The 57671-nt window shown below is 41.6% G+C and carries 59 protein-coding genes, 6 tRNA genes, 1 other RNA gene and 1 riboswitch (1 of these 67 running past the window's edge); of the genes, 37 read left to right on the top strand and 29 right to left on the bottom strand.

The window, feature by feature from the left end; all coding sequences use genetic code 11:
- On the bottom strand, positions 1 to 457 hold the 5' portion of the coding sequence (locus EC846_RS15930; RefSeq protein WP_123775735.1) for a TonB-dependent receptor. 2225 nt of this gene lie to the left of the window's left edge; 457 of the gene's 2682 nt are visible here — the first part of the coding sequence; its start codon is at positions 455 to 457; the stop codon falls past the left edge of the window.
- A gap of 658 nt (positions 458 to 1115) precedes the next feature.
- Between EC846_RS15930 and EC846_RS15925 the strand changes: the two genes are divergently transcribed.
- Genes EC846_RS15925 through EC846_RS15900 form a run of 6 tightly spaced genes read left to right on the top strand, consistent with a single transcriptional unit; the run spans position 1116 to position 10615 of the window.
- The gene (locus tag EC846_RS15925) at positions 1116 to 2900 is read left to right on the top strand and encodes an ABC transporter substrate-binding protein (RefSeq protein ID WP_123775734.1); all 1785 of its coding nucleotides are present in this window, start codon (positions 1116 to 1118) and stop codon (positions 2898 to 2900) included.
- A 14-nt stretch (positions 2901 to 2914) separates the two neighbouring features.
- Entirely contained in the window at positions 2915 to 4732 is a 1818-nt protein-coding gene (locus EC846_RS15920) for an ABC transporter substrate-binding protein (protein WP_123775733.1), read from the top strand.
- 26 nt (positions 4733 to 4758) lie between these two features.
- Positions 4759 to 6771 carry a M3 family metallopeptidase gene (locus EC846_RS15915; RefSeq protein WP_123775732.1) on the top strand — a complete coding sequence of 671 codons (2013 nt, stop codon included), beginning with the start codon at positions 4759 to 4761 and terminating at the stop codon, positions 6769 to 6771.
- Positions 6772 to 6783: 12 nt separating this feature from the next.
- The gene (locus tag EC846_RS15910; protein WP_004770877.1) at positions 6784 to 7722 is read left to right on the top strand and encodes an ABC transporter permease; all 939 of its coding nucleotides are present in this window, start codon (positions 6784 to 6786) and stop codon (positions 7720 to 7722) included.
- A gap of 11 nt (positions 7723 to 7733) precedes the next feature.
- A complete protein-coding gene (locus tag EC846_RS15905; RefSeq protein ID WP_123775731.1) occupies positions 7734 to 8873 on the top strand; it encodes an ABC transporter permease in 1140 nt (379 codons plus the stop codon).
- Between the two features lie 14 nt (positions 8874 to 8887).
- Complete coding sequence (locus EC846_RS15900; RefSeq protein WP_069577263.1) at positions 8888 to 10615, top strand: ABC transporter ATP-binding protein; 1728 nt, start codon at positions 8888 to 8890, stop codon at positions 10613 to 10615.
- Positions 10616 to 10672: 57 nt separating this feature from the next.
- On the opposite strand, the gene rluB is transcribed toward EC846_RS15900, so the two are convergent.
- Genes rluB through EC846_RS15885 form a run of 3 tightly spaced genes read right to left on the bottom strand, consistent with a single transcriptional unit; the run spans position 10673 to position 13049 of the window.
- Positions 10673 to 11617, bottom strand: coding sequence for a 23S rRNA pseudouridine(2605) synthase RluB (gene rluB, locus EC846_RS15895; protein WP_005256310.1), 945 nt, complete (start codon positions 11615 to 11617; stop codon positions 10673 to 10675).
- Between the two features lie 41 nt (positions 11618 to 11658).
- Complete coding sequence (gene scpB, locus EC846_RS15890) at positions 11659 to 12258, bottom strand: SMC-Scp complex subunit ScpB (protein WP_004770881.1); 600 nt, start codon at positions 12256 to 12258, stop codon at positions 11659 to 11661.
- Positions 12255 to 13049, bottom strand: a complete 795-nt coding sequence (locus tag EC846_RS15885) for a segregation and condensation protein A (protein ID WP_004770882.1) — start codon at positions 13047 to 13049, stop codon at positions 12255 to 12257. The genes scpB and EC846_RS15885 overlap by 4 nt, the downstream gene beginning before the upstream one ends.
- A 247-nt stretch (positions 13050 to 13296) precedes the next feature.
- Here EC846_RS15885 and EC846_RS15880 point away from each other — a divergent pair, with 247 nt between their 5' ends.
- Positions 13297 to 14013, top strand: a complete 717-nt coding sequence (locus tag EC846_RS15880) for a GNAT family N-acetyltransferase (RefSeq protein WP_123775730.1) — start codon at positions 13297 to 13299, stop codon at positions 14011 to 14013.
- Between the two features lie 28 nt (positions 14014 to 14041).
- On the top strand, positions 14042 to 14515 hold the full coding sequence (locus EC846_RS18360; RefSeq protein ID WP_228200688.1) for a hypothetical protein: 474 nt from the start codon (positions 14042 to 14044) through the stop codon (positions 14513 to 14515).
- Between the two features lie 29 nt (positions 14516 to 14544).
- Here EC846_RS18360 and EC846_RS15870 read toward each other — a convergent pair whose 3' ends face one another.
- Both EC846_RS15870 and EC846_RS15865 read right to left on the bottom strand, forming a co-directional pair.
- Complete coding sequence (locus tag EC846_RS15870) at positions 14545 to 15162, bottom strand: L-threonylcarbamoyladenylate synthase (RefSeq protein ID WP_004770885.1); 618 nt, start codon at positions 15160 to 15162, stop codon at positions 14545 to 14547.
- Between the two features lie 87 nt (positions 15163 to 15249).
- Positions 15250 to 15912: an elongation factor P hydroxylase gene (locus EC846_RS15865; protein WP_123775729.1), complete on the bottom strand. Its 663-nt coding sequence runs from the start codon at positions 15910 to 15912 to the stop codon at positions 15250 to 15252.
- 96 nt (positions 15913 to 16008) lie between these two features.
- On the opposite strand from EC846_RS15865, the gene EC846_RS15860 reads away from it, so the two are divergent.
- The 6 genes from EC846_RS15860 (at position 16009) to lysM (ending at position 19750) form a co-directional block, all read left to right on the top strand.
- Positions 16009 to 16569, top strand: a complete 561-nt coding sequence (locus EC846_RS15860) for a YceD family protein (protein WP_004770887.1) — start codon at positions 16009 to 16011, stop codon at positions 16567 to 16569.
- Between the two features lie 75 nt (positions 16570 to 16644).
- Positions 16645 to 16830, top strand: a complete 186-nt coding sequence (rpmF, locus tag EC846_RS15855; RefSeq protein WP_004638135.1) for a 50S ribosomal protein L32 — start codon at positions 16645 to 16647, stop codon at positions 16828 to 16830.
- 197 nt (positions 16831 to 17027) lie between these two features.
- Positions 17028 to 18014, top strand: coding sequence for an ACP S-malonyltransferase (gene fabD / locus EC846_RS15850; protein ID WP_004770889.1), 987 nt, complete (start codon positions 17028 to 17030; stop codon positions 18012 to 18014).
- Positions 18011 to 18745, top strand: a complete 735-nt coding sequence (gene fabG, locus EC846_RS15845; protein WP_004770890.1) for a 3-oxoacyl-ACP reductase FabG — start codon at positions 18011 to 18013, stop codon at positions 18743 to 18745. Before fabD ends, fabG begins: the two co-directional genes overlap by 4 nt.
- Positions 18746 to 18831: 86 nt before the next feature.
- Complete coding sequence (gene acpP / locus EC846_RS15840) at positions 18832 to 19068, top strand: acyl carrier protein (RefSeq protein ID WP_004655272.1); 237 nt, start codon at positions 18832 to 18834, stop codon at positions 19066 to 19068.
- A 208-nt stretch (positions 19069 to 19276) separates the two neighbouring features.
- Positions 19277 to 19750 carry a peptidoglycan-binding protein LysM gene (gene lysM / locus EC846_RS15835; protein WP_004770891.1) on the top strand — a complete coding sequence of 158 codons (474 nt, stop codon included), beginning with the start codon at positions 19277 to 19279 and terminating at the stop codon, positions 19748 to 19750.
- 78 nt (positions 19751 to 19828) lie between these two features.
- Here lysM and EC846_RS15830 read toward each other — a convergent pair whose 3' ends face one another.
- Positions 19829 to 20596: a hydroxymethylpyrimidine/phosphomethylpyrimidine kinase gene (locus tag EC846_RS15830; protein ID WP_123775728.1), complete on the bottom strand. Its 768-nt coding sequence runs from the start codon at positions 20594 to 20596 to the stop codon at positions 19829 to 19831.
- A gap of 93 nt (positions 20597 to 20689) precedes the next feature.
- Here EC846_RS15830 and EC846_RS15825 point away from each other — a divergent pair, with 93 nt between their 5' ends.
- Positions 20690 to 21364 (top strand): HAD-IA family hydrolase, encoded by a 675-nt coding sequence (locus EC846_RS15825; protein ID WP_123775727.1) that lies wholly within the window; start codon positions 20690 to 20692, stop codon positions 21362 to 21364.
- Between the two features lie 53 nt (positions 21365 to 21417).
- Here EC846_RS15825 and ribB read toward each other — a convergent pair whose 3' ends face one another.
- Complete coding sequence (gene ribB / locus EC846_RS15820) at positions 21418 to 22077, bottom strand: 3,4-dihydroxy-2-butanone-4-phosphate synthase (protein WP_123775726.1); 660 nt, start codon at positions 22075 to 22077, stop codon at positions 21418 to 21420.
- A 96-nt stretch (positions 22078 to 22173) separates the two neighbouring features.
- A riboswitch (FMN riboswitch) is annotated at positions 22174 to 22331 on the bottom strand.
- Between the two features lie 185 nt (positions 22332 to 22516).
- Between ribB and EC846_RS15815 the strand changes: the two genes are divergently transcribed.
- Positions 22517 to 22732: a hypothetical protein gene (locus EC846_RS15815; protein ID WP_069577287.1), complete on the top strand. Its 216-nt coding sequence runs from the start codon at positions 22517 to 22519 to the stop codon at positions 22730 to 22732.
- A 12-nt stretch (positions 22733 to 22744) separates the two neighbouring features.
- Positions 22745 to 23929 carry a hypothetical protein gene (locus EC846_RS15810; RefSeq protein WP_123775725.1) on the top strand — a complete coding sequence of 395 codons (1185 nt, stop codon included), beginning with the start codon at positions 22745 to 22747 and terminating at the stop codon, positions 23927 to 23929.
- Positions 23930 to 23937: 8 nt separating this feature from the next.
- On the opposite strand, the gene EC846_RS15805 is transcribed toward EC846_RS15810, so the two are convergent.
- From EC846_RS15805 to EC846_RS15750, 12 genes are all read right to left on the bottom strand, one after another.
- Positions 23938 to 25728, bottom strand: coding sequence for a patatin-like phospholipase family protein (locus tag EC846_RS15805; RefSeq protein ID WP_123775724.1), 1791 nt, complete (start codon positions 25726 to 25728; stop codon positions 23938 to 23940).
- 174 nt (positions 25729 to 25902) lie between these two features.
- On the bottom strand, positions 25903 to 26283 hold the full coding sequence (gene panD / locus EC846_RS15800; protein ID WP_004655255.1) for an aspartate 1-decarboxylase: 381 nt from the start codon (positions 26281 to 26283) through the stop codon (positions 25903 to 25905).
- A gap of 139 nt (positions 26284 to 26422) precedes the next feature.
- The gene (pth, locus tag EC846_RS15795) at positions 26423 to 27004 is read right to left on the bottom strand and encodes an aminoacyl-tRNA hydrolase (protein WP_062847603.1); all 582 of its coding nucleotides are present in this window, start codon (positions 27002 to 27004) and stop codon (positions 26423 to 26425) included.
- Between the two features lie 19 nt (positions 27005 to 27023).
- Positions 27024 to 27320 (bottom strand): 50S ribosomal protein L25, encoded by a 297-nt coding sequence (gene rplY / locus EC846_RS15790; protein WP_004770904.1) that lies wholly within the window; start codon positions 27318 to 27320, stop codon positions 27024 to 27026.
- Between the two features lie 97 nt (positions 27321 to 27417).
- Positions 27418 to 28371: a ribose-phosphate pyrophosphokinase gene (locus EC846_RS15785; RefSeq protein ID WP_004770906.1), complete on the bottom strand. Its 954-nt coding sequence runs from the start codon at positions 28369 to 28371 to the stop codon at positions 27418 to 27420.
- A 100-nt stretch (positions 28372 to 28471) separates the two neighbouring features.
- A tRNA-Gln gene (locus EC846_RS15780) sits at positions 28472 to 28546 on the bottom strand.
- A gap of 85 nt (positions 28547 to 28631) precedes the next feature.
- Positions 28632 to 28706, bottom strand: a tRNA-Gln gene (locus tag EC846_RS15775).
- A gap of 18 nt (positions 28707 to 28724) precedes the next feature.
- Positions 28725 to 28799, bottom strand: a tRNA-Gln gene (locus EC846_RS15770).
- A gap of 27 nt (positions 28800 to 28826) precedes the next feature.
- A tRNA-Gln gene (locus EC846_RS15765) sits at positions 28827 to 28901 on the bottom strand.
- Positions 28900 to 29733: a 4-(cytidine 5'-diphospho)-2-C-methyl-D-erythritol kinase gene (gene ispE / locus EC846_RS15760; RefSeq protein ID WP_123775723.1), complete on the bottom strand. Its 834-nt coding sequence runs from the start codon at positions 29731 to 29733 to the stop codon at positions 28900 to 28902. The genes EC846_RS15765 and ispE overlap by 2 nt, the downstream gene beginning before the upstream one ends.
- 17 nt (positions 29734 to 29750) lie before the next feature.
- Positions 29751 to 30332, bottom strand: coding sequence for a lipoprotein insertase outer membrane protein LolB (lolB, locus tag EC846_RS15755; RefSeq protein WP_062847601.1), 582 nt, complete (start codon positions 30330 to 30332; stop codon positions 29751 to 29753).
- A 4-nt stretch (positions 30333 to 30336) separates the two neighbouring features.
- Positions 30337 to 32055: a tetratricopeptide repeat protein gene (locus EC846_RS15750; protein WP_004770910.1), complete on the bottom strand. Its 1719-nt coding sequence runs from the start codon at positions 32053 to 32055 to the stop codon at positions 30337 to 30339.
- A gap of 79 nt (positions 32056 to 32134) precedes the next feature.
- Between EC846_RS15750 and hemA the strand changes: the two genes are divergently transcribed.
- Positions 32135 to 33418 (top strand): glutamyl-tRNA reductase, encoded by a 1284-nt coding sequence (gene hemA, locus EC846_RS15745; protein WP_004770911.1) that lies wholly within the window; start codon positions 32135 to 32137, stop codon positions 33416 to 33418.
- A 10-nt stretch (positions 33419 to 33428) separates the two neighbouring features.
- On the opposite strand, the gene EC846_RS15740 is transcribed toward hemA, so the two are convergent.
- A complete protein-coding gene (locus tag EC846_RS15740; RefSeq protein ID WP_123775722.1) occupies positions 33429 to 35312 on the bottom strand; it encodes a DNA primase in 1884 nt (627 codons plus the stop codon).
- A 128-nt stretch (positions 35313 to 35440) separates the two neighbouring features.
- Complete coding sequence (locus EC846_RS15735; protein ID WP_123775721.1) at positions 35441 to 36538, bottom strand: outer membrane protein assembly factor BamD; 1098 nt, start codon at positions 36536 to 36538, stop codon at positions 35441 to 35443.
- A gap of 71 nt (positions 36539 to 36609) precedes the next feature.
- Between EC846_RS15735 and rluD the strand changes: the two genes are divergently transcribed.
- From rluD to EC846_RS15700, 7 genes are all read left to right on the top strand, one after another.
- Positions 36610 to 37659, top strand: coding sequence for a 23S rRNA pseudouridine(1911/1915/1917) synthase RluD (gene rluD / locus EC846_RS15730; RefSeq protein ID WP_032864011.1), 1050 nt, complete (start codon positions 36610 to 36612; stop codon positions 37657 to 37659).
- 135 nt (positions 37660 to 37794) lie between these two features.
- Positions 37795 to 38535, top strand: a complete 741-nt coding sequence (pgeF, locus tag EC846_RS15725) for a peptidoglycan editing factor PgeF (protein WP_123775720.1) — start codon at positions 37795 to 37797, stop codon at positions 38533 to 38535.
- 84 nt (positions 38536 to 38619) lie between these two features.
- Positions 38620 to 39177: a flavodoxin family protein gene (locus tag EC846_RS15720; RefSeq protein ID WP_123775719.1), complete on the top strand. Its 558-nt coding sequence runs from the start codon at positions 38620 to 38622 to the stop codon at positions 39175 to 39177.
- A 77-nt stretch (positions 39178 to 39254) separates the two neighbouring features.
- Positions 39255 to 40343, top strand: coding sequence for a helix-turn-helix transcriptional regulator (locus EC846_RS15715; protein ID WP_123775718.1), 1089 nt, complete (start codon positions 39255 to 39257; stop codon positions 40341 to 40343).
- Positions 40336 to 41136 (top strand): hypothetical protein, encoded by an 801-nt coding sequence (locus tag EC846_RS15710; RefSeq protein ID WP_123775717.1) that lies wholly within the window; start codon positions 40336 to 40338, stop codon positions 41134 to 41136. Before EC846_RS15715 ends, EC846_RS15710 begins: the two co-directional genes overlap by 8 nt.
- Before the next feature lie 15 nt (positions 41137 to 41151).
- On the top strand, positions 41152 to 41961 hold the full coding sequence (locus EC846_RS15705) for a PD-(D/E)XK nuclease family protein (RefSeq protein ID WP_123775716.1): 810 nt from the start codon (positions 41152 to 41154) through the stop codon (positions 41959 to 41961).
- 28 nt (positions 41962 to 41989) lie between these two features.
- Positions 41990 to 42670, top strand: a complete 681-nt coding sequence (locus tag EC846_RS15700) for a hypothetical protein (RefSeq protein ID WP_123775715.1) — start codon at positions 41990 to 41992, stop codon at positions 42668 to 42670.
- 51 nt (positions 42671 to 42721) lie between these two features.
- Here the strand turns inward: EC846_RS15700 and smpB are convergent, their stop codons facing one another.
- Entirely contained in the window at positions 42722 to 43198 is a 477-nt protein-coding gene (smpB, locus tag EC846_RS15695; protein ID WP_123775714.1) for an SsrA-binding protein SmpB, read from the bottom strand.
- Positions 43199 to 43327: 129 nt separating this feature from the next.
- On the opposite strand from smpB, the gene coaD reads away from it, so the two are divergent.
- The 4 genes from coaD to EC846_RS15675 all read left to right on the top strand — a co-directional run bounded on the left by coaD (position 43328) and on the right by EC846_RS15675 (position 44605).
- Positions 43328 to 43819, top strand: coding sequence for a pantetheine-phosphate adenylyltransferase (coaD, locus tag EC846_RS15690; protein ID WP_004770918.1), 492 nt, complete (start codon positions 43328 to 43330; stop codon positions 43817 to 43819).
- Position 43820: 1 nt separating this feature from the next.
- On the top strand, positions 43821 to 44084 hold the full coding sequence (locus EC846_RS15685) for a YfhL family 4Fe-4S dicluster ferredoxin (RefSeq protein WP_004770919.1): 264 nt from the start codon (positions 43821 to 43823) through the stop codon (positions 44082 to 44084).
- A gap of 26 nt (positions 44085 to 44110) precedes the next feature.
- Positions 44111 to 44466: RNase P RNA component class A (gene rnpB, locus EC846_RS15680), an RNA gene on the top strand.
- Positions 44467 to 44528: 62 nt separating this feature from the next.
- Positions 44529 to 44605 (top strand) — tRNA-Met (locus tag EC846_RS15675).
- A 45-nt stretch (positions 44606 to 44650) separates the two neighbouring features.
- Here EC846_RS15675 and EC846_RS15670 read toward each other — a convergent pair.
- On the bottom strand, positions 44651 to 45118 hold the full coding sequence (locus tag EC846_RS15670) for an Lrp/AsnC family transcriptional regulator (protein ID WP_123775713.1): 468 nt from the start codon (positions 45116 to 45118) through the stop codon (positions 44651 to 44653).
- A 120-nt stretch (positions 45119 to 45238) separates the two neighbouring features.
- On the opposite strand from EC846_RS15670, the gene EC846_RS15665 reads away from it, so the two are divergent.
- Both EC846_RS15665 and EC846_RS15660 read left to right on the top strand, forming a co-directional pair.
- Positions 45239 to 46093 (top strand): EamA family transporter, encoded by an 855-nt coding sequence (locus EC846_RS15665; RefSeq protein ID WP_123775712.1) that lies wholly within the window; start codon positions 45239 to 45241, stop codon positions 46091 to 46093.
- 189 nt (positions 46094 to 46282) lie between these two features.
- Positions 46283 to 46359: transfer RNA gene (locus EC846_RS15660), tRNA-Met, on the top strand.
- Positions 46360 to 46466: 107 nt separating this feature from the next.
- Here the strand turns inward: EC846_RS15660 and EC846_RS15655 are convergent.
- Both EC846_RS15655 and EC846_RS15650 read right to left on the bottom strand, forming a co-directional pair.
- Positions 46467 to 47498, bottom strand: coding sequence for a hypothetical protein (locus EC846_RS15655; protein WP_123775711.1), 1032 nt, complete (start codon positions 47496 to 47498; stop codon positions 46467 to 46469).
- Positions 47491 to 49116, bottom strand: coding sequence for an NAD+ synthase (locus EC846_RS15650; RefSeq protein WP_004770924.1), 1626 nt, complete (start codon positions 49114 to 49116; stop codon positions 47491 to 47493). The genes EC846_RS15655 and EC846_RS15650 overlap by 8 nt, the downstream gene beginning before the upstream one ends.
- 717 nt (positions 49117 to 49833) lie before the next feature.
- On the opposite strand from EC846_RS15650, the gene EC846_RS18355 reads away from it, so the two are divergent.
- Positions 49834 to 49995, top strand: coding sequence for a hypothetical protein (locus EC846_RS18355; protein WP_004770926.1), 162 nt, complete (start codon positions 49834 to 49836; stop codon positions 49993 to 49995).
- A gap of 56 nt (positions 49996 to 50051) precedes the next feature.
- Here the strand turns inward: EC846_RS18355 and EC846_RS15645 are convergent, their stop codons facing one another.
- Genes EC846_RS15645 through EC846_RS15635 form a run of 3 tightly spaced genes read right to left on the bottom strand, consistent with a single transcriptional unit; the run spans position 50052 to position 52337 of the window.
- Positions 50052 to 50576 carry a hypothetical protein gene (locus EC846_RS15645; protein WP_123775710.1) on the bottom strand — a complete coding sequence of 175 codons (525 nt, stop codon included), beginning with the start codon at positions 50574 to 50576 and terminating at the stop codon, positions 50052 to 50054.
- 57 nt (positions 50577 to 50633) lie between these two features.
- Entirely contained in the window at positions 50634 to 51086 is a 453-nt protein-coding gene (locus EC846_RS15640) for a CopD family protein (protein WP_004770928.1), read from the bottom strand.
- Between the two features lie 21 nt (positions 51087 to 51107).
- The gene (locus EC846_RS15635) at positions 51108 to 52337 is read right to left on the bottom strand and encodes a beta-ketoacyl-ACP synthase II (RefSeq protein WP_004770929.1); all 1230 of its coding nucleotides are present in this window, start codon (positions 52335 to 52337) and stop codon (positions 51108 to 51110) included.
- 290 nt (positions 52338 to 52627) lie between these two features.
- Here EC846_RS15635 and EC846_RS15630 point away from each other — a divergent pair, with 290 nt between their 5' ends.
- From EC846_RS15630 to EC846_RS15610, 5 genes are all read left to right on the top strand, one after another.
- Positions 52628 to 53977 (top strand): EcsC family protein, encoded by a 1350-nt coding sequence (locus tag EC846_RS15630; RefSeq protein ID WP_123775709.1) that lies wholly within the window; start codon positions 52628 to 52630, stop codon positions 53975 to 53977.
- Between the two features lie 158 nt (positions 53978 to 54135).
- Positions 54136 to 54510 (top strand): 30S ribosomal protein S12, encoded by a 375-nt coding sequence (gene rpsL / locus EC846_RS15625; RefSeq protein WP_004638184.1) that lies wholly within the window; start codon positions 54136 to 54138, stop codon positions 54508 to 54510.
- Positions 54511 to 54670: 160 nt separating this feature from the next.
- On the top strand, positions 54671 to 55141 hold the full coding sequence (gene rpsG, locus EC846_RS15620; protein ID WP_004655203.1) for a 30S ribosomal protein S7: 471 nt from the start codon (positions 54671 to 54673) through the stop codon (positions 55139 to 55141).
- A 177-nt stretch (positions 55142 to 55318) separates the two neighbouring features.
- Positions 55319 to 57457 (top strand): elongation factor G, encoded by a 2139-nt coding sequence (gene fusA / locus EC846_RS15615; RefSeq protein ID WP_123775708.1) that lies wholly within the window; start codon positions 55319 to 55321, stop codon positions 57455 to 57457.
- A 92-nt stretch (positions 57458 to 57549) separates the two neighbouring features.
- On the top strand, positions 57550 to 57671 hold a 122-nt coding region (locus tag EC846_RS15610; RefSeq protein WP_016660498.1), incomplete at its 3' end, for a GTP-binding protein.

The following is a 57671-nucleotide window of genomic DNA, read 5'->3' as shown; positions in this document are numbered from 1 at the left end:
GAATGATATTTAGGTTGGTTACCCCGCTATCAAACGCATTGGCAGCCAAACGGCGGCCATTGAGTAAAATTAGGGTTTTATTATCACCTATACCTCGTAGATCGGCGGTTGAACCAGAAGTATTACTTGCCCCAACATTAAGTGCGGTGACAAAGCCAGACTGGTTTGCTGTAATTTTTGAAAGCGCTTCTTCTGTCGTGGTTACCCCTTGTTTCAGAATTTCGTCTACTTTGACAATTGTAATAGGCGAGGCGCTTTGTGCCGCAACGCCTTTGATCGAAGATCCTGTTACGGCGACCTTAACAACCTTGGTTGGTTTTTCCTCAGTGGTGGTTTCCGTATCGGCAGCATGTGCCATGGTCAGGCATAGCATACTTAAGCTCAATGTACTGAGTTTAAGCAGGGTTTTACCCGATTTTTGTGTGAAGTCTGGTGCAGCGAAGTTGGCTTTTTTCATTGTTTATTGAACCCCTAAATGGTTTGCCACTCTAAAATTAGATAAATCCGTTTTAGCAAGACCTGTGCCAAGCCCTATTTTTAGATTTCGCTTAATGTAGAATAAATTATGTAAAAGTGTTTTAGTTTTTATATATAAGCTTTTCATATTTTTACTAAATATTAAAAAACCAAAAAATAATGAAGAGAGTGGAAGGTTGTCATAAAGTTACAAAATGAATGTTCACAGATGATGCATTAAAATGAATCATAAAGTTTTATTTTTGCTTTTTTGTAGTGCAAATACTTTCCTATTTCAATAAAACATGTATTTTATTATTCTGATTTCATTGAAATGGGAAATAATATAAAAAAATATGATTTGGCATAAAGTTACTTTTATTTAAGATGCCTGAAAACCAGATTTGATTTAAATAAGTATTGGTTAAAAAGTAATCATGATTTTTTTATTTGAAAAGTGGCATGAAATTAGCAAGGTAATTTTCAGCTATGAAGCGTTTTTTCTTATGGTTTAATTTTTACAAATGGTAAATTTTTATTAAGTAAATGATTTTTTGATGAAAAATTTGGATTTGAATCGTGGCAAGAGAAACGGTAGTGGTGTTGAATGCTATGCAAAAGTCTAGTATTTATTAAAAAACGATGATGTGAGTATCGATTTGAAGTCTATTTTTTTTACGGTCACTGTTTTATCCAGCGTGATTGCATTCATGCCAAATGTTTATGCAAAAACACCTGCTCAAGCGGATAAAGTCCTTCGGGTTGCTTTTGAAGCACCAGATGATGGTTTTGACATGGTTAAAACTTTCAATTTTTATAGTGGGAATGTGGCGGATGTAATTTTTGAAAGGCTTGTGCAATATGATTATCTGGCAAATCCAGTTAAACTGATCCCTGCAACAGCGAAAAAAATGCCGACTATTGAAAAAAATGGGCAAGTCTATATCTTTAAAATAAAATCAGGGATTTATTTTACGGATGATCCTGCATTTAAAGGCAAGCGCAGGGAGCTGGTAGCCGAAGATTATGTTTATTCCATTAAACGTATTTTAGATCCTAAAAATCATGCCTCATCATTTTCTTTTATTGATAATAAAATTGTGGGTGCCAATGCACTGGTCGAACAAGCCAAGAAAACTGGAAAGTTTAATTATGATGCCAAGATAGAAGGTCTTAAAGCATTAGATAAATATACGATTCAATTCACATTAACTCAACCTGATTATAACTTTCCTTATATTCTTGCTTATAGTTCATTTGGTGCAGTTGCACGTGAAGTTGTTGAATATTATAAAGATCGTCTTGCGATGCATCCTGTGGGTACGGGGCCTTATATGCTAAGTAAATATGTACCTCGCAGTAAAATTGAGTTGGTGGCCAATCCTGATTATCGAGGCTTTGTCTGGAATTTCAAATCCTCGGGTACGGAATGGGACAATCAACTGGTCAGGGAAATGAGCGGCAAGCAAATGCCGCAAATTGGCAAGGTCAATATCAGCATTATCGAAGAAGAACAGTCTCGCTGGTTAGCATTTCAATCCAAGCAACTTGATTTTGATAAAGTCACAGAAAATGCCATCCCCAAAGTTCTGGATCAAAATAACCAGTTAAAACCGGCGATGCAGAAACAGGGCATTCGTCTCTATGCCAATAAAGAGGCTGAGATTACCTATTCTATGTTGAATATGCGTGATCCAGTGGTGGGCGGAAACAGTCTGGATAAAGTGGCATTAAGACGCGCCATCGCGCTGTCTTTTAATGTGAATGAATATATTCGCATACTACGCAAGGGACAAGCGGTGAAAGCAGAAATGCTGGTGCCAGAAGGCGTGAGTGGGCACAATCCAAATTACCGCAGTAGCATTGCTTACAATCCTGTATTAGCCAATAAACTGCTAGATCATTTTGGTTATAAAAAAGGCGCAGATGGCTATCGCAATCTTCCAAATGGAAAGCCGCTGACGTTAAAAATCAATACGGAAACTGGTTCGGCAAAAGTGATGTATTCGGAACTCTGGAAAAAAAGTCTGGATGCAATTGGAATACGTTCTGATTTTAAAGTCAGTAATTTTGCGGATAACTTAAAAGCTTCATCACAGTGTAAATACATGATGTGGAGCGGTGCATGGCATGCTGATTACCCAGAGGGGGAAAACTTCACTCAATTACTCTATGGGCCAAATGTTGGACGTGGCAATCAGTCCTGCTATCAATCTGTCGCTTATGACAATTTATATAAGCAGGCGATGCAGCAACCACCTGAAAAACGCATGCCATTCTATGAAAAAATGAGTCGTCAAATTGAAGCAGACAATATCTGGATCTTGCAGGATACCCGTATTCGCAACTGGTTGATTCAGCCAGAAGTGCTGGGATTCAAGGCTCATCCTATTATGAATAGCAATTGGCAATATCTGGATATTGCTGAACCAAATCAAAAATAAGTGATGTATACCTGATGAAGCAAAATTTTAAACTTTCTATATCACGTATGGGGTTGGCACTGTTAGTGGGGACAACATTTGCGAGTGCATTCAGTACAGCAATCGCTAAGAGCCCAGCAGATCCCAAAAAAGTATTACGTTATGCCTTTCCTGTTGCGGAAACAGGTTTTGATCCTGTAGCTGTACAAGACCTTTATTCTGCTCATATTTTATATTCAGTCTTTGAAACGCTCTATACCTATGATTATTTAGCATCCCCAGCAAAACTGGTTCCCAATACTGCAGTTGCTTTACCTGAGGTGAGTGCAGATGGTCTGACCTATACCATCCGACTGAAGAAAGGGATTTATTTTGCTTCTGATCCTGTGTTTAAAGGCAAGCGCAGAGAGTTGACGGCGGCAGACTATGCCTATTCCTATAAGCGGTTACTTGATCCGAATTTACGTTCGCCGAATAGTTGGTTATTCGAAGATAAAATTGACGGGATGGATGCCTTAATTCAACAGGCCAGTAAATCGGGAAAATTTAATTATGATCAACCAGTCAGTGGCATCCAGACACCTGATCGTTATACCTTGGTGATTCGCTTAAAAGCGCCGAATCATAATTTCCCTATGCTGCTTGCCCATCAACCGACAGGGGCAGTAGCACGAGAAGTGATTGAGCATTATCGGGATAAAACAACAGGCTATGCGATGGCGCATCCTGTTGGAACAGGTCCTTATGTGCTGGCACATTGGACGCCAGGTTCACGGATTATCCTAAAGGCGAATCCTGATTATCGTGGTTTTACCTGGAATTTTAAAGCAAGCAGTCCAGATGAGCAGAAAATCGTCCAGCAGATGCAAGGCAAAAAAATGCCACAGATCGGTGTGATTGATATTCGAGTTATTGAAGAATCACAATCAGGATGGTTAGCTTTTCAGAAAGATGGACTGGATTTATTTACGCTGGATGGTGAATTACCAGCACAAGCCATACAACAAGATGGAAGTTTAAAACCCGAGTTAGCCAAAAAGGGCGTTCAATTGTCACGTATCCCAGATCCGTCGATTGATTATTTATACTGGAATATCCAGAATCCTGTTGTCGGTGGTTTTGGTAAAGATAAAATTGCATTACGCCGTGCCATGTCTATGGCGATTTCCAAAGAAAAATTTATCAGCATTTTAGCCAAGGGCAATGCCAAAAAGCTGGAGTCTCCGATCCCTTATGGGGTTGCGGGGCATGACCCTGATTATAAAAGCAGTGTGCCTTATTCTGTGAAGGCAGCCAATCTGTTACTGGATCGTTATAACTATAAAGTTGGTGCAGATGGATGGCGAAGATTTCCTGATGGCAAGCCGCTGGTGATTGAGTTTATGCCTTCTACCAGCAGTGCCCGTAGTATGCAAATGGCTGAGCTACTCAAGAAGGATTTGGGCAATATCAAAATTAATATGGTGTCCAAGCCAGTGCCTTTTGCGGAAGGTTTAAAGGCTGAAAAACAATGTAAGACCATGTTCAAAGCCTCAGCGTGGATTGCTGATTATCCTGATGCCGATAATTTTATGCAGTTGTTCTACGGCAATAATATTCATGCAACCAATCATACCTGCTTTAAATTACCAGAATATGACCGTTTATATGAACAAACACTCAGACTTGATGATGGGCCTGAGCGCGATATGCTGTATCGCAAAATGTCACGTCTTTTAGAGTTTTACTCACCCGTACAATTCATGTCGACCCGTTACCGAACTGTGGTCGCACAGCCTCGTGTGCTGGGCTATAAAAAGCATCCTATCTTGCCAGCAGAGTGGATGTACATTGATATTCAAGACAAGAAATAACGAACAAATCAAATTGGAGAGAAAAAATGGCGAAAAAAATATTGCAATTGTCGAGTCTGGCTTTGTTATCCATGACAACTGTAGGGATGAGCCAGAGTATCTGGGCTGAAAGAACCACCTTACCTATTTTAAAAACAGCAGCTAGCGCTCAATGGTGTGATGCGAACTTAGAAAAATTACAACAGCGTATTGCTCAACTCGAAACACAATCTGTGAAGCCACAGTCTGCGGCTGGGCCAGTATTGGCTGAGTGGGATCAACTGATGGCAACGTTTGAAGATTTTGCAGGTCCGATCAGCTTATATAGCAATGTTGATCCAGATGCGAAATTGCGTAAAGCTGCCGAAGACTGTGAAGTGAAATTGAACCAGCTACAAACAGAAATCTATCAGAATCCAAAGCTGTATCAACGAATTAAAAATACCAAGGCAGCAGATGCAATTGATCGCAAATATCGTCAGGACATCCTCGATACTTTTGAAGATACCGGTGTGCAATTAGCGCCTGAAAAGAGAACTCGGGTTAAAAATATTTTTGATGAATTGACGAAACTTTCGCAAGAATTCTCCCGCAATATTCGTGATAATCCTGAAAAACTCGAGTTTACTCCAGCGGAACTGAAGGGCTTGCCAGATAGTTACATTGCAGGTTTAAAGAAAAATGACAAAGGCAATTATTTATTAGGCTTTGAGTATCCTGAGTACCAACCTTTCATGGAGCTGGCAGACAGTGATGATGCACGCAAGCGTTATCAAACCGCCTTTACCCGTCGTGGCACAGAAAAGAATCTCGTTTTACTCAAGCAGATTATTGATTTACGTTATGAACTTGCACAGTTATTTGGGCAGCCAAGTTATGCCGATTTAGCATTAAAAAAACGTATGGCGAAAACGCCACAAGCAGTGAATAACTTTCTCGCTGATGTGCATAAAGTTGTGGCGCCTTTAGAGCAAAAAGAAGTTGAAGAACTACGAATTTTTAAAGCCAAAACCTTAAACACGCCGATTGAAAAAACAGAAATTAATCGCTGGAATGTGAATTACTGGAGCGAAAAGTTACGTAAACAGAAATACCAGATTGATCAGGAAAAGCTTCGTGATTATTTCCCGACGCTTGCGGCTCAGAAGTGGTTATTTGCAATTTCTTCTGACTTATACAGCATCGAATTCAAGCCTGCCAAAGTCGATACATGGCAAGATGAAGTTGAATATTATGATGTAACGGATAAGAAAACAGGTGAAGTGCTGGGCGGCCTGTATATGGATAAATTTCCGCGTGAAGGCAAATACGGTCATGCGGCTGTATGGGGCGTATATGGCGGCAGTACCTTAAGCAAGCGTAAACCGATTTCGGTGCTGGTCACTAATTTTAACCGCAAAGGGCTAAATAGCGATGAATTAGAAACCTTTGTCCATGAGTTCGGCCATGCGTTGCACGGCATTTTATCGAAAACCCGCTATTCAGGTCAGTCAGGTACTTCAGTAGAGCGTGATTTTGTTGAAGCACCTTCACAAATGTATGAAGAATGGGCTCGCCGTAAAGAAACATTATCGAAAGTTGCTGACTATTGTGATCCTGCTTGTCCGCGGGTCGATGATGCACTGATCGCACGTCTGAAATCGGTACACAATTATGGACGCGGTATGCGTTATGCACGTCAAACCCTGTATGCACAATATGACATGGCTTTACATGGCACAGATGCCTTAAAAGTACAGCCGATGGATGTCTGGAAAAAAATGGAATCGGCAACGGCATTGGGCTATGTGCCAAGCTCAGAATTTCCAGGCCAGTTTGGGCATTTAATGGGGTATCAGGCGGGTTACTATGGCTATATGTGGTCTGAAGTACTGGCGCTGGATATGTTGTCGGCATTTGGAGATAACCTGAATAATCCAGCAGTCGGCCAACGCTATCGCCAAGCCATTCTTTCACAGGGCAGCCAAAAGAGCGCTGCGCAACTGGTCAAGGACTTCTTGGGCAGAGAACCAGATAACAAAGCCTTCTTTAGTGAAATTACAGGTCAACGGGTCAAATAAGGATTTGCCATTATGCTTGCTTATGTCGTGCGTAGACTATGGCAAATGATCCCGACCATGTTGGGTGTTATTTTGCTGATTTTCTTTTTATTTAACTGGGTGGGGGGCGACCCTGCATATATTCTGGCAGGGAAGATGTCTAACCCAGAGCAAATTGAAAACATCCGTAAACAGTTAGGCGTAGATCAACCTTACTACGTGCAGTTGTGGATTTTTATTAAACAGATTCTGACCTTTGATTATGGTGTGAGTTGGAGTACTGGTGAATCGGTCTCACAGATTATTCTGACCCGTTTAGGGCCATCGCTGACGTTATTGATCCCGCTGACCATTTTACAGACTGTGATTTCAATCATATTGGCTTTAGCGGTCGCTTCGGTACGTGGCTCACTGACAGATCGTATGGTTATGATGCTGTGCACCATTGGAATGTCAATCAGTATTCTGGTTTATATCATTGTCTTTCAATATGTGCTGGCGTACCAACTGAGCTGGTTTCCCGTTCAGGGCTGGAGCGATAATTTTAGTGAAAACCTAACCCAGTACGCATTATTGCCGATTCTAATTATGCTGGTGGTGAGTATTGCGCCGACTTTACGTCTGTATCGTAGTTTTGTGCTGGATGAAATTAATCAGGATTATGTGCGTACTGCCCGTGCCAAAGGTGTAGGCGAGTCGCGCGTACTGGGTGTGCATGTGCTCCGTAACGCGTCCATTCCGATTGTGACTGAAGTCATGGCAAGTTTGCCCGCCTTATTAATTGGTGCATTCTTGATTGAGCGTTTTTTCGGGATTCCGGGGATCGGGCGAGAAATTATTATTGCAGTAGAGCGTAGTGATTTTCCTGTGATCAAAGCGATTACCGTTTATATCGCCGCAATGACCATGATTTTTAACCTGATCGCCGATCTGATTTATAAGCTCCTCGATCCTCGTGTTCAGTTGAAGTAGAGGGGATGACAATGCTCAGTACAATTTTTAAAAGCAAAGCATCTTCTGATGAATCCACTGCTGCGACAGGATTATGGCAATTGGCATTAAAGCGACTGAAATCAGATCGTATTGCGGTGGTTTCATTTATTGTGGTGCTGTTTTATTTCATCCTGCTGGCTTTGTCCATGACAGGTGTAATTGCATCAAACTGGAATAAGGAAGTTGCGGTCAGTTATGCGCCACCGACTTTTTTGGGGGCAGATGCGGATTCTTCCCATGTGAAAGAAGCGGCGAAAAGCACAGAAAGCTTGCCTGAAAATCCAGTTGATCCCTTGAAAGATGTGATCCAGCAATTGAATGCCGAGATCCAGAGTGAGCAGCAAAGTGGTTACATCGATGATTACGGTATGGTTGACCCGTTAGCTGAGGATATGAAGCAAATCAATCAGCAACTGGGTGGAAATTTGCTGGAACAAAAACAGGAATTAAAAAGTACCTTGCCTTTTGGTGCCGATAAATGGGGGCAAGATATCTTGCTGAAAACCATTAAAGGGGCTGAAACGTCGATTCTAGTTGGCTTGTTGTCGGCAGTATTGGCTGTGATGATTGGTACTTTTCTGGGGGCGATTGCAGGTTATTTCGGTGGTTGGGTCGATGATGTCCTGAACTGGTTTTACAACATCTTCACCTCGATTCCTTATTTGTTACTGGTGTTGGCGATTGCGGCTGTACTCCAGCAAAAAGGCATTTTGTCGATTGTTCTCATTCTCGGTTTGACTGGCTGGACGGGGGTATTCCGTTTGATCCGTGCCGAATATATGAAGCACAAATCGCGCGAATATGTGCTTGCAGCAAAAGCCATTGGTGTCAGTCATTTACGCCGTATGTTTGTGCATATTTTTCCCAATGTGAGTCATATTGCCTTGGTGCAGATTTCAATTCTGGTGGTGTCTTTTATCAAATCGGAAGTGATTCTGAGCTTCCTTGGTTTTGGTGTGCCAGTTGGTGTGGTGTCTTGGGGCAGTATGCTGAATGAAGCGCAAAGTGAACTGATTTTGGGGAAATGGTGGCAACTGGCAGCCGCTTCAATTGCAATGGCTGTGTTGGTCACCGCATTCTCGATGTTCACCGATGCATTGCGTGATGCTTTAGATCCTAAACTGAAATAGCGGAGAGCGAAAATATGCAATATCAGAATGAACTACCGCTATTACAGGTTGAAAATCTTCAAGTCAGCTTTAAAGGTGAAAATAAACAGTGGATTGAAACCGTAAAAGGAATTTCATTTTCGATTCCTAAAAATAAAACGGTGGCTTTGGTCGGTGAGTCTGGCAGCGGTAAATCCGTAACTTCACTGGCGGTGATGGGCTTATTGCCAAAAGGTCAGAGCCAAATTGCAGCACAAAGCAAAATCAAATTTGAAGGCAAGGATTTACTGCATTTATCGGCAGGTGAAATTCGCAAGATTTGTGGTAAAGAGATTGCCATGATTTTTCAGGAACCGATGTCATCGTTGAACCCTGTATTTACCGTGGGCGATCAGATTGCTGAAGTGCTACGTATTCATCTGGATATGGGACGGAAGGAAGCGAGAGTGCGGGTACTGGAATTGCTGCGAGAAGTCGGCATTCCTGCACCTGAAACCAAAATAGATGCTTATCCAAGCCAGCTTTCTGGCGGGCAGCAGCAACGGGTCATGATTGCGATGGCGATTGCCTGTGAACCAAAGTTGCTGATTGCCGATGAGCCAACCACGGCCTTGGATGTCACCATTCAAAAACAGATCATTGATTTGCTGGAATCGTTACGACAACGTCACCAGATGTCGATGTTGTTTATTACCCATGATCTCGCACTGGTCGGGGAAATTGCCGATGAAGTGATTGTTATGCGTCACGGGGAAATTCGTGAATGTGGCCCTGTCGAGCAAGTGCTGGAACGGCCACAGGATGTCTATACCAAAGCCTTGCTACATTGTCGTCCGCAGCTTGCTTCACGACCTTACCGTTTACCTGTGACCAGTGATTTTATGAAGCAGGAAAATGGACAATGGGTGGAAGTGAGTCAGTTATCTGATTTGAATCTCAAGCAGCGTTCTCGTGGTCTGAAAGGTGATGAACAGATTATTTTAGAGGTTAAAGATCTCAAGAAATCTTTTTATAGTCGTAAAGGTTTATGGGGGAGAGATGAATTTCAGGCTGTGAAAGGTGTGTCCTTCCAATTGGCAAAAGGTAAAACTTTGGGATTGGTGGGAGAGTCGGGTTCAGGAAAAACCACCATCGGTTTACTGCTGATGCGTTTGCATGAAGCAACGGGTGGGCAGGCCTTGATTGGCGGAAAGGATATTCTTGCCATGAGTGAGAAAGAGTTTTGTCAGTACCAACGTAAGATTCAGATCATTTTCCAGAATCCTTATGCATCCCTCAATCCACGCTTTACCATCGGACAGATTTTGTTAGAACCGATGCGAATTCATGGCATTGGGCAAAATGATGCTGAGCGTAAGAAAATAGCGCTGGAATTGTTAGAACGTGTCAGTTTGCCTGTGCAAGCCTATGATCGTTATCCGCATGAGTTTTCTGGTGGACAACGACAACGCATCGCAATTGCACGTTGCTTAACCCTAAAGCCTGAAATTTTGATTTGTGATGAATCGGTCTCTGCGCTGGATGTATCCGTGCAGGCACAGGTACTGAATTTATTGCAAGATTTGCAGGATGAATTTGGGTTGAGCTATATCTTTATTTCACATGATTTATCCGTGGTGAAATATATTTCAGATCAGGTGATGGTGATGAATCATGGCGAACTGGTTGAAATTGCCAATTCTGATGAACTGTATTTGCATCCACAACATGAATATACCAAGAAGTTGCTGAATGCCATTCCACAAGGGATCGTCCATCATTAAACTAAAGTCATAAAAAAACGCTCTAATCAGAGCGTTTTTTTATTTCAGACCAAAGGATTAAAACTTTTTAAAGCCTTTGTTGAAACCAATGGTTTTACGACCATTGTTATTGTTGCTATTAGCGCCAGAACGTTGCTGTGACTGATCTTGTTCATCATCACGGCGTTGTTGACGTAAATAACCACCACGACGTGCAGCCAATGGTTTCTCAGCCATTTTTTCAGTACGACGTTTTGCCATACCAAACAAGCCAGTACCTTGACGTGGTTTTAATTCAACTGATTTCGCAAGGTTGTCGATGTCGGTTTTATCCAGTTCCATCCAACGGCCTGTACGTAATTCACGCGGTAAAATCACGGTACCGTAACGGGTACGTAACAAGCGGCTGACTTTGAGGCTTTGTGATTCAAAGATACGACGTACTTCGCGGTTACGACCTTCTTTTACCACAACTTGATACCAACGGTTGATCCCGTCACCACCAATTTCAGAGAATGATTCAAATTTCGCTGGGCCATCTTCAAGCTCAACACCTTTCAGCATGTTGTTGCGAATTTGTGGTGTAACTTCACCCATCACGCGAACGGCATATTCACGTTCTACTTCGTTTGATGGGTGCATTAAACGGTTTGCAAGTTCACCATCATTTGTGAATAACAATAAACCAGTACTGTTAATATCCAGACGACCAACCATGACCCAGCGGTCATTGGCAATTTGAGGTAAATGATCAAATACAGTTGGACGTTTTTCAGGGTCATTGCGCGAGCAAATTTCACCTTCTGGCTTATAGTAAATTAAAACGCGACGACGAATTTCGTCTTCAATTTGGAATTGTACTTTACGACCATCGATACGAAGTTCATCAGTGGGTTCGATACGTTCACCAACTTGGGCAATACGACCATTGATGCTGACACGACCAGCAGCAATGACTTCTTCCATATAGCGACGCGAGCCTAACCCGACTCTCGCTAAAACCTTTTGTAATTTTTCACTCATGACAGCACAACCTTAGACATAATGATCAACAGTTCACCTTCTCAAGACTTCGGCGCATGTGCATCGAGAGCCATGAATGCTTCCTTGGCGTTCTGCAGGGGAGGCAATTGACCTAGCGAAGCTAAGCCAAAAGCATTTAAAAACTGGGGTGTTGTAATCAACAACGCAGGTCTTCCGGGTAAATCTCTGAAACCGGCTTCTTTAATCCAGTTCCAGTCAAAAAGTGTTCTTAAAATCTGGCTATTATTAGATACACCACGAATCTGCTCAATATCGGCACGTGTGACAGGTTGATGATAAGCAATCACTGCGACAGTTTCGAGTAAAGAGGGGGATAATTTGGTTGGGCGTTCTGGCCAGACCTGCGCAATGATATTGCGATATTTCGCACGTACCTGAAAACGAAAGCCTTGTGCCGTTTCAATTAATTCAATTGAACGACCATGCTGCAACATTGCCAGTTGCTGCACAAATGTACGTAATTGCTGCTTATTATATTGGTTTTGAAACGCTTCTTTTAGACGGGCAATTGAGACTGGTGAGTCACTGGCGAACAGAATAGCTTCAATTTGCAATAAAACATCATGATGAATGTCTTCAAGTGACATACTTTCACTTTGTTCTAACTGATCTAGGCTCATGCGGCAACTCCTTGAATGGTCAACGGAGCTTCAATTCCTGTATGAATAATCTGGATTTTTTGCTGACGTGTAAGTTCAAGTACTGCCATAAACGTAACCACCATCCCCATACGACCTTGCTTGGGATTTAATAATTCAATAAAACTCAAGGCTTCACCTAACGCGAGCTGACTTTCAATAAAGGCGATACGTTCTTCTAGCAATACCGGTTCCTGCGCGACCACATGCGTGATCGGTTCAGGACGGTTAAACACACAAAATAAGGCATCATGTAAGGCAGCTACATCATAGCCTTCATAAATCGGCGCAATATGTCCAATACTGACATTAGCACTAAAGGTATCACGCTCGAAGATTGGCATTTGCCCCAATCGTTCGGCGGCCTGTTTAATGCGTAAATACGTTTCCAAACGGTCAATCAATTCTTGTTTTGGATCTTTTTCAAATTGATCAACAGCAGTCGGTTTCGGTAATAACAAGCGTGATTTTAGATCAGCCAAAAGCGCGGCCATCACCATATAATCAGCCGTTAGTTCGATATTCAAGGACTTCATACTGTCCATATAAGACAGATATTGGGTTGCAATCGGTGAAATATCGACTTGTAATAAATCAAAACCATTTTTTTGAATCAGGTAAATCAGAAAATCCAGAGGACCTTCAAATTGTTCCAGTAAAATTTCAAACGCGGCAGGCGGGATATACAAATCTTCAGGTATGACTTCTTGCCACTCGTCAAGCACGCGAATGGAAGGAGTGGACTCCAAAGGAGAGGGGAGAATTTGGTTCATTACCGTTATAAGCCACGCGAATTTTCAAAAGCATGAAAAGATATAATTTTTGTGCAAGAAAGGGCACATGCTACCAAGAGCACGCCTATTCTAATCGAAATCCCCAATTTAATAAATTGCTGACTTACAAAAACCTTAAACTTCTCAGGGTATTTTCTATATTTATACGTGATCATCTAGGTCATGTAATAAAGTTATGCTTAAATGAGCAGCGAAAATCATGATTTCAGCTCAATTATAAATCGCTATGAAACAATATTTAAAAACACAACAGAACCCGTTTGGACAAAGTGTTGGCCTTGATGTTGATCACCAGCCATGTTCACTTATTCAGCAAGATCTCGTGGGCCAATACGTTAAACTGATTCGTATTACAGGTGAAATTTCCGATCAGACCGCAAATGATATCTGGCATGCCGTAGAGACCGAGCCTGATGCATCATGCTGGACCTATTTACCTTATGCTGCGCCCCAGAGCAGAGATCAATTAAAACAAACTTTAGAACAACGATTTGGCTTTCAGGGTGTTACACATTTTCTGATTGAAGTGGATGGTGAAGTTCAAGGCTGGATTGCACTCTTACAACCAAGACTGGAACACGGTGCGATTGAAATCGGCAATGTCTATTACTCGCATAAGATGAAAAAATCAAAAGCGTCGACTGAAACGATATTTCTACTTTTACAACAATGTTTTAAGCAGGGCTATAGACGGGTAGAGTGGAAATGTGATGACTGTAATGCACCCTCTAAAGCAGCCGCTTTACGCTTTGGTTTTCAATATGAAGGATTATTCCGCCATGATCGGGTTAGCAAAGGCCGTAACCGCAATACGGCATGGTTTTCAATCATTGATGAAGAATGGCCTGCACTAGAACAGAGTTATCTCCAGTGGTTAAATCCTGAAAATTTTGATGCACAAGGATTCCAGAAACAGCGTTTATCAGATTTTTTTGAAATCTGAATTTGATCATTGGTTTTAATGAGAAATATTGCGGTACACCACTTTAATGAAAAGAAAAATAATTATCGGCCTGATGCTGACCTTGGTTATTGTTCTGATTGGTAATTTTATTATCTGGAATAACCCTTCAGTGCAGAAAGAGCTGCTAAGACAATATTTAGGCCGAATGATCGTCAGTAAGATTAATCATCATACAAACCCCACTGCGTCTAAATGGGGGATGCAGATTCGCGCAGTTAATCATTACCCGAAGATTATGGTAAGGATGAAACTCAGAAGTGATAAGGATAGTCAAAGTGTGAGTGCAGAACAGCTTAAACAACAAAGTTGTGCTTTTCTGAAAAACTTTCAAACACTGAAGCAAAGTGGCAGAAGCAAAATCTATGGTCTTTTAATTGAAGATCGATTCTCATTTCAAATCGAAGTTTTTAACGAATCAGGCCAGAAAATACAAAGCGCAAGTCAAATTCTGGCTGAATGTCCAAACTTTCCTTATGCCTAAGCTTGTAATAGTGAAATAGATGTCAGTACTTATTCAAAAGCACTGACATCACCAACACCGCGACGCACGATTTCAGGATTTTCTCCTGATAAATCTACAATACTGGTGGTTGATAAAGTCCCAAAACCACTATCAATAAACACGTCAATCCGTTTACCGAGCTGATTTTCAATATCGTATGGATCATCTAGGGGATCTTTTTGATCGGGCAAAATTAAAGTACTGGTTAGCAACGGTTCACCGAGTTCTTTTAATAAAGCTTGCGCAACAGGATTACTAGGAATACGCAGGCCAATGGTTTTTTTCTTCGGATGCATTAAACGTTTTGGTACTTCGCTGGTCGCGGGCAAAATAAATGTCGTGACTGCAGGGGTATTATTTTTTAATAAACGATACATGGCATTATCGACTTTGGCATAAGTGGCAATATCAGAGAGGTCACAGCACATAATTGCATATTGATGCTTTGGCCCCAGACCACGAATTTGCGCAATACGTTCCATCGCATTTTTATTTCCGATCTGACAACCAATTGCATAGGCTGCATCTGTCGGATAAATCACCACATCCCCAGCACGAATACGTTCCACTGCTTGTGTGATTAAGCGTGCCTGTGGATTTTCGGGATGAATATGTAAATGCAACATCTTTGAACTCCCTGATCTATATGGCTAAATTTAGTATGAAGTGGGTTGCGGTCAAGTTGCAAGCATTAGATGTGACAATTTTGTCCTTTAATCAAGGTCTTCACGTTTAAATTCATCGAGTTGTAACGGTTGGCCATGACGGGTACACAGACAGATGTAATGAATGAAATGCGCAGCATCGCGTGGTAACTTGGCTTCACCTGAAAAATAATTTTGTAGCTGGGCAAAAACATGATCTTTGAATCGCTGGCCATTACCGCCATCGCCCGTCAAGTTATCTAAAGAGACACGGAATTTCCGACCAAAAGCTTTTGCAAACAGCCATTCAATTGCTTGTGGCTTGATTTCAACCTGTTCAAAAAGTGCCTGCTGCTCAGCAGTTCGACCATCTGGCGCGTACCAATATCCCAGATCCGGGAGTAGGCGCCGCTGTGCACCCGAAATGCTCCAGTGACTAATTTCATGTAGCGCACTATTAAAGAAACCATGGGCAAATTGGATTCTTGCAGGCTGTCCATTTTCCGCTGGGAAATATTCTGGTTCAAAATCACCTTTAACTAGTGTGACATTATGGTGGGAAAACCAGTGATTAAAGTGTAAAATAAGCCAATCGACCTGTTCTGGTTCTGATGTTAACTTTTGCCAAGATGAGCGTTGCACTTGATCTGGCGTTAATGCAGGAGCAGAGGTTGAATGGGTGCTTACAAGTAATGAAGTTGTTACTTCAAGTTGCGGCTGCAACAGGTGCATTGCTTAATTTACCCCGAGTTCTGTCTAAAGAAGTGCAAAATTGTATCTTAATCTTTGACAGAGTACCGATGAATTTGTAGAATTGCCGCCTTAATTATGTCAGCAAATACCTTTCCGGCACAGATTGAGCCGTTTAAATGGGCTGAACAGGGCTTTACATGGTCAGGCACACTGCCATTGTCTCGCTTTGCTCGTATCGCTCGTGAAGCTGTTGGATCAATTAATGATCGATTGATCAACATAGACTGTAAGCTATCAATGGATGCATATCATCGCATTGTATGGCTAGATGGACGTATTGAAACGAAAGTTCCAATGGAATGCCAGCGTTGTCTGGATACTGTTGAAACTGAACTTGTTTCAGATTTTCATTTAGCTTTGATCGATGATGAGTCACTGATAGAGCGCTTGGATGAGGATGCTGATTTCATCGTTTTAGGTGAAAGCGAGTCTTCGAAAAAAGGTGATTTTGATACACCTGCTTCGATTGATTTGCTCGCACTACTAGAAGATGAACTGTTATTGTTGATGCCTTTATCTCCCAAGCATGATGTTTGTGAGCATAAACATCGACCTGCCATTCAGGACGTTGTCGAAGAGAAACGGGATAACCCGTTTGATGTTTTGGCAAGTTTGAAGGGTAAACTTAACTCATAATTTGTGATATAATGTTGAGTTAAGACAACTGAATTTGTTTCTGATCCATTTTTTCGATCTTTGTAAGGAGCCATCATGGCCGTTCAGCAAAACCGTAAAAGTCGCTCTCGCCGTGACATGCGCCGTTCACATGACGCTTTAACCGAGAATGCATTATCTGTAGACCAAACTACTGGTGAAACTCATCGTCGTCACCACGTGACTAAAGACGGTATTTACCGTGGTCGTCAATTATTCGCTAAAGCAGCTGATGCTGAATAATTGAACCATATGCATTAAGCGTTAGCTTAAAGTATAGAAAAAATGGGAGCGAAAGCTCCCTTTTTTGTTGTTTTTCGCAATTAAAAAACGATTTAATCAATGGTAAATTGCCGCATCGGAAAAGAGTCTGTTGTCATTCTCATGTAGAATCATGAGTGTTGATGAAATTGGCGATAGACCATTTTAAGGATTTTTATATGTCGACTAAGCGACTTGAGCAGGCTGCTCAAGCAACAAAAACAGCATTTGTTTTTCCTGGTCAGGGTTCACAAAAAGCAGGTATGTTGGCTGAACTTGCAGAGCAATTTAGTGTCGTTCAAGATACATTTGCAGAAGCCTCAGCAGCAATCGGTTTTGACCTTTGGCATATTGCCCAGAGCGGTGAAGGTTTAGACCAGACTGAAAATACCCAACCTGTGTTATTAACTGCAAGCATTGCCTTATGGCGTGTGTGGTTAGAACTAGGTGGAATTGTGCCAAAGTACCTTGCTGGGCACTCTTTAGGGGAATACAGTGCGCTTGTTGCGGCAGAGGCCATGACTTTAGCTGATGCGGTTAAACTGGTACATTTACGCGGTAAATTAATGCAGAGCGCTGTTCCTCAAGGTGAAGGCGCAATGGCGGCAATTCTTGGCTTGGCAGATGACAAAGTGGTTGAACTTTGTGAAAAAGTATCTGCTGCGGGCCAAGGTTCTGTTGAAGCTGCAAATTACAATGCACAAGGTCAAGTTGTTATCGCTGGTAGCGCTGCATTGGTTCAGCAAGTGATGGCTGAAGCAAAAGAGCAGTCTGGTAAAGCGATTGCATTGCCAGTTTCAGTGCCTTCACATTGCACATTGATGAAGCCAGCAGCAGAAAAGTTTGCTGAAGCTTTGGAACAAACTGCCATTGAGCTACCATGCCTTCCTGTAATACAAAATGTCAACGCGGAAATCGCGACAGATGTTGCTCAGTTACGTCAGGCATTAACAGCTCAATTGTACCAGTCGGTTCAATGGACACGTACCATGCAATATCTGCAAGATCAGGGTATTCAGTACATGGTTGAATGTGGACCAGGTACGGTATTGAGTAATCTTGCAAAGCGATTACCGAACATAGAAAAAGCATTTGCCATTGATAGCAAAGCACGTATGGAAGATGCCCTAAACGCAGTGTTAGTGGCAGAAGGAAAAATTGCATGACACAACAACGAAAAGTTGCGTTAGTGACAGGAGCAAGCCGTGGTATTGGCGCTGCAATTGCACAGCAACTCATTCAAGACGGTTTTTTTGTGGTTGGTACCGCAACTTCTGAATCAGGCGCGCAAAAGCTGACAGAAAGCTTTGCTGAACATGGCGCAGGTGCTGTACTTGACGTGCGTGATGGCGCTGCGATTGATGCACTGGTTTCAGATATCGAACAAAAATATGGTTCGGTGCTGGTATTGGTTAACAATGCAGGCATTACCAAAGATAACTTGCTGCTTCGTATGTCTGAAGATGACTGGGATGACATTCTCAATATTCATCTGAAAGCCGTATACCGCTTATCTAAGCGTGTATTGAAAGGCATGACCAAAGCACGTTTTGGCCGCATTATTAATATTAGTTCAGTGGTTGCACATTTTGCCAACCCTGGACAAGCGAACTACTCGGCAGCAAAAGCAGGGATTGAAGCATTCAGTCGTAGCTTGGCTAAAGAAATGGGTAGCCGTCAGATTACAGTGAACAGTGTTGCACCTGGTTTCATTGCCACTGAAATGACTGATCAGTTAAGCGAAGAGATTCGTAAAAAAATGACTGATCAAGTAGCTTTAAATCGTTTAGGTGAACCTCAAGATATTGCTGATGCAGTGAGTTTCCTTGCCAGCGATAAGGCTAGTTACATTACTGGTACAGTTTTACACGTAAATGGTGGTCTATACATGGCCTAACTGGCGATGTATAAACTTTTAAAAATTTTTATATTCAATTAAACTAGTGGCAAATTAAAACGCCACAAGCAATGAGGAGAATTCCTGTGAGCGATATCGAACAACGCATCAAACAAGCTGTAGCTGAACAATTAGGTATGCGTGCTGAAGAGATTAAAAACGAAGCATCTTTCATGGATGACTTAGGTGCTGACTCTTTAGATTTGGTTGAACTTGTAATGTCTTTCGAAAACGATTTCGACATCACGATTCCAGATGAAGATTCAAATGAAATCACAACTGTTCAATCTGCAATCGATTACGTAACTAAGAAACTTGGTTAATCATTTTGCATGATGAAAAAAGCCACCGTCAGGTGGCTTTTTTTATGTGTCCTGAAATGAAAAGAGAATAAATATTTCTTGGTTTTAGTGGATATACATATATTTACAAGACCGCCTTAAATTGAAACTTGAGTCACTTTTTTTTTCGGTATAACTAAAGTAAGTCTATTTTGACGATTTGAGATTAATAATTACAGAGGTAATAACAATGGGTCTTTTTGATTTTGTTAAAGGTATCGGTAAGAAAAATACAGCACCAGCAGAGCCACAAGCTGCGCCAGCAACACCAGCTGAACCATCAGCTCAAGAGATTGCAAATAAATTATTAGGTTTGATTAAAAGTTTAGGTCTTGGGGTTGAAGGCTTATCTGTAACGTATAACGGCACGACGGATACTGCAACGATTAAAGGGCAGGTAAAAAGTCAGGCAGATAAAGAAAAGATTGTATTGGCAGTTGGTAATATTGATCATGTAGCACAAGTGGATGATCAGATGACTGTAGAAGCGCCTGAGCCAGAAAGTAAATTCTATACAGTGAAATCAGGTGACAACCTGTCCAAGATTTCAAAAGAATATTATGGCGATCCAAACCAGTACAACAAGATCTTTGAGGCGAATCGTCCATTACTTAAAAATGCAGATGACATCTTCCCGGGACAAGTTTTACGTATTCCACAATAATCTGTGAATATAAAAAAGGCGCTTGATGCGCCTTTTTTAATAAAAATTTTTTGAAAAATTGAAAGATTTCTGGAGCGCTTAAAAGCGTTTTGGAATCTTTTGCCCATTGGGTACAGGTGTTTCTGCATGTTTGAGCACGCCAAATAACCATGTTTCTGCATGCTGAACGGCAATTTTTAATGAATCACCGAGTGCTAGACGACCTGCAATGAAGCTTGCCAAAGAGCAACCTGAACCATGATATTGACCTTCCAGACGTGGACAACGGCTTTCGGCAATCATTTTACTCTCGGCATAGAGGACATTACGAATGTGATCTGGCGTGTCTTCATGACCGCCTTTGACTAAAATGGCTTTGGCACCCATTTCGAATAGCTTTTTTGTTGCTTGTTCAATATCCTCAATTCCTGTTAAAGCTCTCAACTCAACCGTATTAGGTGTGATTACCGTTGCTAAAGGGATTAACTCGACAAAGGCTTTTACCAGTGTGGCTTGATCGCCAAGTGAGCCACCACTATTGGCCACTAGCACAGGATCAAGCACATATAAATAATCGGGATGAGCGCGTAAGAATTCAGCCAGTGCAGCAATATTATCGGTTGTGCCCAACATGCCAGACTTTACACATTTAATTGGTAAATCACCGACCACGGCGTTGGCTTGTGCGAGCAACAATTCTTTAGAGGTTGCTTCAAAGCCAAATACTTGCTGCGAGTTTTGAATGGTTAAAGCAGTACATGCAATCGCTGCATGCGCACCACTTTGTCCAATTGCTTCAATATCTGCCTGTAAGCCAGCACCGCCAGATGGATCTAAACCTGAAAAACAAAGCACGGTCGGACGCACTGCAATTTCCTTTTAGTCTTCAATATACGGTAGTATAGGGAAGTTTCGAGAAACTCTCGACTATGTTGTGTAAGGCTGCAAGAGATTGAACGAATGACGATCAAAAATATTCTAATCGATTTAGATGGGACGTTAACTGACCCTAAAACAGGAATTCATGGTTCAATTCGTTTTGCTTTGCAAAAGTTAGGTCAGCCTTTGACTGATGACGTGGATCTGGACTGGACGATTGGCCCGCCCTTAAAAGCTTCTTTGGCAAAACTGCTGAATACCCAAGATGATCAGCTGGCTGAGCAAGCATTACTGGCTTACCGTGAGCGTTTTTCAGTAACGGGTCTATTCGAAAATGAAGTTTATCCGTCAGTCGCAGAAACATTGCAGCAATTACAAGCGGAAGGCTATAGACTATTTCTTGCAACGGCTAAGCCTGTAGTCTTTGCCAAACAAATTTTGACTCATTTCAAACTAGATCAGTATTTTACAGCAATCTATGGCAGCGAGCTGACAGGTGAGCGTACCAATAAAGCAGATTTGATAGCCTATATTCTTGAGCAAGAACATTTAGATGCCCAGCAATGTATCATGGTCGGTGATCGCCAGTATGACATTGTTGGTGCGCGTGCTAATGGAATTGAAACCATTGCCGTTAATTATGGTTATGGTCGGGCAGATGAGTTAGCTCAGGCACAGCCGATAACGCAAATTTCTCAATTTAGCCAGTTAATTGCAACGGTGGCTGAACTGAATGCAGAGCGAAAAGTCTCTTAAAAACCATGCAATAAAAAAGCCTCGATCATTCGAGGCTTTTTTATCATATCTCATCAGACATTATGTTTTAAACGGTATTGAACCAGTTCTTCAATGCTAATCACGGTCAAGCCATGTGTTTGAGCATACGCTAACACTTGAATACCAGATGCCATAGAACCATCAGGATTGGTCAACTCGCACAAGACACCAGAAGGTTTTAAACCTGCCAGACGCGCCAGATCAATCGTACCTTCGGTATGACCACGACGGGTCAGAACACCACCTTCACGTGCGCGTAGCGGGAAAACATGGCCTGGGCGGCTCAGGTCGCTGGCAACAGCACCATCTTTAGTTGCAGCTAAAACTGTCGTCACACGATCTTTTGCAGATACACCTGTCGTTACGCCTTGAGCAGCTTCAATGGTCACGGTAAACGCAGTTTTAAACTGGCTTGAGTTATCAACTACCATTGGTGGAAGTTCTAAATGATCTGCCAGTGTTTCGGTCAAACATAAGCATACAATGCCTGAACCATCACGAATCATTTGTGCCATGGTTTCGACTGTTAAGGTCTCAGCGGCAATAATAAGGTCAGCTTCATTTTCACGATCAAAATCATCCATGACCAAAACAGGCTTGCCTTGGCGGATATCTTCTAAAGCTTGTTGAATACGTTGTTCAGCAGGAGAAAGGGCTGAAAAGAAAAGTTCGGGTTGGATTAAACTGGACATAATGAAACGCTCTCGTAAATAGGATACGGTTGAACATTTCAGGACTGATGTAAAAATAAGCGTGCACAAAAACAACCCAAAAGAGTGTTTCGGTGGTTTCGTCTTCTTTCATCCGGACTATACCGTCGGCTTTGGTATCTCACCAAATCTGCGAGTATATAAAAATATATACAGGCTCGTGGGCTGGTCAGGTCACTTTATGGTCATGCCTGACTTACCACCGGTGGGGAATTTCACCCCGCCCTGAAGCGATGTCCTTCGATTATAGCCAGATTTTTAAGTGAAAAGGGAACTTTTTATAGAATGTATCGTTCTATAAAAATGAAGAAAATTGCTGAGACGTAGCACGATTTTTCTCATGATCTGTGAAACTGGCAATCCATTTGAATTGGGCATACACTGAAAAGATAAAACAACAATAATGTGGAGTAAGCGCGATATGGAAAAGGCGGATAAAACTGAATTAGAACAATTGGCACAACAATTACATCGACCTGTTATGAGTCTAAAAGCATTTTCACAATTGTCTCAACAGGATTTGGCTTGGCTCAATCAGCAATTACGGCAAACCATAGAAAATGAAGATCAGAAAATGAATCAACGGCTGTATCAAATCCCATTTTTTCTACGCTGGTTATTTAAGCCTAAATCATGATGGAGCAATGTCATGACACGACTCGCTGTGCAGGCCGAAATCATTAAACTTGCCCGAATCCTAAATGTGCCAGAGCAACAATTGGCCTTTATGCAGGTTCTTGCCCCTGAAAATCTCAGGCAATTTCGTTTTGCGATATTGGAGTTATTGCAAAGCCAGCAAAAAAGCCGTTTTCGTCATTTAGCGACATGGGTGAACTGGTTACCACGCTGGGTCAGTATTTTCTGGGTGAAGCATTTTTTAGAGCCTTTTATTGTGGCGCAAATTGCAGTATATCTCTCCACTGAAAGCTCATACCGTATTGCCAAGCATTTACCCGCAAAAACAATTGCAGCAATTGCGGTGTATCTAGATCCACGCTTGGCGAGAGAGCTACTGAGTTACCTGACGACTCATCAGATTACTGATATTACTCAAGTTCTGCTCGAACAACGGGATTTTGTCACCATAGGGCGTTTTGTCAGTATGTTATCTGACGCGGTTTTACAGGATGTGGCACAGATCGTAGAGAATGAAAGTGATCTATTGGAAATCGCTTTTTATATTGAATCAAGGGAACAGATTGATCATTTGGTGCATGTCTTGCCCCGAGAGAGAATTGAAAAGGCTCTACTGATTATTGGTGATCCCGCACAGCGTTTATTGTGGCCCAAAGTATTGGCCTTGATGAGCTACATCAGTTATGGACTCAAGCAGGAGCTAGGTGATTTAGCTGTTCAGCAAGGTGAGTCTGTGATCAATGCCATTATTCAGGCCACTCAGGAAGACCAGTTATGGGAAGATATGTTGCCTGTGGTGGCATGTTTATCTGCACATGCACAAGATTTTGTTGCCAATCTGCCAGCCTTAAGACGTGTTGAAATTATCCAAAGCATTGTGGAGGCAGCTGACCGCTGTGATTTATGGGCGGATATGCTGGTGATTGTCAATTATATGCAAAATGAGGCAAGGGAAGCGGTCGCATTGGCAATTGCACAAATTGATGAGCAGGTATTACATCATATTGCTTATGCGTCATTATTGCGTTCACAGTGGGAAGTGACTTTCGATATTATGCGTCGTATGCCGATCGATAAACAGCGACAATGTCATCGTATTTTGGATGGCTATATGCAGCAATTAGATCCGGAAACGTATCACTATTTAGATACTTTACTAGATCGTTACCAGATTCAGTCCTCTGTTGCTGGGTCGTAAAGCTTTAATCAAGAATAGGGAAGTGTTTCTCGAATTGGTACTAACATTTCTAGCGCATGGTCATAACCACGTTCAACCAGTTCATCAAGTTTATGCCAGTCGAACATGCCAATGCCAGCAATTGGCATACGCACATGCAAATTTGCCCGCTCAATCGCTGCGGTTTGAATCATGGTATCGCTGGCTAAAGTTGCCGTGCGCATCAGGATTTCTGCCAGTTTGGGGGCATGTAGTAGCTTATCTTTAATAATTTTATTCCAGTTGAGTAGCGCACTTTGATCGGGTTCTTCCAGACCAATACCCGGCACTCGAATATCATCATGCAAACTGACATTACTGGCAATGATGGTACCTCTTTCCAGATTTTGCATCACATCGGTGGGGAGGTTGTTGATCACACCTCCATCACAGAGCAGGTTTTCATGCCAAGCCACAGGTGGCGCAACGCCGGGTACACTCATACTGGTTCCGACCCAAGTCGCAAGTTCACCTTGATCATGAATCACTGCTTGACCTGTGGTGAGATTGGTGGAAATGCAGTAATAGGTTTGTCGGAGTTCCTCAATTCGCCGATGCCCAAAAATGGCATGTAAGCGACTATGGAAACGTTGGCCTCGAATCAATGAGACGCGTGGCATGGTGTAATCATTGAGATAGTTACGTGCCACAAACGTTTCATAAGCAATATGGGTCATTTCAACACTATCAAATCCACAAGCCACAAGGGCAGCAACAAAGGCGCCCATGCTGGTACCACCAACAATATCAATCGGAATGTGTAATTGTTCCAGCGCACGAATCAGACCGATATGGGCAAAACCCCGTGCGCCACCACCACCCAGCACTAAACCGACGCCTTGACTGGAAATCTGACGGGCAACCGCACAGATATCAGCTTGCGCCCAAGGATGAATAAAATAATGGGCGCGGGCATGATAGAGCTGTTTCCAGATCAGGGTATGTGGGGAAGGATCACCTTCAGAACGGAGTAGTACTAACTCGATAGGGCTTTGCCAGTCATGTTGATTTAACACCTCAACTAATTTGGTATGGGTTGGGGTTTGATTGGCTTCTGCTAGTATTAAAATACGATCTGCCTGATGTAAGCAGCGTTTAGACCATTCATCTTCATTGCTATCAGCGGCATATAGTACATAGCAGTGTTTTTCTTCCAGACTGGCTAACCATTGGCGCAGCTGAAGATCATCCACACCATAGTCGAGCGGGGTTTGACTAAATCCTGCTCCAAATAAGGCATCGACATGCGCGGCTGTGACTAGACGGACTTGTGGCCAGCGTTGTAGATGTTCCGTTAGCTTTTCTGCAAGGTGAGTGGCTGGAATTTGTGAAGAAACAGGGATGACGGAAAGGGTACGACTATGTCCCATGGCATGAGTGAGTTGCTGATCAGGTTGGGATCGATGAATAATCAAACGAGATAGGGCAAATAATACTTTAGGGTGCTGATTAATAAACTCAATGAATTGCTGTTGCGGAATGCCGACCAGTGCAGTATCACGCACTGCATTGGTTGTACCATGATGAGGCTGGTTAGAAATAACACCTGTTTCACCCACAATTTCATTTCGCCCATAATAGGTCAGTAGACCCTCAGGTGTGGTGAATTTTATACGTCCATAAGCAATCACATAAACATGATCAGCCAGATCATTGACACAGTAAAGCTGCTGTCCTGTTTGTAAATAACGAATATGACAATGCGTTGTTAAGGAGGTTAAGGCATTGTGATCGAGTTCATTAAACAGTGCTGTTTTATTCAGGATGTTAAGAATATCCATATTATTCAAATTATCGTTATTGTCTATTTATTGAATAAGGCCTAGCACGGTTTTACAAGTGGGGTTGCGTAAAACATGAGCTGATTTTTAAGTGTTTTTGTATGTAGGCCATATTTGTTGAGCCAATAAAAAAGCCATGGCAAGGCATGGCTTTTTAGGAATCTGTTTTATTGCTTATGCAATTTGCACAGGAATACAGTTTGCTGTGTGATTCACTGTGTTGTCTGGGTTTGCATAAACGAGGCGTGGTTTATGAAGATTTGCTTCAACTTCAGTGAAGTCACCGAAAGTTGCAATAATCACTAAATCACCGACATCAGCTTGATGTGCTGCGCCACCATTCACTGAAATGATGCCTGAATCGTCTTCACCGCGAATTGCGTAAGTGGTGAAACGTTTGCCATTAGTGACGTTCCATACGTGGATTTCTTCGTATTCACGAATCCCTGCTAAGTCCATTAATACGCCATCAATTGCACAAGAACCTTCATAATGAAGCTCTGCATGAGTCACAACTGCACGGTGAATTTTACATTTTAATAAACGAGATAGCATGGCTAGCGTCTCCTGAGTAAGACCTAAGATCAATATCTTATGGTTGACTTGTCACGTTTTCCGCGGGCTATAGGCGGTTTGATGCGCATTTTGCGCTTAAAAATGCAATATGGCAAGCGTGATTGATCAACAATTCAGTTTAAGCGGATTTGTAAGCGTTAATTTGATTCATTGCCTGTGAAACTTGTCCATCAACAAGCATTTTCACTTTTGATAGGGCATGATCAATTGCTGCATCCATTAAAGCTTGTTCACTGCTAGGAGCTTTGCCGAGCACATGACCAGAAACACGTTCTTTGGAACCAGGATGTCCAATTCCAATGCGTAAGCGATGGAAATTAGCACCAATATGAGGAACGATATCACGGAGACCATTATGTCCGCCGTGTCCGCCACCCGTCTTTAAACGGATTACGCCAGGATCCATATCCAGCTCATCATGGGCAATTAAAATTGCTTCTGGTGCAACCTGATAAAATTTGGCGAAAGGGGCAACACTTTGACCAGAACGGTTCATAAAAGTGGTAGGAAGTAATAAACGAACGTCATGACCTTCAATTTGACCACGACCGCTGTATCCATGAAATTTTGGATCAGCTTTTAGGGAAATGCCATAACGGTCTGCAAGCTGTTCAACGAACCAGAAACCTGCATTATGGCGGGTTTGGGTATATTCCTTTCCAGGATTACCCAAACCAACAATTAGCGAAATATTTGACACTAATTTACGCCTTTAACACTTATGCGCGTTTGAAGTCAGCGTGCATAGGAGTGTTTTTAGCTGGGTGACGTTGTAACGCTTGGATTTTAACGTTTTCAACTTTGTCACCGATTTTAATTTCGATAACTTCTTCGAAGAAAGCGTTGTTTTCTAAAGCTTTAGTGATTTCACGAAGCTCTAAAGTGATTGTTACAGGCTCAGCGCTACCACCATAGATGATTGCTGGAATTTGTGCTGCGTGACGAAGGCGGCGGCTCGCACCTTTCCCTTGTAGTGCAGCTTCACGTGCTTGAGCGTTTAATACGAAGTTTGCCATGGGCATATCCTCATTGGAGTTTAAGTAACTAAACTTGCGACCAGTTTAGTGATAGAAAAACCCTAGCGAGCTAGGGTTTAAGAAAAAAGCTGGGCTATTATAGATAACTATCGAACATTGCGCTAATAGATTCTTCGTTATTGATACGACGAATTGTTTCAGCAACCATGCTAGCAACAGAAACTTGGCGAATTTTGCCTAAGCTTAATGCTTCATCTGAAAGAGGAATGGTGTCAGTAACAACCAATTCATCAATGACAGAGTTACGAAGGTTATCAATGGCTTTGCCAGATAAAACAGGGTGAGTAGCATAAGCAACAACACGGCGAGCACCAAACTGTTTCAGTGCATCGGCAGCTTTGCAAAGCGTACCTGCTGTATCTACCATGTCATCAACGATGACACAGTCACGATCTTTTACATCACCAATCAAATGCATCACTTGTGATTCATTTGCTTTTTGGCGACGTTTATCGATGATTGCTAAATCGATATCACCCATTTGTTTAGCAACAGCACGGGCACGAACAACACCACCAACGTCAGGTGAAACCACAACGAGATTGTGATGTTGTTGTTGACGTAAGTCAGCAAGTAATGCTGGCGTACCGTAAATGTTGTCAACCGGGATATCGAAGAAGCCCTGAATTTGGTCTGCGTGTAAGTCAATCATTACCACACGGTCAATACCAACAGTTGTAAGCATGTCTGCAACAACTTTCGCAGTAATTGGTACACGGGCAGAACGCGGACGACGGTCCTGACGTGCATAACCGAAGTAAGGAATCACTGCAGTGATACGACCAGCACTTGCACGACGCAAAGCATCAGCCATTACCAGGATTTCCATTAGGTTATCATTGGTAGGGGCACAAGTAGATTGAACGATAAAAACGTCTTTACCACGAACATTTTCAGTAATTTCAACTGAAATTTCCCCATCAGAGAACTTGCTTACAGAAGCAGCACCGAGTGGGATATGTAAATGGCTTACGACTTTTTGGGCGAACTGTGGATGAGCACTTCCACTAAAAACGACAAGATTGGGCATGAAGCACCTGAGCGAGGGTTAAGCGAAGCTATGCTTCGACCGAGCGCAAGGGAAAAATTTTTAATTTTTCCAACGGGTAATTTGGAAACAATCTATTATATGGCAGGGGCGGCTGGATTCGAACCAACGGATGCCGAGATCAAAACCCGGTGCCTTACCACTTGGCGACGCCCCTAATGCGGCAGAACTTTAATCGTTTTATATGACAATGTCAATATATTTGAGCAAATATCGATACAAAACAAGTCTGTCTAAAGATATGGCAGGGGCGGCTGGATTCGAACCAACGGATGCCGAGATCAAAACCCGGTGCCTTACCACTTGGCGACGCCCCTAAATTTGATGATATGTAATGGCAGGGGCGGCTGGATTCGAACCAACGGATGCCGAGATCAAAACCCGGTGCCTTACCACTTGGCGACGCCCCTATTACATATACATCTACAGGTGAAAATTGGCAGGGGCGGCTGGATTCGAACCAACGGATGCCGAGATCAAAACCCGGTGCCTTACCACTTGGCGACGCCCCTAACGTGCAACTGAGAAATGTCTTAACGGAGACTCTGCTAAACTATTGACCAAGTAAGATTTACAAGGCGAGTTTTGCAAAATTTGCGCTGTATCCATTTCACTAGTTACTTCAATAAAAACACAAGCACCTGTACCTGTAAGCTTTGCTAGACCAAACTGATCTAAATATTGCATTGCTTCATCTACTTCGGGATACAACTGTCGAGCCAGAGGTTCAAAGTTATTTCCAAAATTAGAAGGTTCTATCTGATAGGCGCAAAATTTAGTGATCTTAGAGTCTCTTGTCAATGTTTTTTGCGAAAAAAGCTGTTGAGTGCTGATAAAACAGTCAGGTTTCAGGATTATGAATTTTTTTTGAGCTAAGTCTATGAATGATAAATGTTCACCGATCCCTTCTGCCCATGCATTACGACCAAAAACAAAGATCGGGACATCTGCACCCAGTTGCACGCCATAGTCGGCAAGTTGCTGTTCAGTTAAGTCACATTGCCAGAGCTGATTCAGTACAATCAGGGTCGTTGCAGCATTGGATGAACCGCCACCCAGCCCAGCACCCATCGGAATATTTTTCTCAATCCGAATATTCAGTCCACATGGTTTTTTTGCATGTGGACGTAAGAGCTGTGCGGCGCGATAGATTAAATTTTGTTCGAGCTGTACTTCTGCCAGACCTTCAATCTGAATATTTTCTTCTACATGCGGTTCAAAAGTCATCCAGTCGTATAAATCAATCAACTGAAAAATAGTCTGTAATTCATGGTAACCATTTTCACGACGACCTGTGATGTGCAGAAATAAATTCAACTTGGCTGGGGAAGGCACTCTAATCATAAAAATAATCTAAAAAATTATCGGTTTTGAATCACCATTGTAATACGGTTTTCTTTGCCTTCTGCAAGTGCTTGCTTCAACAAAAGCTTGTTCGGAAGCGTTTGAGCATCGTTATAACTAAAATCTACCGTCCAGCCATCTTCAATCAATTGTTTAAGACGATTTTGCTCATCTTTATTCACTTGAGCATTCTGAGTTGCTGGTTTCGCTTGAATCCAGTAAGCAAGATGCATAATCGGTGCTTGCCAACCTGTTGCTTTTTCAAGTAATTCTTCTGGTGTTGCGGCCGTAATCAAGCCCGTTTTAGCACTATTTAAAGTGACTTGCCCTGGTTTGCCTTCAATCTGGGTTTTCCCCACGCCGAGAATACCGGTTAATTCAATATCAAATTGATCTTGTTGTTGTACCCACGTGAAAAATGCGCTGCCGGACTGTTGTGGTGTGCGCACACCAATCTTGCCTTGCAGGTTAAAATTATTTTCATCTTGTACTTGTGGCGAAGTCATCACTTTATTCGGCTGGCTCAAACTCTGACAACCCGTTAAAAATAAAATGCTACTGCTACACACGGCAAAGCATAATTTTGAAAACACGCGCATGGATTTAACTCTTTTTTACAGTGATGGGTAAGATTAAGCTATCAAGCTGTTGTAATTGTGGGGCATTGGCATGTTTTTGTTTCAATTGCTGTAACACCTCGCTAAATTGCGTGAGTGCACCTTGCATATACAATGCTTTGGCATAGCGAACACCAATATTTACATTTTGACTCAGTGAATAAGCCTGACCTAAAACTTTGGCAGCAGTATCAAAGTCATTTTGTAAGAAGGCGATATAGCCCAGTGTATCGAGGATTGATGCCTGTTCAGGTGCAAAGTCCAGCGCCAGCTCTGCGTATTTACGTGCTTCTTTAAGGCGACGGTTTTGCAAGGCCAACGTATAGGCATACGCATTCAGATAGGTTGGGCTATTAGGTTCAAGAATGAGCAACTGCTTCAAGGTTTTGTCGAGTTTGTCTCGATCTGTATATGGATCGAGTAACAGCACTTCAGCATAAATTAGTTCAGGATCATCGGGTAAATTCTTGATGGCTTCATCCAGCAAAGCCAAAGCAGCCTTTTTATTATCCATTTTCTTTAAAATATCGGCCTGTGCCTGATACAGGAAACTGGCATGTTGAGGATAGTTAACACGTTCCTGCGTCAGGAAGCGTAAGGCATCATTGAGTTGGTCCTGTTTCTCAAAAATTGCAATCATATTACGTCGGGAGACGATATAAAGGCTGCCATCTACCAGACGATAATAAGCCTTTGCCGTTTCATAATGCTGTTTGCGCTGAGCATTGATTGCCAGATAGTAATAGGCTTCATTTTGATATTTGGCAGATGAACGCAGCTCTACCAGATATTGCTCGGCTTTTTCATATTGCTTCAAGTCAATACTGGTTAAACCGGCAATAAACAGGGCTTCTTCCGCTTTGGGATGATCTTTAATGATATCTTCAAGTTTGTCTAAAGCTTGCTGCTGCTGATTGATCTGAATGTAATAGCGTGCTTCTGCCAGACGAATATCAATATTGTTTTTATTTTTTCGACTTGCCTTGGCAAACCATTTTTGTGTTTCTTCATCATCTTGCAAAGCCATGAGCAGATTGGCTTTCATTAAAATGAAACTGGTGGTTTTTGAGCGTTTTCGTAAGGCCCGATTAATATTTTTGAGCGCTTGCTCGTACAAGCCATCCTGTGCTTCTAAACCTGCAATCAAGGCCAGAATAGAAGGGTTATTACGTTCTTCGCTAGCACGCAGGGCATTTAAGAGGACTTCGCGGTCTTGTGCCTGTTCGGGGGCAATCCCGGCTAAAATTTCTTCCAGATCAGCTGTGGGATCAATATTTAAAATTTTATCTAGTGTTTTTGCTGCAAGCTCGTACTCATGTGTTTTAAGTGCGATATGCGATAAATAAAATAGCGCGGGTACATCTTTGGGTTCTTGCTCAACCCAATGCGTTGCGATGTCTAAGGCAGACTGTAAGTCATTATATTCTAAGGCAACATCTAAGGCGCGCTGCTTGATTGTGGTTGAATTACTACGAATCGCAAGCACAGTATAATTGTGTAGAGCGGTTGCAATATCATCATAAGCAAGAGAAAATTCAGCAACCATGCTCTGTTGTAAAGCATTTTCAAAGCTGTTCTCTGCATACATGTCGTGTATTGCTTGTGCAGAGACATAAGAGCTCATGCTACCTAACAACAAGATTGTGGTAGAATACCGTCTAATCGTCTTGCCGCTAAAAAGGGTACGGCGATATAGCTGACGCAATTTTTATTGATCCAAAGTAATGCTTTTTATGACACCGATGTTGCACAATAACATAAATTTAGCGAAATGATGATCTGATATGTCTTTCTTTGCATTGGGTGTCAACCATCAAACAGCTTCTGTTGAACTTCGTGAACAAATTGCTTTCAATGCAGAGCGATTAGCTGCGCTATTGCTTGAACAAAACCAGAAGTCATCCTTGAATGACCTCGTGGTAGTGTCGACTTGCAACCGTACCGAAGTGTATGCCATGACAGAAGATGCGGATAGCGTCCTGAACTGGCTGGCCCAAGTGAATAATATTGATGTAAAACAGTTAATTCATCATGTTTATCGTTACGAGAATGCTCAGGCTGTTACACATTTGATGCGTGTTGCCAGTGGTTTAGACTCGTTGATGCTGGGCGAACCCCAGATTTTAGGGCAGGTGAAAAGTGCTCTGGCGCTGTCAAAAGATGCCGAAACAGTTTCACCTGAGCTAAATAGTGTCTTTGAATATGCTTTTTATGCAGCCAAGCGGGTTCGTTCCGAAACTTCTGTCGGAAGTCATGCCGTTTCAATGGGTTATGCGGTTGCTCAGTTGGCCTTGCAAGTGTTTAGTCGTCCAGAAAAATTGACTGTGATGGTTGTGGCTGCGGGTGAAATGAATAGTTTAGTCGCTAAACACCTTGCGGAAATGGGGGTAGCGAAGATTCTGATCTGTAACCGTAGCCGCGAACGTGCAGATATTCTGGCACAGGAAATTGCCCATCAGGTCGATGTTGAAATTATTCCTTTTACTGAACTTGCACAGAATTTGCATAGAGCAGACGTCATCTCAAGTTGTACAGGTAGTTTGCATCAAGTGATTGAATATTCAGACGTCAAAACGGCATTGAAAAAACGCCGCTATCAACAGATGCTCATGGTCGATCTGGCCGTGCCACGTGATATTGACCCGAAAGTTGAATCACTGGATAACGTGTATTTGTATGGCGTTGATGATTTGCAAAGTGTGATTGATGAAAATCTGGCACAACGTCGTCAAGCTGCGGTTGAAGCCGAGATTATGGTCAATCAATTGGCAACCCAATTGATGACCCAGCAAAAAGTCAAAGAGGCGAGTGGTACGATTCAGGCCTATCGCCAGCATAGCGAAGAAGTAAGCCAAAAAGAGCTGGCTCATGCGATGGAATCATTACAGCATGGTCATGCCGCAGAGCAGGTGTTACAAGAGTTCGCGCATCGTTTAACACAAAAGTTAATGCATCCGACTTCAATCTTGTTACGAGAAGCTGCTAAAGCAGAAAATCCTGATTATTTCGAATGGCTACAGCAGCATTTACAAGACGTGTTCGAGCACGAACGTAAACCGAGACAGTAAGTTTGCGGTGCTAAGATAGCAATCGCAAACTAATCTGTTTGGTGAGTTCATTCAATTGCTGGCGTAAATTGCGTGATTCGATCAAAGAAATGGGTGATTTAAGCTTTAATCGCAGATATTTTTCTTGTAATCCCAATGCGTATTCTTTGGCAAGTTTATCTGCAATTTCAGGTGCCTGAGTTAATGACTGAATATTGGTGCGTTGCATAATATCAGCCAGCTCATGACTATAACTACTACATGCACCCAGCACATAATAGGTCGCCAGTTCCTGATCATCAGGCAATTCATCAAAGACAATATTCAATACGGCTAAAATTTTTGCCAACAGTTCATCTTGATCAATCACCGCACGCAGTTCTTCAAAATGAATGTATAAGAAGGGGTGGTGCATCAAAATCGCTACTGCGAAATCTTCATCTTTGGTCTGAATGTTAAAAGATAATGAGGCATCATGGCTGACTTGGGGGGTAAAACGTTTCCCTAACCCTAGCTTTTCACGGAAAGATTGACTCAACAAATAACGGAATGAACCATGTTTAGGCAATAATTCAGTCAATTCACGCAGTTCACCCATCACCAGACTTTTGCCTTCAGGTGTGCTGACATCATGCTGTCCAGTTAAATGGGCAAACACGAAGTCGGATAACAGGGGCGCTTGCTGGAGTAGTTTTTGGAAATTTTCCAGACCTTCACGGCGGATCAGTGAGTCAGGATCATGCTCATTGGGCAAAACAAAGAATTTTAATTCACGACCATCATTGAGTAGTGGTAGTGCGATTTCCAAGGTACGTCGCGCGGCCTTTTGCCCTGCGGCATCACCATCAAAGGCAATGGTAATTCTAGAGTTTTGTTTGAATAGCGTGGTTAAGTGATCCGCATTACTGGCTGTTCCAAGTGTTGCGACGGCGCCATTGATGCCGTATTGCTGTAGCGCAATCACGTCCATATAGCCTTCCACCATTAACCAGTCATTGGCTTTCAGTTTACGGCCTTCGTATAGACCGTAAAGCAACTGGTTTTTATGGAACACTTCAGAGTCAGGCGAGTTAATGTATTTGGGTTTAATCTCGTCATTGAGCGCACGACCACCAAAACCGACCACACGGCCTTTATGATCGCGAATCGGAAAAATAACCCGTTCACGTAATAAGTCAAAATCCCGACCACTGTCGCTCGATCGAATCAGGCCGAGCTGTTTTAAGCCTTCAATATCTTGTGGAAAAGCTTTTTCAAGATGCTGCCAGTCTTCTGGTGCATAACCTAAACGCCAGAATTGAATGGTTTGTGCCGAGAGGCCACGTTGTCTGAAATAGTGTTGAGCTTTTTGACTATTTGGTAACTGGCGTTCATAAAACTGTGCCACATTTTCCAGCAGATCATAAAGATTACCTTCCTGTACCTGTTCATCCATGTTGAATGATGGATCAAACTGGGCAAAAGGATCATCCATTACACGATCCATATCGACAAAATGTCCATCGATAAATTCATCGACTACAGGTGGTGTGACTGGATTTTCTTGTACTGGTTTTACTGGCTGTGGTGTAGCGGCTTGTTGTGGACTACGTTTATAAGAGAGTTTTTTATTGTCGTGATTATCTTTGGGGAGGTCGACACCTGTCTTATTGGACAGCTCTTTCATTACATCAACAAAGTTACGACCGTCGATATCCATCAGGAAGCGGATGGCATTACCATTGGCCTGACAGCCGAAGCAGTGATAGTACTGCTTGTCACGATAGACGTGGAAAGAAGGCGATTTTTCCTGATGAAATGGACAACAGCCAGAGTAGGTACGCCCCGTCTTTTTTAACTTCACACGTTGACCGATCAAATCGACAATGTCGGTTCGATCTAGAATTTGATCAATCGTATGCTGTGGAATTGCCATGTGCGTTTAACCATTTCAGACAGGGAGTAAAACATTGTTGCAGCGCAAAAATGTCAGGAATCATTGTTGCATAAAATAAAAAACAGGCAAGTGAGACTTGCCTGTTTGGTGTATCAGATGATTGCAAATTAGTTTGCAGCATCATCCTCAGCTGTTGTTTTTGCTTCTGGCTTATCTAATAGACCAAAGCTTAAACGATTTTTCCAGCTTGGCTTTTCTGCACTTGCTGGCGCTTCTGGAGTAGCTACAGGTTCTGGCGCAGTAGATTGTTCAGTCGCTGGTTTGCCCAGTAAACCAAAACTTAAGCGATTGGTTAAACTGCGTTGTTCAGATTCACCATTTGCTTCATCTTTGACTTCTACAGTTTGAGACTCACGTCCTAATAAACCTAAAGTCGCACGATTGACCCAGCTACCTTCTTTACGTGCAGCACGTAAATTAACTTCACCATTTGATTTAACTAAATTTGGATAGTTCAGCTTTAGAATTTCAACGTATTGTTGAGAAGTCGCCTGATCACCAAGTTTTTGATAGCTATATGCCAAAGTTGCTAAAGCTTCAGGTGTTTGCGGGGTTTGTGGATAATGTTCAATCACCCATTGTGCGCGTTCAGCCGCAGCCAGCCATGCTTTGCGTTCAATATTGAAACGTGCTGCATTCATTTCACTTTCAGCAAGTTCCTGACCAATAAATTTCATGCGTTGTGCGGCATCAACTGAATATTGGCTACTTGGGAAACGACGGATCAGGTCGACAAAGTTTTGATAAGCCACTTTGACATAGCTGACATCACGGTGTGATTGCTGGAGTGAAGTGTAGCGAATCAAGCTGTCGTAATTCATTTCCATGTTGGCTACACCACGAACGTAGTAAGCATAATCAACATTTGGATGTTGAGGATTTAAACGAATAAAACGCTCTGCAAGCGCAATCGTACCTTCATAATCTTTTTGTTTGAATTTCGCGTAGAGAAGCTCAAGCTGTGCCTGTTGAGTATATTGACCCGTTGGATAGTAGGTATCTAACGCTTCAAGTGATTTAACCGCATCGGTATATTGATTACGCTCAAGTGATTTTTGCGCTTTTTCGAAATAAACTTGTTCACTTGATTGTGGTCCTTTATCAACCACTTCTTTCTTACTTGGATTGCTGCTACAGCCCACAAATGCAGACGCTACACCTAAAGATAGTGCAAGCACCGTAATTTTATAACGTGGTAGCGACATAAAAACTCCTCTGTTATTCTGGGCAATGAGCTACAATGGTGCTATTAAACCATTTTTGTACCGATCATCAAATGACTTCAGCACAATCTTCCAATTCAAACATCTCTGAAACAGATTTCTTACTCGAAGATTCTGTCGATGCAGATAATCATAATTCTGACTCAACTGCAACACGTTTATCGTTGCAAATTCAACTCGATGAAAACTATTTAGGGCAACGTATTGATCAGGTTGCCGCATTGGTGTGGAGCGAGTTTTCACGGGAAAAACTCAAGCAATGGATGAAAGATGGTCATCTGTTGGTAAATGGTAACATTGTTAAGCCAAAGTACCGCTGTGAGGGAAATGAGCTACTCACGCTTGAAGTTGAACTTGAAGCACAGACTTCAAGCCAACCTGAAAATATTCCTTTAAATATTGTCTATGAAGATGACGATATCATCGTGATCAATAAAGAAGTGGGCATGGTGGTGCATCCAGGTGCAGGGAATCCGACAGGTACCTTGGTCAATGCACTGCTTTATCATGAGCCAAAACTTGCCGAACTTTCTCGTGCTGGTCTGGTACATCGTATTGATAAAGACACCAGTGGCTTACTGGTGGTTGCTAAAAATCTGGAAGCGCAATTTTCACTCAGCAAGCAACTGGCAAAGAAGTCGGTTTACCGCGTTTATGATCTGGTTGCGTATGGCAATATTATTGCGGGTGGCACCATTGATGAGCCGATCAAACGCCATCCAGTGGATCGTGTCAAAATGGCGATCTTACCGGGCGGTCGTGATGCCGTGACACATTATAATGTGAAAGAGCGCTTCCGTGACTTTACTCGTGTACAGGCACAGCTTGAAACAGGGCGTACCCACCAGATCCGTGTCCATTTCAGCTATTTGGGACATGGTTTGGTTGGTGATCCAGTGTATGTCAATCGTGTGCGTTTCCCCGCAGGTGCTTCAGCGAAATTAACAGATATGTTACGTAGCTTTAAGCGTCAGGCTTTACATGCAGCCAAACTTGGGTTGGTGCATCCGCGTACAGGCGAAGAAATGATGTTTGAAGCGCCGTGGCCAGAAGACTTTACTCAATTGGTTGAAGTGCTTCGCAGTGAAAATGAAGCCTATTAAGTAAAGCGCTACCTCCCTCTAAGTCTCCCTTCTTCAAGGAGAGAGACTGTCGTGAATTTAATGCGTTACAGTACTTAAAGCTCCCTCTTCTTTTAGGAGAGGTTGAGGGTGGGAAATATAGCTCAGGAGATATTTATGGAATTTGTACAAGGTCTGCCGAAAGGTGTTTTTGTTGGGCAAACCCGCATTGCACATCCAGAAACAGTCGCAACGCCGAATCAAAGCCTGTCTGGGTTTAATTTGGCTTTGCATGTCAATGATGATGCACAGCGCGTCCAGCAACATCGTATGATCTTGCTGAATCAATTGTCTGCATTCGGTGTGGATAAAATCACATGGATGACGCAAACCCACAGCACCATTTGTCATACCGTGAATGAACAAGTTCCATTCGTTGCTCTTGAAGGCGATGGTCTGGTCACACAACGTGCAGGCCATGCCTTAATGATGATGACTGCCGATTGTCTCCCTGTGGTATTGGGAAATGCCGAAGGTACAGAAGTTGCCAATCTACACGCAGGCTGGCGCGGATTAGCCGCAGGGATCGTGGAAAATACGGTTGCAGAAATGAAATCCCAACCAACTTGGGCATGGTTGGGGGCAGCCATTAGCCAGCCTTGTTTTGAGGTTGGGGCAGAGGTCAAAGCGGCTTTCTGTGAGAAATATCCTGAGCTAGAATTTGCATTTATTGCAGGTCAGGCTGAGGGTAAATATCAGGCAGATCTCTATGCCATTGCACGTTTTATTTTAGAGCGTTTAGGCGTGGAAACTATTATTGGTGGCGATCAATGCTCGTATCAGCAAGCTGAGGATTATTTTTCTCATCGCCGTGATGCCAAAACGGGTCGCATGGCAAGCTTTGTATTTATGCAATAAATTGCCGTCATTGTATTGTCGATTGGCCTTGTCGCATTTAAAAATGTTAAACTTGATCTAATTCATTGGTTTTTTAAATTTCCCATGTCTGTTATTGAGCAAATTACTCCCCAAGTTAAAGTTTGTGTGGTTTATCACAGTCCTTATGGGCATACAGCCAAAGTTGCGCAATACATTGCTCAAGGGGCAGAACAGGCGGGTGCTGAAGTGCATCTGTTGTCTGTGGCTGCACCTCAATGGGACTTGCTTGATCAGGCAGATGTGATTGTTATGGGTTGCCCAACTTATATGGGAAGCCTCACCTCTGCCTTGAAACAGTTTATGGAAGATTCGTCTAAACGCTGGTTGGCACGTACATGGCAAGGCAAACTGGCTGCTGGTTTTACCAATGGCGGTGGACTCAGTGGTGATAAGCTGGCTGTGTTGCAGCAGATTAATTTATTTGCAATGCAGCATGGCATGTTATGGGCGGGTTTACCGTTTATGCCGACTGGACGTGGTCAATCCGATATTAACCGCATGTCGAGTTTTTTAGGACTAATGACGCAATCTGACAATGCCAGTGTTGAAGTGACACCACCCGAAGGTGATCTGGAAACAGCACGCAAGTTTGGGAAATATTTAGCCGAATTGAAAAAATAAAAAATATTTTGTGAGACATTGTTTGTCGCATAAGGGTGCTATTCTCATTTCAATCGTATGATTAATGAGATTGCATCATGGATAAATCAATTTCGAGCCAAGTAGAGCGAATACTTAATCTTTATCATATTTTACCACGAGAGCCGCAAAAAGCGTATTCAATTGAAGAGTTAAAACAAAAAGTTCGGCATTTCTATAATAATGAAATTGATGAGAGATCATTAAAAAAGAATATATTACGTGACTTAAAAACAATTGAATTCATTTTGGTTTCTGGAAATTTAATAGAGATTAAAGCGAGTGGTCGTCGGGCATCTAGTTTTTGCTTAAGTCAAAATGCCTATGTGGAGCAATTTGGTTCTGAACTCGCACTGGTTTTAGTTATGGCAAAAGAATATCTGAGTCATAATTTACCTAAAGAGGTTTATGAAAAAGCTAAAGGTTTTTTTGAAGCGGCAGAACAACAATTAGAAAAAAATACTCAAATTAGTGCATGGCATAGCAAAATAAGATTTGTGCCAGATGGGTACGGGAAAATTAATAGAGAAGAGCGACATACGCTTGTTACACAAAAAATTTATAGAGCATTACTTGATGATACTCTTTGGCTTGAAGCTTTATACCGAAAAGAAGGTAGTCATTTACAAACAAAATATATTTTAAAGCCGCAAGGTATTATTCAACATGGACAACAGCCATACTTAATTGCAAGTAAAATTGTTGGTAGTAAAAGTGAGCTTAGAACATTTAATCTGTTGAGATTTGATGAGATAGAGATCATTCAAGAAAAAGCTCATGTTGATATTGACTATTATGATATTGACGAGCTTGTAGATGGACGTGAATTTGAAAATGCTTATTTTGATAGGGTAGCTCAAGATGTATTTTTTGTATTTCATGAAGCATTATTAGAAGAGTTAGAGCTTAAACCGATTGGTAATGATCAGAGTATCCAGCGGATACAAGATCATGAATATTATGAGTTGAGAGCTACATGCAGTATTACGACAAGTTTAATGAATTGGTTGGTTGATAAATCTCATTTGATTCAGATTATAACACCTAAAGAGCTGCGTGAAGAAATAGTTGATAGGGCTACTATCGTGTTAGAAAGAAATGATCATGGTGATTCCATAATTACTTTGGAGAGCCTACTCAATGATTAAGTTTCAAGAAAAGACTGCCGAAAATGATGTATCCATAAAACTTTTGTTCGATAATTTATCTACCATTATTCAGCAAGGCTATATATTAGAAGAAAAAGTTTCACAGAAAATTTTTTCTGATATAGAGGCAATGATACTTAGCTCTGAAAATTCTATTTTCCCTGAGAAAGATTGGCAAACAATGATATGGGAAATAAGTGCTAACTTTGAATATAGAGAATTGTGGTTTGCACTCACAGATTGGATTCATCCCAAAGCTGAAGATGGGACTGTCTCGATTACACAGAGCTATGCTTTTTTTAAACTTACACACTGTAATAGAGAATATAATTACAATCCTAATGAGGAATTTCAGATCAATAATAGCAGATTCCCAACGGCTAATTTTTTTAGGCATGATCTGGGATATATCACTATACAATTTTGCCTTAATTATAATTTAATTCATGAGTTGTCATATCAATATAATCATCTTACCAAAGGCGTTGCTGACCTTAGGACTTATAGGGCAAGGCAAGAATGGAACAAATTTAGAGAAAATACGTTGATACAGTATAAAAATTTGGAAAATAAGGGGTTTGAGTTAGGGAAATATGGCACTTTTTTTGAAATGAAAATTGATGCGCTCGATTCTGAATTATTTGTAAAAGAGTATGAACAGGGGAAACTAGATAAAACTTTAGAACCTATTGAAAAAGTTTTGAGAAAGGTAAACGAGAGTTTTGATATCTTTGATGATATTCAAAATGAAGCAAAAAAATATTATTTAGATCTGATGAAAGTACAAGTTTAAGGAGAGGTAGGGGGAATGATTCTAAATCAATTTGACTTTTCTAATCAATTATCAAATTTCTTTAATGATTGGAAAATAATAGAACAGCAACAACAGGACGTTGTTCCAGAACAGCTTTCTTTTGAGCAAAAATTAGAACTATTCTTTAATAAATTTAGAGATTTACCCTCGATTGAGGAAGTTCCTGAACAGCCTTTATTTGTAGATAGTATGGCTTTGGAAATTTTTTTTAAAAACTTTGATCTAGCGGTAGAACCTCTTCGTGCAGCAAAAAAACAGGGTCTTGCTTTAAATGCTTGGAAAGTTGCTGGTTTAAAAGATGAGGAAGTACGTCATAGTAAAGTATTGAAATGGTTTTTAGATTGTCGGGGCGATCATGGACGAGGTAATGAGATTTTATTGCAACTGTTAAAAGAACTGCCAGTGTTGGAAAAATATCAACCTAAACGTTATTTTACAACGGAAGAATGTTGTCCTTTAGGTAATCAGGAAAGTCGGGTCGATATTGAAATTGATGCAGATGAATTTTTACTTTTTATCGAAATTAAAATTAATGCCACTGAGGGGAAAGATCAATTACAGCGTTATATTGATATTGCTCAAGCGAAAGCCAAAAAACGGGATTGGTTGGTTGTCTATTTAACTAGAGAGGGAAAGTTACCTGAGAAATATAAGTTTTATCAGGAACAGAAACGATTGATAGGGCTGTCATGGAAAAAACTTGCTGAAATATTTTATGAGCATGTAAATGAAAATGATGATGTAAATAGTCGTAGTGTATGGTTAGTAAAACAATTTGCTGATCATATCAAAAATTTTAATTAAAACGAATTGCTTTATTTGGGAGAAAATAATGAGTAATGTGAATGCAATAAAATTAATTATTGAAAATATCCAACTAATTGAGCAAGTGAAAAACTTACTTGAGGGTGAATTGGGTGAAAAGTTTTTTAATGCTGTGGATGCAGTAATTAAACAATCAGTTGATAGTTTTGATGAAAGAATGATTGCTGGTTATAATTTTAACGAAGAAGTAGATACTTGGTTTTTTTCACCGAAATGGAAAGTAGGAGAGTCGAATGCTCCTCAAAGTAATCAGGAGTGGAAAAATGTATATGCACTTTATCGGTTGTGGAATGAAGGTGTGAATGATGAAAAGAACAACTATTATTTAACCGATTTTCTTGAAAATGATGTCGATCGGATGGTCTTTAAATTTGAGATTTGGAGACATAATATTAATAAAATTCCTACCAAAGACTGGAAAGAATTTGTTGCTAAAATAAATCAGGACTATCCACAACTTGAACAGCTTGGCTTTAAATTTAATCCAGAGGGTAATTGGTATTTACCGATTGTAAGTTTAGATAAGCAGGCTGTTATAGAAAATTATGAAAGAGATACTTTAGAAGATGCTTTAACGCCTATCAGTGACGCATTGGATATTTTAAAACAAGCCCATCCTTATTTTGACCAAATTGTACAAGCTGCTATTGCTAAGTTTGGACGTATTGACGTAGATGAAGCTGTATAAATTATTATTTAAAAAGAGCTTTGTGTTATACAAAGCTCTTTTCTGGAAAAATTATTTATGCAGCAGACGTGCTTTATCACGTTGCCAGTCACGATCTTTTTCGGTCGCACGCTTGTCATGTAATTGCTTACCTTTTACCAGTGCAATTTCAAGCTTGACCAGATGACCTTTCCAGTAACATGCCAATGGTACGCACGAATAACCTTTTTGATTCACCGCACCTAATAGTTTTTCCAGCTCACGACGAGACAAGAGCAACTTACGGGTACGCGTTGCTTCTGGAACCACATGTGTTGATGCAGACAATAACGGCTGAATTTGTGAGCCAAATAAAAAGGCTTCACCATTTTTAAAAATGACATAACTTTCCGTCAAGCTCATACGTCCAGCACGTAGAGACTTTACTTCCCAACCTTGGAGGGACATGCCTGCTTCAAATTTTTCTTCGATAAAGTAATCGTGGCGCGCTCTTTTGTTTTGAGCAATCGTGCCACCATTATGTTTTTTTACAACTGTTGCTTGCGCCATAATTCAAACTTCCACAATTGCTTCTATTGTGCCGCAAAACGCAATCTTTTTCCAATGGTTAGGAATTTCGCGTTTAGGCTGAAGATTTGTTAAAATACGCACCTTATCTCATTCACTAGAGTACACCGCATGTCTAAAACACGTGTGATTTATCCGGGGACTTTCGATCCAATAACTAATGGACATGTTGATTTGGTTGCAAGAGCATCAAAAATGTTTGATGAAGTTGTGGTTGCCATTGCGATTGGTCATCATAAAAATCCGGTATTTAGTTTAGAAGAGCGTGTTGAATTGGCAAAAGCATCACTCAGTCATTTGAACAATGTTGAGTTTGTTGGTTTTGATGGCTTGTTGGTCAATTTTTTCCGTGAACAGCGTGCGACAGCAGTACTTCGTGGTTTAAGAGCAATTTCAGATTTTGAATATGAATTTCAACTGGCGAATATGAACCGTCAGCTTGATCCTCATTTTGAATCGGTATTTTTAACTCCATCTGAGCAATATTCATTTATTTCATCGACACTGGTGAGAGAAATTGCCCGTTTAAAAGGTGATGTAAACAAATTTGTGCCTGCCGTTGTGGTCGAGGCCTTTGAACGTAAACATCAACAAGGTTGGTAACGTGTCTTTATATATTACAGATGAATGCATTAACTGCGATGTCTGTGAACCTGTCTGTCCCAATGACGCCATTTATATGGGTGAGCTGATTTATGAGATTAATCCAGCACTCTGTACCGAGTGTATTGGACACCATGATCAGCCACAGTGTCAGTTATTTTGCCCAGTCGATTGTATTCCTCTGGATCCTCAACATGTGGAATCTCATGATGAGTTGATGGAGAAATATAAAAAACTGACTGCGCAAAAAAATGCGAGCAATTAACAGCGAACTTTGGTAAGATGCGCCACGAAGTGGGCCGGACGGTCGCTGCTGTGGAGGTCTCCGTGACTGAAACAGGGGAGGAAAGTCCGGGCTTCAAAGGGCAAGGTGCCAGGTAACGCCTGGGCGGTGAAAGCCGACGGCAAGTGCAGCAGAGAGTAGACCGCCTCATTCGTGAGGTAAGGGTGAAAGGGTGCGGTAAGAGCGCACCGCGTGTCTGGTAACAGTTCACGGCAAGGTAAACCCCACCTGAAGCAAGACCAAATAGGAATCCTGAGGCACGGCCCGTGCTGGATTCGGGTAGGTCGCTTGAGCGTATGAGTGATTGTACGCCTAGAGGAATGATCGTCCTCGACAGAACCCGGCTTATAGGCCCACTTCTTAAATTTTTTGAAAATTGTGCTTGACGTGTGTAGCGAAAGTTAAGATAATGCGCCCACAGTTTTCGGCTATGTAGCTCAGTTGGTTAGAGCACCGCACTCATAATGCGGGGGTCACAAGTTCAAGTCTCGTCATAGCCACCATTTTATAGACCACGCTCCTGCGTGGTCTCTTTTTATCTGCTGTTTTTAAATGGATAATTCTAATCCGACTTTCACCCGATCTAAAACGATTAGCGTCCGATAGATTCTGACATCCTGATTATCTGCAAAGTGCTTACGTACCAAGGCTTCAAAGTGAGATAAGGTGTCTGAAATCATAATGATAATAAAAGAAACGCCCCCATTGACGAAATAGCACTGCTGAATCTCATCGACATTGGCAAAATATTGTTTGGCCCGATCCATCACAATAGAGCGGTCTTCTGCTAAACGGACTTCAATGATTGAAGTAATCTTTTCGCCAAACTTTTTCGGATTAAGCACGGCACAATTTTTTTCAATCACCTGTTCTTCTTCAAGTCGGGCTATACGCCTTTGTACTGAAGCTTGAGATAGATTCACCAATTCGGCAATTTTTCGATGCGACATTTTATTGTCGTGTTGTAGTTGCCTTAAAATTGCATAATCAAACTGATCCAGTGAAATATCTGACACGATTAAATCTCTCATCCTAAGAAAAATATAGAGTAATTTACTCACATTCTTGCATGAAATCGCAGAATTAAACGTGGATATGTGAATTAAAATTGCATTTCTACATCGCAGAGTATGGTCATGGTAGGACTGGATTCTAGGCAAGGCATGGCCTTTCTTGCTGCTTCTTTATCTTTGATATCTGTACAGGTGGGAGCTGCCGTAGCCAAAACGTTATTTCCTGTTTTGGGTGCAGAAACTGTCGCTCTGGTTCGTCTTGGCTTGTCCGCTATTCTTCTGTTTATTATTTTTAGACCGTGGCAATTGTTCTATCGGAAGACCAACTGGCGAGATTTGCTGATTTACGGCATGCTCGTTAGTGGCATGAATCTATTAATTTATAAAGCTTTTTCCTATATGTCGGTTGGTATCGCCATTTCAATTGAAGTGTTAGGGCCTTTGGCTGTTGCGATGTTGATGTCCAAACGCAAGCAGGATCTGCTGTGGGTAGGGTGTGCACTCATAGGCATAGTGATTTTGCCATTTGGCGGAATTAACCAGAATTTTAGTTATCTCGGCATGTGCTTTGCGTTAGGTGCGGCTGTCTGTTGGGGGCTTTATATTATTTATGGTCGACGGGTGGCTTCATCTGGTGGAAGTTCTGTGGCGGTCGGGATGCTGGTCGCGACTTTATTTGCTCTCCCTGTTGGTGTCCAGCATTTAGATTTAGTAATGAGTTCCTATAAAGTTTTCTTTACCTGTGTATTTGTTTCCTTGTTCTCAAGCATGATTCCTTTCTTGCTGGATATCATGGCGATGAGGCGACTGGCAGCACATGTTTTTGGGATTTTACTCAGTGCTTCACCTGCGATTAGTGCTTTGGCTGCGTGGTATATTTTAGGCGAAGCATTAAATATTTATCAGGTTCTGGCAATTATGATGATTATGGTGGCATGCATTGGCTGTTCCTACACATCGTATAGGGAAAAGTACTAAGTTCAAACGCTGTGTTGTGGGAAGTTCAAGCAGGAAGATTGCACAGAAATTTCGACCAGAATAGCTATTGAATTAAAAAATGTACAATTGATAAGGTCTTTGTGCAAAAACCGTGCATATATCTTCTATTTTCAAGATCATAGACTTGACCCATCAGAAGTAACACTAGATAATGCGCACACAGTTTACGGCTATGTAGCTCAGTTGGTTAGAGCACCGCACTCATAATGCGGGGGTCACAAGTTCAAGTCTCGTCATAGCCACCATTTTAAAAACCACGCTCCTGCGTGGTTTCTTTTTATCTGTATGATGTAAAAATAATGAATGAGATGCGCAGCCTGTAAATGCTAAATTGATTTACAGGCTTTATTTTTTATAGGTGTTCTTCGATCGTCGCGAGCGTGTCGGAACTTTCATAGAATGGTTTCAGGATGAGGGTAATGATCGGTTCGAGTACATCATGTTCATCTAAAGCAACCACAACTTTTGGATAAAAACGTACCGCTTCATTCAGAAGGTCTGCTTCTTCCAAACCAATTGCAGCGAAGACATCTGCAAGACTTTCATCTTTATAGAAATCATAAAAGACTTTGACACCATAGAGGATTAAATCCTGTATGAAAGAAGACTGGCGTAATTCTTTCCAGTATTCATAGATCATGACAAAGAATTCTTCTACATCCAGTGGAGTCACCTGTTTGGTATATTCTGATAAAGGTTTTGCTTTATTATCATCCCAGACATTACGCGCCAGACTTTCCAGATCATCATTGGAAAGCAGGCTGAGATCAGCCAGTTGCTCTTGAATAAATCGGGCAATGCTTTCCTCGATTTTCTGTTCGATACGCTGCTGCTGACGGTGAGAAAAGCTTTTTAGTTTTTGTTGCCACTCATATTTACTTTCGGAAATTCTTTCTTCATCTGATTGGGTAAATAATTTAGGTAACTTGTTTTGTAAGGTCGTCGTTGCAATGTATTGGCACAATTGCTGAATAGAAGGGCTTTCTTTTAAGAACTGATTTAAATAATGACGGATATTTTCAAGTTCCAGAAATTTGGAGAGCCACATTTCAAATTGGTGGTCTGAAAATACATCTTGTAATTGCGCTGATGATTGCAGGGAAAAGACATGCAGTCTTTGCGCAATTTCTCCAATAAACTCTAGTAAACCTGCGCCAAGCTGCATTTCAAAGGCATAGCGTTTCACAACGGCCTGAATTTGCGCTAATTCAACCACTTCTTTGAGTTGTATGCTGGGTGCGTGTTGTAGAAAGAGCTGAATAAATTGCTGAAAGAAATCAGCAGAAAGTTGTGTTGTGAGTTGGTTTTTATAAAACTTAACTTGCTCAAGCAAAAGTGCTTGAGCAAGTAATTGTGACTTTTCAGAAACAATTTTTTCAGTCATTCGCGGTCCATCCGTTGACGATCGGGTAGCGTCGTTCACGACTGAAAGCACGCGAACTGATACGTGGCCCAATCGCGCCCTGACGACGCTTGTATTCATTGCGATCAACCAGACGTATTACTTTCTCGACAACATCGCTTTCATAACCTTTGGCAATGATATCGGCCTGGCTGAGGTCTTCTTCTATATAAGCATACAAGATAGCATCAAGTACATCATAAGCAGGTAATGAATCCTGATCTTTTTGATCTGGACGAAGTTCTGCTGATGGCGGGCGGGTAATTACACGTTCAGGAATAACTGGCGTTTCTTCCAGTGTATTACGGTATTTAGCCAATTCGAATACGATAGTTTTATAGACATCTTTAAGTACAGAGAAGCCACCAACCATATCACCGTAAAGGGTGCAATAACCTACTGAAATTTCAGATTTGTTCCCCGTAGAAAGCACAAGATTACCAAACTTGTTTGATAAGCCCATGAGCAGAGTGCCGCGAGTACGTGCTTGCAAGTTTTCCTCTGTTGCATCGGCAGGTGAGTTGCCAAAGAACGGGAATAGTGTCTGCATGAAGCTATTCACGATTGGATGAATCTCGGCAATACCGAAAGTCACACCCATACGACGCGCTTGTTCAGTCGCATCTTCTACGCTCATTTGTGAGGTGTAGGTATACGGCATCATGACGGCTTGTACTTTATCCGCACCAATTGCATCAACAGCAATCGCCATTGTTAATGCTGAGTCGATACCGCCAGACAATCCGAGGATAACACCCGGGAAACCTGAACGTTGCACGTAGTCACGGGTTGCCATGACCAATGCTTGATAAATTTCAGCAAAGGTTTCTAAAGCTGGAATGGCTTCAGCAGTTTTGAATTGTTTTTGTTCAGCATCATATTCAGCAAAATGAACAGATTCTTGGAAACTTGGCGCTTGTAATGCAAGTTGACCATTATTGTTGCTTACAAAGCTAGAACCATCAAAAATAAGGTCATCTTGTCCGCCAACTTGGTTAACGTAAACAATATTCAGGTGCAACTGTTTCGCCAATTCATTCAGCGTCTGAATACGATGTTGTGGTTTACCCACTTCATAAGGAGAAGCATTCAAGACCAGTACGGTTTCAACATTGAGTTGGCTAAGTTGCTTAACTGTGTTGAGTGACCAGACATCTTCACAAATCAAGACACCGAATTTGTGTCCCAAATATTCAAAAACAAGGTGCTGGTGGCCTTCCTGAAAGTAACGTTTTTCATCAAACACGCCGTAATTTGGCAGGTTGTGTTTGTTGTAAATACCCAATACCTGACCATCTTTCATCACCGCAGCAGAATTATAACGATGGCCATCTTCGGTTTGGTGCACGAAACCAAATACCATTACGATGTCTTTTACTTCACTTAATTGAGCAAAAGCTTTTTGAGTGCGTTTTTGAAGATTTGGGCGAAGGATTAAATCTTCCGCTGGATAACCGATGGTTGAAAGTTCTGGAAAGACGATCAAATCAGCCTGTTGTTGTTTCGCTAAATTTGCTTGCTCAATCATCTTTTGAGTATTTGAGTCAACATTGCCAATATGCGGAGAGAACTGAGCAAGGGCAATTTTAAAATTTTTCATTCAAACCTAATCCTAAGTCTTAACAAGTTTTGATACACAAGTTTTTGATTTATATAAGTATAGTTGTTAAAAACGATTGTATATCATGGCGCCAAACATTTTATATCTTAAAGAAAAATGACAAGTTTACTAATATATACTAAATGCACATTTTTCTGCGTAAAAATAACGAGTTTTTCTGTATGAAAAAGCAACATTTCTCAATGTTTAGGTAGTTATGGTGCATGATTGTGAATAAATTGAATATAACCACATCAAGTTTTTTTCATGTCAGCTTCGCACATGGACATGACGTCTCAGTGACAGTTCCAATAACGTCTAAAATTTCTAATAAAAAGAGTGACTTTAATAAACCTGTTAAAAATTTATGAAAAAATAAAAACAACTGTACTTAATTAAAAATATATTTATTTCAACTATTTATGTTTTATTGTGTGTTTTGTATACCGTTTGTCGGGAATATCTTTGCCACACTTGAGTGTACATTTGTGCACTGCTATGATCCTGATTAATGTGAAGGGTTATACATTTTGAGATCACTCAGGTGTATTACAACACTCAAATCAAGAGGTGGTGGATATGTCAGTTTTATTATTTCCAGTTGTTGCGTTTGGTTTAGCTGTCGTTGTTGGTCGTATTGGTACAGTCATGTTCCGTGAGCAAGAGCCACAAGCTTAAAAATTAGATTCTCTTTTGAATGAAGTGAGGTGAGAGATTATGACTTCAACAATTTTATTGCCAATCATCGCATTAGGTTTAGCGATTAGTGTTGGACGTATGGGTACCATTGTTAAGGATGCAATGCGTGTAGATTTTACAACTGATATGGATGTCGATCATGAACCTACGAATGAAACTCGCAAAGGCACAGCTGCATAATACCAATTGCGATGGTCTAACTTAAAAAGCCCTGTACATGAATGACAGGGCTTTTTTTATTTCTTCAGAATAATATTGGGAATTTTCTTGAAAAAAATATCGCGTGCAATATCTCCTTGCTGTTCGATGTTGTAGCTGGAGAAGGCTTTATTGGGTTTGAACTGATATTGATAAGGATCGTAGTGCTTAAAACTGAGATAATAACCCAATTGAAGAATTGCACCTTTGATAATCACATTGGTGCGTTGCTGAAACTGTAAAATATGGGCCAGCTCATGGATAAAAATCCCTTGTAAGGGAAGAGAGCACTTTGAATAATCAGCACTAAAATATTTTTGATGCACAAATAAGTTGCCATTCGGCGCCATAAAAATATTTACGGGTTGCCAAGGTAAATAGGGGATATTAAAAATTTTGATCTGTGCATAATTAATCAAGTCACCAAAGACTGGGCGTGCAATTTCAATCTCGCCAGAGGTTAAGCCGCGATAGTTGAACTGATTCATTTTGAGATAAACGATTAAGTTGGCAATGAACCGGTTTTTTAATTGTTGTATAGGCCGTTGAAGTGCTTTGATCATCTGATATTCAAGTGTGAACAAAATGATGGTATTTATTCTAGAATAAAAAAACCTCAGTTAGAACTGAGGTTTTACAACAACGAGGATAACCACCGCAAATAAGATCAGGGTTGGCATTTCATTAAAGAAGCGCCAGAACTTATGTGATTTGTAGTGGGCATTGCCAATGAGCTTTTTACGGTAATAACCACACACTAAGTGATAAATCACCAAAAGACCGACCAGACCGACCTTGAGATAAAACCATAAGGCTTCATGATAATGTCGGGTTGCATCGCCCCAGTCGACCAGAAAGTGGGCGGTAATTAATGTGGCAATCATAGACGGCCACATGATCCCGCGATATAACTTACGTTCCATGACTTCAAAGCGTTGATGACTCACGGCATCTTCGCTCATGGCATGGTAGACATAAAGGCGTGGTAAGTAGAACAATGCAGCGAACCAGCAAACCACGGCAATAATATGTAGTGCTTTTACCCACAAGAAAGCATCAGAAGGTGCATCCATCGATAATCCTACTAAGTAGGATTATGCATCCCACTTCTTGAAAATAAGGCAGGCGTTAACACCGCCAAAACCAAAACTGTTACTCATCACAGTATTCAGTTTTGTATCACGTTTTTCAAGTACAATATCGAAACCTTGTGCGCCTTCATCAAGCTCAGTCACGTTGATGTTTGGTGCAATAAAGTCATTTTGCATCATCAATACAGAATAAATCGCTTCCTGAACGCCGGCAGCACCTAAGCTGTGACCAGTCATTGATTTAGTTGAACTGAGTGGAGGAACCTGACCTTCACCAAATGCGCGTTCCATTGCTTTAAGCTCGGTTACGTCACCCGCTGGTGTTGAAGTACCATGTGTGTTGACATAGTCAATTTGCTCTACACCATGCTGTTTTGCTTCATCCAATGCCATGATGATACAACGTGTTGCACCTTCACCACTTGGTGCAACCATGTCAGCACCATCACTATTTGCTGCGTAGCCAATGACTTCAGCGAGAATGTTCGCGCCACGTGCTTGTGCATGTTCAAGTGATTCAAGTACAACGAAACCGCCACCGCCAGCAATTACGAAACCATCACGGTCTTTTGAATATGGGCGTGAAGCAGTTTCTGGTGTGTCATTATATTTTGAACATAATGCACCCATCGCATCAAACAATAAGCTTTGTGACCAGTGATCTTCTTCACCACCACCAGCAAGCATCAAATCCTGTTTACCTAATTGAATCAGGTTGTAGGCATAACCAATTGCATCGGCAGAAGTTGCACATGCGCTGGTAATCGAGTGCGCAACGCCTTGCAGTTTAAATGCAACACCTACGTTTGCAGTAATGGTGTTTGACATATTACGTGGCACGAAGAAAGGACCGATTTTACGTGCACCTTTTTCTTCTAGCAGTTTGATCATTTCTGCAACAGATGCAGTCGAGTTACCACCTGAACCGCCAGCAATACCGTAACGTGGATTGTTTGCCAAATCTTCTTGTTTCAGTCCAGCGTGTTCAACGGCTGCAACAGCTGCATTGTATGCATACATCGCACAAACGCCCATAAAGCGTTTTAGTTTACGATCAATGCCATCAAAATCCTGTTCAGCTGCAGCGCTAACATGGCTCTTGAAATTCAGTTCTGCATAAGTTGGGTTTAAACGTGTGCCTGAGATTCCATTTTTTAAAGAATGAGTGACCTCTTCTAAAGAGTTACCGATACATGAGTTAATGCCCATACCAGTGATTACAACACGTTTCATTTACAGATCCCTTTTATGGTAATACTTAAGCCCTGTGCATCTCGCTATGAATACAAATCAGGAGAAAATAACGATTAAAATGGCTTATGAGTGAATGACACCATGATAGCAGAAAGGTTTTTTATTTCTTATGGCAAATTTTATGCCTATTTCCAGTTGTGTAAATATTCGTAAATATTGCACTTATGGTGACGAAACGTAATGAAAGTACACACATAAAAGTTGAGATAAATCTGCATTCAACCTAGTATTTACCTAGAAATGCACACATTACACAACAGAGGTACTTGATGACAAAATCTAAAAACAAGCAATCTTCAGGTTTATTTGCACAAGCCTTTGGAGTGGCTAAAAAGCTCAGTTCAGAATTACAAAAACTGCAAGTGGCGCCAATCACCTCTGGGGCCGATCTTGCAAATTCATCTCATACAATAGAAGGAAAAGCGCGTTTTAAAAGTCCATTTGAAGTGGAAAAATACGAAAGTCCGCAACAAATGTTACGTCAGCAGTTCCCGAAACTTTCACATCAGTTCCTCGGTCGTCATTACACGCGCGTGAACAGTATTGCATCTTTTGTATCTCCTGATTTAGGTGAAAAAGCATCTGACTATTTATTCCAGTGGTTGAATGAGTTTAGTTCGAATAGTTCCCTGACGGAGAAAATCCTTGAAGAAGCAGGGGTGAAGGACATTATGGAACTCACCAAAGATACGGGTCGTTCGCAACGTTTGAGTCAGGCGCTGATTGAACAAAATAAATTGTTGGCAGCTGTTCAGGGCGCTGTGACAGGTGCAACAGGTGTCTGGGGCGCGGCCATTGATATTCCAGCATCGATTGTTTTGACCTTGCGAACCATTTATCAGACTGGACGTTCACATGGTTTTGATTTGTCAGAAGAGAATGATCAAGAGATTGTTGCTTTCATCTTTAAAGAGATTGATTTGAGTCTGGTTGCTGAAAAACAAACCTTGTTGGTTGCATTAAAAGCCTTGAAATCTATGCTGGAAACGCATGACCTGCAACAGTTCCAACAATTGCTTGGATCAAATAATGATTTTGATTTAGTCAAAAAGTGGCTAGTAGATGAACAAGGACAGTTTAAATTTGGATGGTTAAACCGTGTTCCTCAGGTGTCCGTGATGGGTAAATTAACCCCTGTGGCTGGCGCTGCTTTAAGTGGTTTTTATAGCTGGCGATTGCTGGAAGATGTCGGACATAAATCACAATCTATTTTTGGTGCGGCACGTTTCTATTTAAATGAACATCCGAACGAAAATATTTCTCCATTAAATGCCTACTATAAAGCGGAGGCTTTATTGAAAAAAGCGACGCCGCGTTTATTGAATGCAACTGGGGAAGAGGCTAAGCAAGGCTTAACTGCTGAGACCTCAAAAAATGATGTGATTACTAATGTGTCGATTCAGACCAAAGATACAGATGCGCCCAAAACACCAGTGGATGAAAAAGTAGAAGAGGGAATTCAACAACTTGCAGAACAGCATGTTGTTGAACATGAGCATACGGAACAGCAACCCGCGTTGAAGGCAGAGCAAGACGAGACATTTGACGAGAGCGAAACAGAACTCACGACTGAACAGAAATCAATTGATGTCGAACCTGCTTCAACAAAACATAGCTAATTATGGTGTGATGTTCTAGACATCAAAACACAACAAACCCAAGAAATGGTCAGCACTTACAATGTTGACCATTTTTACTTCTTAGCTTACAATTATGTGCCCTTAAAAAGAGGTTCTTTTCTTTTTTTAAGGTTGTTTAATAACGGGAGAATTGCCAAATGGCAACAACAAATCAGTTGATCCGTAAGGGTCGTACGACTTTGATTGAAAAATCAAAAGTTCCTGCGTTGAAGGCTTGTCCACAACGTCGTGGTGTATGTACACGTGTTTATACTACTACACCTAAAAAACCTAACTCAGCAATGCGTAAGGTTTGCCGTGTTCGCTTAACTTCAGGTTTTGAAGTATCTAGCTACATCGGTGGTGAAGGTCATAACCTACAAGAGCACAGTGTTGTTCTTATCCGTGGTGGTCGTGTTAAAGACTTACCAGGTGTACGTTACCATACCGTTCGTGGTTCTTTAGACTGTGCTGGCGTTAAAGATCGTAACCAGTCACGTTCTAAATATGGTGCTAAGCGTCCTAAGAAGTAATTCTAGGAAACTAGCCCAAGCATTCCTTTAGCGTTTCGCTTGTTTGAATTCTTCATAGATTTGTAATTCAAGCGACGTATAGTAAGGCCAGCGTCGTGTACATGACACTTGTACAAACTGCTGGATTATCCTGAAGTGTCATATTATTAGGTGTATTAAAATGCCAAGACGTCGCGTAGTCGCTGCTCGTGAGATCCTTCCAGATCCAAAATTTAGCAGCCAAACAATCGCTAAATTCATGAACCACGTAATGCAAGATGGTAAAAAATCTATTGCTGAAAGTATCGTTTACGGTGCTTTAGACCGCGTTCAAGAAAAAAACAAAGTAGACCCAGTTGAATTTTTCGAGACTACTCTTGAAAAAGTTCGTCCTATGGTTGAAGTAAAAGCACGCCGTGTTGGTGGTGCTACTTATCAAGTACCTATGGAAGTACGCCCATCCCGTCGTACTGCTCTAGCTATGCGTTGGTTAGTAGATGCTGCTGCTAAGCGTTCTGAAAAAACGATGGCTTTACGTCTTGCTGGTGAGTTGCTTGATGCAGCTGAAGGTAAAGGTGCAGCGATCAAAAAACGTGAAGACGTGCATCGTATGGCTGAAGCCAACAAAGCCTTCTCTCACTACCGTTTCTAAGCGGATAAAACAGTCCCTAATCAGGAGAATATTCATGCGTACAGCAGCTCGATTCAACATCGCTCTCTATCAAAGTGGAGGCTTTGCGGGTATTTAAGTTGCCTGCTTGGATATTCGTGCGCATCAATTTAATTGATGCGTCCTGTTTTAAATATAACATTTAGGAATGTAGACATCATGGCTCGCCAAACCCCAATTAGTAACTACCGTAACATCGGTATTTCTGCGCACATTGACGCAGGTAAAACAACTACAACAGAACGTATTTTGTTCTACACAGGTGTATCTCACAAAATTGGTGAAGTACACGACGGTGCAGCAACAATGGACTGGATGGAACAAGAGCAAGAGCGTGGTATTACAATTACCTCTGCTGCTACAACTTGTTTCTGGTCTGGTATGGCTAACCAATTCCAACAACACCGTATCAACGTAATTGATACACCGGGACACGTAGACTTCACAATCGAAGTTGAACGTTCTATGCGTGTTCTTGACGGTGCGTGCATGGTTTACTGTGCAGTTGGTGGCGTACAACCTCAGTCTGAAACTGTATGGCGTCAGGCAAACAAATATAAAGTGCCTCGTTTAGCATTCGTGAACAAGATGGACCGTACTGGTGCAAACTTCTTCCGTGCTGTTGAGCAAGTTAAAACTCGTTTAGGCGGTAATCCTGTACCTATCGTTGTGCCAATTGGTGCAGAAGATACATTTACAGGTGTAGTTGACCTCATCGAAATGAAAGCGATTATCTGGGATGAAGCATCTCAAGGTATGAAGTTCGAATACGGTGATATTCCTGCTGACCTCGTTGATACTTCAAACGAATGGCGTACTAAGATGGTTGAAGCTGCGGCTGAAGCATCTGAAGAGTTAATGGACAAGTACCTAGAAGAAGGTGATCTTTCTAAAGAAGAAATCATCGCTGGTTTACGTGCTCGTACATTAGCATCTGAAATTCAAGTTATGCTTTGTGGTTCTGCGTTCAAGAACAAAGGTGTTCAACGTATGTTGGATGCTGTAATTCAATTCTTGCCTTCTCCTACAGAAGTTAAAGCAATTGAAGGTATCCTTGACGACAAAGACGAAACTAAAGCGTCTCGTGAAGCATCTGACGAAGCTCCGTTCTCTGCGCTTGCGTTCAAAATCATGAACGATAAGTTCGTAGGTAACTTAACATTCGTACGTGTTTACTCTGGTGTTCTTAAACAAGGTGATCCGGTTTATAACCCAGTTAAATCTAAGCGTGAACGTATCGGTCGTATCGTGCAAATGCATGCGAACGAACGTCAAGATCTTGATGAAATCCGTGCAGGTGATATCGCAGCGTGTGTAGGTCTTAAAGACGTTACTACTGGTGATACATTATGTGATGAGAAAAACATCATTACACTTGAGCGTATGGAATTCCCAGAGCCAGTAATTTCATTGGCTGTTGAACCAAAAACTAAAGCTGACCAAGAAAAAATGTCTATCGCTTTAGGTCGTTTGGCTAAAGAAGATCCATCGTTCCGCGTTCGTACTGACGAAGAATCTGGTCAAACAATTATTGCTGGTATGGGTGAGCTTCACCTTGACATCATCGTTGACCGTATGAAGCGTGAATTCAGCGTTGAAGCGAACATTGGTAAACCAATGGTTGCTTACCGTGAAACCATCAAGAAGTCTGTTGAACAAGAAGGTAAATTTGTTCGTCAAACAGGTGGTAAAGGTAAATTCGGTCATGTATATGTTCGTTTAGAGCCTATGGATGTTGAAGAAGCTGGTAAAGAATACGAATTCGCTGAAGAAGTTGTCGGCGGTACTGTACCTAAAGAATTCTTTGGTGCGGTTGACAAAGGTATTCAAGAACGTATGAAGAATGGTGTATTGGCTGGTTACCCTGTTGTGGGTATCAAAGCGACATTATTCGACGGTTCTTACCACGATGTCGACTCTGATGAATTGTCGTTCAAAATGGCAGGTTCATACGCTTTCCGTGACGGTTTCATGAAAGCAGATCCTATCCTTCTTGAACCAATCATGAAAGTTGAAGTAGAAACTCCAGAAGACTACATGGGCGATATCATGGGTGACTTAAACCGTCGTCGTGGTATGGTTCAAGGTATGGACGATCTTCCTGGCGGAACTAAAGCTATTAAAGCTGAAGTACCACTTGCTGAGATGTTTGGTTACGCGACTCAAATGCGTTCTATGTCTCAAGGTCGTGCGACTTACTCTATGGAATTCGCTAAATACGCTGAAACTCCACGTAACGTTGCGGAAGGCATCATCGCTAAGTTCCAAGCTGGCGGTAAAAAAGGTGACGACGAGTAATCTTTCGATTACTATATTACCCAACTAAAATTTAGTTAAAAACCAAGTGCTCATGGGCGACCCTCATGAGCAGTTTATAAAGGAAGATCATCATGGCTAAAGCCAAGTTTGAACGTAATAAACCACACGTAAACGTGGGTACAATTGGTCACGTTGACCATGGTAAAACAACTTTAACTGCTGCGATTGCAACGATCTGTGCAAAAACTTACGG

It is taken from the genome of Acinetobacter sp. BIGb0102 (assembly GCF_003815055.1).
GTDB classification, from domain to species: domain Bacteria; phylum Pseudomonadota; class Gammaproteobacteria; order Pseudomonadales; family Moraxellaceae; genus Acinetobacter; species Acinetobacter vivianii.
Note: the sequence above shows the minus strand (reverse complement) of the source record. Positions and strands in the feature narration are given on the sequence as shown.

Bases quoted from the DNA above. Each gene is read 5' to 3' on its own strand.
- EC846_RS15920 (WP_123775733.1), top strand. From the start codon at position 2,915: ATGAAGCAAAATTTTAAACTTTCTATATCACGTATGGGGTTGGCACTG.
- EC846_RS15915 (WP_123775732.1), top strand. From the start codon at position 4,759: ATGGCGAAAAAAATATTGCAATTGTCGAGTCTGGCTTTGTTATCCATG.
- EC846_RS15910 (WP_004770877.1), top strand. From the start codon at position 6,784: ATGCTTGCTTATGTCGTGCGTAGACTATGGCAAATGATCCCGACCATG.
- EC846_RS15905 (WP_123775731.1), top strand. From the start codon at position 7,734: ATGCTCAGTACAATTTTTAAAAGCAAAGCATCTTCTGATGAATCCACT.
- EC846_RS15900 (WP_069577263.1), top strand. From the start codon at position 8,888: ATGCAATATCAGAATGAACTACCGCTATTACAGGTTGAAAATCTTCAA.
- rluB (WP_005256310.1), bottom strand. From the start codon at position 11,617: ATGAGTGAAAAATTACAAAAGGTTTTAGCGAGAGTCGGGTTAGGCTCG.
- scpB (WP_004770881.1), bottom strand. From the start codon at position 12,258: ATGAGCCTAGATCAGTTAGAACAAAGTGAAAGTATGTCACTTGAAGAC.
- EC846_RS15885 (WP_004770882.1), bottom strand. From the start codon at position 13,049: ATGAACCAAATTCTCCCCTCTCCTTTGGAGTCCACTCCTTCCATTCGC.
- EC846_RS15880 (WP_123775730.1), top strand. From the start codon at position 13,297: ATGAAACAATATTTAAAAACACAACAGAACCCGTTTGGACAAAGTGTT.
- EC846_RS15870 (WP_004770885.1), bottom strand. From the start codon at position 15,162: ATGTTGCATTTACATATTCATCCCGAAAATCCACAGGCACGCTTAATC.
- EC846_RS15865 (WP_123775729.1), bottom strand. From the start codon at position 15,912: ATGCACCTGTTGCAGCCGCAACTTGAAGTAACAACTTCATTACTTGTA.
- EC846_RS15860 (WP_004770887.1), top strand. From the start codon at position 16,009: ATGTCAGCAAATACCTTTCCGGCACAGATTGAGCCGTTTAAATGGGCT.
- rpmF (WP_004638135.1), top strand. From the start codon at position 16,645: ATGGCCGTTCAGCAAAACCGTAAAAGTCGCTCTCGCCGTGACATGCGC.
- fabD (WP_004770889.1), top strand. From the start codon at position 17,028: ATGTCGACTAAGCGACTTGAGCAGGCTGCTCAAGCAACAAAAACAGCA.
- fabG (WP_004770890.1), top strand. From the start codon at position 18,011: ATGACACAACAACGAAAAGTTGCGTTAGTGACAGGAGCAAGCCGTGGT.
- lysM (WP_004770891.1), top strand. From the start codon at position 19,277: ATGGGTCTTTTTGATTTTGTTAAAGGTATCGGTAAGAAAAATACAGCA.
- EC846_RS15825 (WP_123775727.1), top strand. From the start codon at position 20,690: ATGACGATCAAAAATATTCTAATCGATTTAGATGGGACGTTAACTGAC.
- ribB (WP_123775726.1), bottom strand. From the start codon at position 22,077: ATGTCCAGTTTAATCCAACCCGAACTTTTCTTTTCAGCCCTTTCTCCT.
- EC846_RS15815 (WP_069577287.1), top strand. From the start codon at position 22,517: ATGGAAAAGGCGGATAAAACTGAATTAGAACAATTGGCACAACAATTA.
- EC846_RS15810 (WP_123775725.1), top strand. From the start codon at position 22,745: ATGACACGACTCGCTGTGCAGGCCGAAATCATTAAACTTGCCCGAATC.
- EC846_RS15805 (WP_123775724.1), bottom strand. From the start codon at position 25,728: ATGGATATTCTTAACATCCTGAATAAAACAGCACTGTTTAATGAACTC.
- panD (WP_004655255.1), bottom strand. From the start codon at position 26,283: ATGCTATCTCGTTTATTAAAATGTAAAATTCACCGTGCAGTTGTGACT.
- rplY (WP_004770904.1), bottom strand. From the start codon at position 27,320: ATGGCAAACTTCGTATTAAACGCTCAAGCACGTGAAGCTGCACTACAA.
- EC846_RS15785 (WP_004770906.1), bottom strand. From the start codon at position 28,371: ATGCCCAATCTTGTCGTTTTTAGTGGAAGTGCTCATCCACAGTTCGCC.
- ispE (WP_123775723.1), bottom strand. From the start codon at position 29,733: ATGATTAGAGTGCCTTCCCCAGCCAAGTTGAATTTATTTCTGCACATC.
- lolB (WP_062847601.1), bottom strand. From the start codon at position 30,332: ATGCGCGTGTTTTCAAAATTATGCTTTGCCGTGTGTAGCAGTAGCATT.
- hemA (WP_004770911.1), top strand. From the start codon at position 32,135: ATGTCTTTCTTTGCATTGGGTGTCAACCATCAAACAGCTTCTGTTGAA.
- EC846_RS15740 (WP_123775722.1), bottom strand. From the start codon at position 35,312: ATGGCAATTCCACAGCATACGATTGATCAAATTCTAGATCGAACCGAC.
- EC846_RS15735 (WP_123775721.1), bottom strand. From the start codon at position 36,538: ATGTCGCTACCACGTTATAAAATTACGGTGCTTGCACTATCTTTAGGT.
- rluD (WP_032864011.1), top strand. From the start codon at position 36,610: ATGACTTCAGCACAATCTTCCAATTCAAACATCTCTGAAACAGATTTC.
- pgeF (WP_123775720.1), top strand. From the start codon at position 37,795: ATGGAATTTGTACAAGGTCTGCCGAAAGGTGTTTTTGTTGGGCAAACC.
- EC846_RS15720 (WP_123775719.1), top strand. From the start codon at position 38,620: ATGTCTGTTATTGAGCAAATTACTCCCCAAGTTAAAGTTTGTGTGGTT.
- EC846_RS15715 (WP_123775718.1), top strand. From the start codon at position 39,255: ATGGATAAATCAATTTCGAGCCAAGTAGAGCGAATACTTAATCTTTAT.
- EC846_RS15710 (WP_123775717.1), top strand. From the start codon at position 40,336: ATGATTAAGTTTCAAGAAAAGACTGCCGAAAATGATGTATCCATAAAA.
- EC846_RS15705 (WP_123775716.1), top strand. From the start codon at position 41,152: ATGATTCTAAATCAATTTGACTTTTCTAATCAATTATCAAATTTCTTT.
- EC846_RS15700 (WP_123775715.1), top strand. From the start codon at position 41,990: ATGAGTAATGTGAATGCAATAAAATTAATTATTGAAAATATCCAACTA.
- smpB (WP_123775714.1), bottom strand. From the start codon at position 43,198: ATGGCGCAAGCAACAGTTGTAAAAAAACATAATGGTGGCACGATTGCT.
- coaD (WP_004770918.1), top strand. From the start codon at position 43,328: ATGTCTAAAACACGTGTGATTTATCCGGGGACTTTCGATCCAATAACT.
- EC846_RS15665 (WP_123775712.1), top strand. From the start codon at position 45,239: ATGGTAGGACTGGATTCTAGGCAAGGCATGGCCTTTCTTGCTGCTTCT.
- EC846_RS15655 (WP_123775711.1), bottom strand. From the start codon at position 47,498: ATGACTGAAAAAATTGTTTCTGAAAAGTCACAATTACTTGCTCAAGCA.
- EC846_RS15650 (WP_004770924.1), bottom strand. From the start codon at position 49,116: ATGAAAAATTTTAAAATTGCCCTTGCTCAGTTCTCTCCGCATATTGGC.
- EC846_RS18355 (WP_004770926.1), top strand. From the start codon at position 49,834: ATGACTTCAACAATTTTATTGCCAATCATCGCATTAGGTTTAGCGATT.
- EC846_RS15645 (WP_123775710.1), bottom strand. From the start codon at position 50,576: ATGATCAAAGCACTTCAACGGCCTATACAACAATTAAAAAACCGGTTC.
- EC846_RS15640 (WP_004770928.1), bottom strand. From the start codon at position 51,086: ATGGATGCACCTTCTGATGCTTTCTTGTGGGTAAAAGCACTACATATT.
- EC846_RS15635 (WP_004770929.1), bottom strand. From the start codon at position 52,337: ATGAAACGTGTTGTAATCACTGGTATGGGCATTAACTCATGTATCGGT.
- EC846_RS15630 (WP_123775709.1), top strand. From the start codon at position 52,628: ATGACAAAATCTAAAAACAAGCAATCTTCAGGTTTATTTGCACAAGCC.
- rpsL (WP_004638184.1), top strand. From the start codon at position 54,136: ATGGCAACAACAAATCAGTTGATCCGTAAGGGTCGTACGACTTTGATT.
- rpsG (WP_004655203.1), top strand. From the start codon at position 54,671: ATGCCAAGACGTCGCGTAGTCGCTGCTCGTGAGATCCTTCCAGATCCA.
- fusA (WP_123775708.1), top strand. From the start codon at position 55,319: ATGGCTCGCCAAACCCCAATTAGTAACTACCGTAACATCGGTATTTCT.